The 56,789-nt window shown below is 62.6% G+C and carries 49 protein-coding genes (2 of these 49 cut by a window edge); 28 read left to right on the forward strand and 21 right to left on the reverse strand.

Features of this window, described 5'->3' with window-relative positions:
• Positions 1-950 carry the end of a hypothetical protein gene (locus tag ACI2JX_RS19465; RefSeq protein ID WP_404690784.1) on the forward strand. Its footprint begins 964 nt before the window's first position, so only the last 950 of its 1,914 coding nucleotides appear in the window; the start codon falls outside the window, past its left edge; the stop codon is at positions 948-950.
• A gap of 45 nt (positions 951-995) precedes the next feature.
• Here ACI2JX_RS19465 and ACI2JX_RS19470 read toward each other — a convergent pair whose 3' ends face one another.
• The gene (locus ACI2JX_RS19470; protein ID WP_368971912.1) at positions 996-2,381 is read right to left on the reverse strand and encodes an aldehyde dehydrogenase family protein; all 1,386 of its coding nucleotides are present in this window, start codon (positions 2,379-2,381) and stop codon (positions 996-998) included.
• Positions 2,382-2,488: 107 nt separating this feature from the next.
• Between ACI2JX_RS19470 and ACI2JX_RS19475 the strand changes: the two genes are divergently transcribed.
• The 4 genes from ACI2JX_RS19475 (at position 2,489) to ACI2JX_RS19490 (ending at position 5,368) form a co-directional block, all read left to right on the forward strand.
• A complete protein-coding gene (locus ACI2JX_RS19475) occupies positions 2,489-3,355 on the forward strand; it encodes a putrescine utilization regulator PtrR (RefSeq protein WP_264233022.1) in 867 nt (288 codons plus the stop codon).
• Positions 3,356-3,438: 83 nt separating this feature from the next.
• On the forward strand, positions 3,439-3,882 hold the full coding sequence (locus tag ACI2JX_RS19480) for a carboxypeptidase regulatory-like domain-containing protein (protein WP_404690785.1): 444 nt from the start codon (positions 3,439-3,441) through the stop codon (positions 3,880-3,882).
• Between the two features lie 55 nt (positions 3,883-3,937).
• The gene (locus ACI2JX_RS19485; protein ID WP_404690821.1) at positions 3,938-4,684 is read left to right on the forward strand and encodes a phytanoyl-CoA dioxygenase family protein; all 747 of its coding nucleotides are present in this window, start codon (positions 3,938-3,940) and stop codon (positions 4,682-4,684) included.
• A gap of 162 nt (positions 4,685-4,846) precedes the next feature.
• Positions 4,847-5,368: an acyloxyacyl hydrolase gene (locus tag ACI2JX_RS19490; RefSeq protein ID WP_264233018.1), complete on the forward strand. Its 522-nt coding sequence runs from the start codon at positions 4,847-4,849 to the stop codon at positions 5,366-5,368.
• Between the two features lie 50 nt (positions 5,369-5,418).
• Here ACI2JX_RS19490 and ACI2JX_RS19495 read toward each other — a convergent pair whose 3' ends face one another.
• A complete protein-coding gene (locus ACI2JX_RS19495; RefSeq protein WP_312151963.1) occupies positions 5,419-6,309 on the reverse strand; it encodes a universal stress protein in 891 nt (296 codons plus the stop codon).
• A gap of 82 nt (positions 6,310-6,391) precedes the next feature.
• Positions 6,392-6,976, reverse strand: a complete 585-nt coding sequence (locus tag ACI2JX_RS19500; protein WP_368971910.1) for an NTP transferase domain-containing protein — start codon at positions 6,974-6,976, stop codon at positions 6,392-6,394.
• Between the two features lie 147 nt (positions 6,977-7,123).
• On the opposite strand from ACI2JX_RS19500, the gene ACI2JX_RS19505 reads away from it, so the two are divergent.
• The 3 genes from ACI2JX_RS19505 (at position 7,124) to ACI2JX_RS19515 (ending at position 9,023) form a co-directional block, all read left to right on the forward strand.
• Complete coding sequence (locus tag ACI2JX_RS19505) at positions 7,124-7,333, forward strand: hypothetical protein (RefSeq protein ID WP_404690786.1); 210 nt, start codon at positions 7,124-7,126, stop codon at positions 7,331-7,333.
• Between the two features lie 67 nt (positions 7,334-7,400).
• Complete coding sequence (gene hisN, locus ACI2JX_RS19510; protein WP_404690787.1) at positions 7,401-8,192, forward strand: histidinol-phosphatase; 792 nt, start codon at positions 7,401-7,403, stop codon at positions 8,190-8,192.
• A gap of 99 nt (positions 8,193-8,291) precedes the next feature.
• Positions 8,292-9,023 (forward strand): hypothetical protein, encoded by a 732-nt coding sequence (locus ACI2JX_RS19515; protein WP_264233010.1) that lies wholly within the window; start codon positions 8,292-8,294, stop codon positions 9,021-9,023.
• 25 nt (positions 9,024-9,048) lie between these two features.
• Here the strand turns inward: ACI2JX_RS19515 and ACI2JX_RS19520 are convergent, their stop codons facing one another.
• A complete protein-coding gene (locus ACI2JX_RS19520; protein WP_404690788.1) occupies positions 9,049-9,933 on the reverse strand; it encodes an alpha/beta hydrolase in 885 nt (294 codons plus the stop codon).
• 101 nt (positions 9,934-10,034) lie between these two features.
• On the reverse strand, positions 10,035-11,012 hold the full coding sequence (locus ACI2JX_RS19525; protein WP_404690789.1) for a LysR family transcriptional regulator: 978 nt from the start codon (positions 11,010-11,012) through the stop codon (positions 10,035-10,037).
• A 352-nt stretch (positions 11,013-11,364) separates the two neighbouring features.
• Here ACI2JX_RS19525 and ACI2JX_RS19530 point away from each other — a divergent pair, with 352 nt between their 5' ends.
• The 10 genes from ACI2JX_RS19530 (at position 11,365) to ACI2JX_RS19575 (ending at position 24,976) form a co-directional block, all read left to right on the forward strand.
• Positions 11,365-12,525, forward strand: a complete 1,161-nt coding sequence (locus ACI2JX_RS19530) for a glycine betaine/L-proline ABC transporter ATP-binding protein (protein WP_404690790.1) — start codon at positions 11,365-11,367, stop codon at positions 12,523-12,525.
• A gap of 31 nt (positions 12,526-12,556) precedes the next feature.
• A complete protein-coding gene (gene proW, locus ACI2JX_RS19535; protein WP_404690791.1) occupies positions 12,557-13,507 on the forward strand; it encodes a glycine betaine/L-proline ABC transporter permease ProW in 951 nt (316 codons plus the stop codon).
• A 58-nt stretch (positions 13,508-13,565) separates the two neighbouring features.
• Positions 13,566-14,618, forward strand: a complete 1,053-nt coding sequence (proX, locus tag ACI2JX_RS19540) for a glycine betaine/L-proline ABC transporter substrate-binding protein ProX (protein ID WP_404690792.1) — start codon at positions 13,566-13,568, stop codon at positions 14,616-14,618.
• 58 nt (positions 14,619-14,676) lie between these two features.
• Positions 14,677-15,732: a GlxA family transcriptional regulator gene (locus ACI2JX_RS19545; RefSeq protein WP_404690793.1), complete on the forward strand. Its 1,056-nt coding sequence runs from the start codon at positions 14,677-14,679 to the stop codon at positions 15,730-15,732.
• A 467-nt stretch (positions 15,733-16,199) separates the two neighbouring features.
• Complete coding sequence (locus ACI2JX_RS19550; RefSeq protein ID WP_264233006.1) at positions 16,200-17,153, forward strand: AraC family transcriptional regulator; 954 nt, start codon at positions 16,200-16,202, stop codon at positions 17,151-17,153.
• A 1,312-nt stretch (positions 17,154-18,465) separates the two neighbouring features.
• The gene (fdnG, locus tag ACI2JX_RS19555) at positions 18,466-21,516 is read left to right on the forward strand and encodes a formate dehydrogenase-N subunit alpha (RefSeq protein ID WP_392466774.1); all 3,051 of its coding nucleotides are present in this window, start codon (positions 18,466-18,468) and stop codon (positions 21,514-21,516) included.
• Positions 21,517-21,529: 13 nt separating this feature from the next.
• A complete protein-coding gene (gene fdxH / locus ACI2JX_RS19560) occupies positions 21,530-22,411 on the forward strand; it encodes a formate dehydrogenase subunit beta (protein WP_186554525.1) in 882 nt (293 codons plus the stop codon).
• Positions 22,411-23,043 carry a formate dehydrogenase subunit gamma gene (locus ACI2JX_RS19565; RefSeq protein ID WP_186554611.1) on the forward strand — a complete coding sequence of 211 codons (633 nt, stop codon included), beginning with the start codon at positions 22,411-22,413 and terminating at the stop codon, positions 23,041-23,043. Before fdxH ends, ACI2JX_RS19565 begins: the two co-directional genes overlap by 1 nt.
• Positions 23,040-23,948, forward strand: a complete 909-nt coding sequence (gene fdhE, locus ACI2JX_RS19570; RefSeq protein WP_264232999.1) for a formate dehydrogenase accessory protein FdhE — start codon at positions 23,040-23,042, stop codon at positions 23,946-23,948. The genes ACI2JX_RS19565 and fdhE overlap by 4 nt, the downstream gene beginning before the upstream one ends.
• 152 nt (positions 23,949-24,100) lie before the next feature.
• Positions 24,101-24,976 carry an AEC family transporter gene (locus ACI2JX_RS19575; protein WP_264232997.1) on the forward strand — a complete coding sequence of 292 codons (876 nt, stop codon included), beginning with the start codon at positions 24,101-24,103 and terminating at the stop codon, positions 24,974-24,976.
• A gap of 63 nt (positions 24,977-25,039) precedes the next feature.
• On the opposite strand, the gene ACI2JX_RS19580 is transcribed toward ACI2JX_RS19575, so the two are convergent.
• Both ACI2JX_RS19580 and ACI2JX_RS19585 read right to left on the reverse strand, forming a co-directional pair.
• Entirely contained in the window at positions 25,040-25,672 is a 633-nt protein-coding gene (locus ACI2JX_RS19580) for a hypothetical protein (protein ID WP_404690794.1), read from the reverse strand.
• 256 nt (positions 25,673-25,928) lie between these two features.
• Positions 25,929-27,842, reverse strand: coding sequence for a hypothetical protein (locus ACI2JX_RS19585; RefSeq protein ID WP_404690795.1), 1,914 nt, complete (start codon positions 27,840-27,842; stop codon positions 25,929-25,931).
• 390 nt (positions 27,843-28,232) lie between these two features.
• Here ACI2JX_RS19585 and ACI2JX_RS19590 point away from each other — a divergent pair, with 390 nt between their 5' ends.
• Positions 28,233-29,369, forward strand: coding sequence for an acyltransferase (locus ACI2JX_RS19590; RefSeq protein WP_264232991.1), 1,137 nt, complete (start codon positions 28,233-28,235; stop codon positions 29,367-29,369).
• A 50-nt stretch (positions 29,370-29,419) separates the two neighbouring features.
• On the forward strand, positions 29,420-30,484 hold the full coding sequence (locus ACI2JX_RS19595; RefSeq protein WP_404690796.1) for an acyltransferase family protein: 1,065 nt from the start codon (positions 29,420-29,422) through the stop codon (positions 30,482-30,484).
• On the opposite strand, the gene ACI2JX_RS19600 is transcribed toward ACI2JX_RS19595, so the two are convergent.
• The 6 genes from ACI2JX_RS19600 to ACI2JX_RS19625 form a co-directional block, all read right to left on the reverse strand.
• Complete coding sequence (locus ACI2JX_RS19600; RefSeq protein WP_404690797.1) at positions 30,475-31,632, reverse strand: HlyD family secretion protein; 1,158 nt, start codon at positions 31,630-31,632, stop codon at positions 30,475-30,477. The genes ACI2JX_RS19595 and ACI2JX_RS19600 overlap by 10 nt on opposite strands.
• Complete coding sequence (locus ACI2JX_RS19605) at positions 31,632-33,278, reverse strand: MFS transporter (RefSeq protein ID WP_404690798.1); 1,647 nt, start codon at positions 33,276-33,278, stop codon at positions 31,632-31,634. Before ACI2JX_RS19605 ends, ACI2JX_RS19600 begins: the two co-directional genes overlap by 1 nt.
• Positions 33,279-33,856: 578 nt before the next feature.
• Positions 33,857-34,879, reverse strand: coding sequence for an XdhC family protein (locus ACI2JX_RS19610; protein WP_404690799.1), 1,023 nt, complete (start codon positions 34,877-34,879; stop codon positions 33,857-33,859).
• 15 nt (positions 34,880-34,894) lie between these two features.
• A complete protein-coding gene (locus tag ACI2JX_RS19615) occupies positions 34,895-36,247 on the reverse strand; it encodes a c-type cytochrome (protein WP_404690800.1) in 1,353 nt (450 codons plus the stop codon).
• A 20-nt stretch (positions 36,248-36,267) separates the two neighbouring features.
• Positions 36,268-38,511 (reverse strand): molybdopterin cofactor-binding domain-containing protein, encoded by a 2,244-nt coding sequence (locus ACI2JX_RS19620; protein ID WP_404690801.1) that lies wholly within the window; start codon positions 38,509-38,511, stop codon positions 36,268-36,270.
• Positions 38,511-38,978, reverse strand: a complete 468-nt coding sequence (locus tag ACI2JX_RS19625) for a (2Fe-2S)-binding protein (protein ID WP_186554513.1) — start codon at positions 38,976-38,978, stop codon at positions 38,511-38,513. The genes ACI2JX_RS19620 and ACI2JX_RS19625 overlap by 1 nt, the downstream gene beginning before the upstream one ends.
• Positions 38,979-39,186: 208 nt before the next feature.
• On the opposite strand from ACI2JX_RS19625, the gene ACI2JX_RS19630 reads away from it, so the two are divergent.
• Positions 39,187-39,666, forward strand: coding sequence for a DUF1348 family protein (locus ACI2JX_RS19630; RefSeq protein ID WP_404690802.1), 480 nt, complete (start codon positions 39,187-39,189; stop codon positions 39,664-39,666).
• Between the two features lie 85 nt (positions 39,667-39,751).
• Here ACI2JX_RS19630 and ACI2JX_RS19635 read toward each other — a convergent pair whose 3' ends face one another.
• Positions 39,752-41,632, reverse strand: coding sequence for a sigma-54 interaction domain-containing protein (locus tag ACI2JX_RS19635; RefSeq protein WP_404690803.1), 1,881 nt, complete (start codon positions 41,630-41,632; stop codon positions 39,752-39,754).
• A gap of 202 nt (positions 41,633-41,834) precedes the next feature.
• On the opposite strand from ACI2JX_RS19635, the gene cynS reads away from it, so the two are divergent.
• Both cynS and ACI2JX_RS19645 read left to right on the forward strand, forming a co-directional pair.
• Positions 41,835-42,275, forward strand: a complete 441-nt coding sequence (gene cynS / locus ACI2JX_RS19640; protein WP_264232972.1) for a cyanase — start codon at positions 41,835-41,837, stop codon at positions 42,273-42,275.
• Positions 42,276-42,342: 67 nt separating this feature from the next.
• Complete coding sequence (locus ACI2JX_RS19645; RefSeq protein WP_404690804.1) at positions 42,343-43,164, forward strand: formate/nitrite transporter family protein; 822 nt, start codon at positions 42,343-42,345, stop codon at positions 43,162-43,164.
• A gap of 9 nt (positions 43,165-43,173) precedes the next feature.
• Here the strand turns inward: ACI2JX_RS19645 and ACI2JX_RS19650 are convergent, their stop codons facing one another.
• The 6 genes from ACI2JX_RS19650 to ACI2JX_RS19675 all read right to left on the reverse strand — a co-directional run bounded on the left by ACI2JX_RS19650 (position 43,174) and on the right by ACI2JX_RS19675 (position 49,213).
• Positions 43,174-43,728, reverse strand: a complete 555-nt coding sequence (locus ACI2JX_RS19650) for a hypothetical protein (RefSeq protein ID WP_404690805.1) — start codon at positions 43,726-43,728, stop codon at positions 43,174-43,176.
• 143 nt (positions 43,729-43,871) lie between these two features.
• A complete protein-coding gene (locus tag ACI2JX_RS19655) occupies positions 43,872-45,149 on the reverse strand; it encodes an MFS transporter (protein WP_404690806.1) in 1,278 nt (425 codons plus the stop codon).
• A gap of 40 nt (positions 45,150-45,189) precedes the next feature.
• Positions 45,190-46,047 carry a sugar phosphate isomerase/epimerase family protein gene (locus ACI2JX_RS19660; RefSeq protein WP_404690807.1) on the reverse strand — a complete coding sequence of 286 codons (858 nt, stop codon included), beginning with the start codon at positions 46,045-46,047 and terminating at the stop codon, positions 45,190-45,192.
• Between the two features lie 63 nt (positions 46,048-46,110).
• Entirely contained in the window at positions 46,111-47,286 is a 1,176-nt protein-coding gene (locus ACI2JX_RS19665) for a dihydrodipicolinate synthase family protein (RefSeq protein WP_404690808.1), read from the reverse strand.
• Positions 47,287-47,300: 14 nt separating this feature from the next.
• On the reverse strand, positions 47,301-48,071 hold the full coding sequence (locus ACI2JX_RS19670) for a 3-ketoacyl-ACP reductase (protein WP_404690809.1): 771 nt from the start codon (positions 48,069-48,071) through the stop codon (positions 47,301-47,303).
• Positions 48,068-49,213, reverse strand: a complete 1,146-nt coding sequence (locus ACI2JX_RS19675; protein ID WP_404690810.1) for an acyl-CoA dehydrogenase family protein — start codon at positions 49,211-49,213, stop codon at positions 48,068-48,070. The genes ACI2JX_RS19670 and ACI2JX_RS19675 overlap by 4 nt, the downstream gene beginning before the upstream one ends.
• A 186-nt stretch (positions 49,214-49,399) precedes the next feature.
• Between ACI2JX_RS19675 and ACI2JX_RS19680 the strand changes: the two genes are divergently transcribed.
• The gene (locus ACI2JX_RS19680; RefSeq protein WP_404690811.1) at positions 49,400-50,911 is read left to right on the forward strand and encodes an acyl CoA:acetate/3-ketoacid CoA transferase; all 1,512 of its coding nucleotides are present in this window, start codon (positions 49,400-49,402) and stop codon (positions 50,909-50,911) included.
• Between the two features lie 59 nt (positions 50,912-50,970).
• On the opposite strand, the gene ACI2JX_RS19685 is transcribed toward ACI2JX_RS19680, so the two are convergent.
• Complete coding sequence (locus tag ACI2JX_RS19685) at positions 50,971-51,627, reverse strand: TetR/AcrR family transcriptional regulator (protein WP_404690812.1); 657 nt, start codon at positions 51,625-51,627, stop codon at positions 50,971-50,973.
• Between the two features lie 222 nt (positions 51,628-51,849).
• Between ACI2JX_RS19685 and ACI2JX_RS19690 the strand changes: the two genes are divergently transcribed.
• From ACI2JX_RS19690 to ACI2JX_RS19705, 4 genes are all read left to right on the forward strand, one after another.
• Positions 51,850-53,367 carry an aldehyde dehydrogenase family protein gene (locus ACI2JX_RS19690; protein WP_404690813.1) on the forward strand — a complete coding sequence of 506 codons (1,518 nt, stop codon included), beginning with the start codon at positions 51,850-51,852 and terminating at the stop codon, positions 53,365-53,367.
• A 38-nt stretch (positions 53,368-53,405) separates the two neighbouring features.
• A complete protein-coding gene (locus tag ACI2JX_RS19695) occupies positions 53,406-55,058 on the forward strand; it encodes a GMC family oxidoreductase (protein WP_404690814.1) in 1,653 nt (550 codons plus the stop codon).
• A 312-nt stretch (positions 55,059-55,370) separates the two neighbouring features.
• On the forward strand, positions 55,371-56,471 hold the full coding sequence (locus ACI2JX_RS19700) for a sugar ABC transporter substrate-binding protein (RefSeq protein WP_404690815.1): 1,101 nt from the start codon (positions 55,371-55,373) through the stop codon (positions 56,469-56,471).
• Between the two features lie 92 nt (positions 56,472-56,563).
• Positions 56,564-56,789, forward strand: the start of a protein-coding gene (locus ACI2JX_RS19705; RefSeq protein ID WP_404690816.1) for an ABC transporter permease. The gene runs 719 nt beyond the window's last position; the window shows 226 of its 945 coding nt (coding positions 1-226); its start codon is at positions 56,564-56,566; its stop codon lies beyond the right edge, outside the window.

The following is a 56,789-nucleotide window of genomic DNA, read 5'->3' on the forward strand; positions in this document are numbered from 1 at the left end:
ACTGGCAACAACTGATCCGCCCTTCGGCGCGGGAGATCCAGCTACCGGTGCGCGATTACCATCGGGTCAAGCTGCTATCGCTGACGCGCGAAGTCATCGATGTTCAATTCAGCCATGTCATCGTCGACGAAGCCCATGAGTTATCTGCGCCGATGCTTGCCGTACTCGACCGCAGCCCCCAGGCGATCATCACCCTGGGAGATGACCTGCAGAACCTCAATGGCCTGAGCCCGCACCACGGCAGTTTCATTCGCCAGCGCTGCATCGACCACTCGTTGCGAGCGGGGCCGGCGATGGAGAGCGTGCTCAATCCGCTGATCCTGGCGCACCCATCGGCTATCCAGGCGGCCTTCACCGGCAGCGCCGAACACTACACGCGGGTGAGTTTCTTCGATGCGGTGACGGTGCCCGAGCAGCCTACGGCGTTGCTGGTTGACGATGAATGGGGGCTGTTTGGTTGGTTCCAGCGCCTTACCCATCAGGGCGTGCCGTTCGTCCTGCTCCAAGGCGCACGCAAGGAGTTCGAGCTGTTCGTCGAAGACTGTATCGAACTCTACCGCCATGGCACCCGACCACGGCACAACATGCTGTTTCGCTATGCCAGCTGGCAAGCGCTGGAGCAGGACAAGGGTGACGACAAGGCTTTCGCTGCGGTGGCCAACATGCTGCGCAAAGGCTACAGCCCGGAACACTTTGCCAAGGCCAAGAGCCGCTACCGCTGGGACAAGGCGCCCAAGCTGTTCCTCGGTCGGGTAAGGGATGTGAAGAACATGGAATTCGCCCGGGTGATGGTGTCGCCTGAGCTGATGGTCGCGCCTGGCGCCGGCAACAACCGCAACGAGCGGGCACGGATGTTGGCCGGCTTGTATACCGCCTGTTCGCGGGCCAGGCATGAACTGATTGTGCCTGGAGGAATGCTCGATTGGGTCAAGGATCAGGTGCGCGATTGAACATGTTGGGGCCGCAAAGCGGCCCCAACTGCCATCGCAAAACAATCAGTTGCGATCCAACCAAACGGTCTGCACATTGCAGAACTCACGCACCCCAAAGTGCGACAGCTCGCGGCCAAACCCGCTTTTCTTGACGCCACCGAACGCCACCCGCGGATCGGACGCGCAATAGCCGTTGATGAACACGCCACCGGTATCCAGCGCCGCTGTCATCCGTTCTGCCAAGGCAACATCGGCGGTATAAATGGTCGCGGCCAAGCCAAACTCGCTGTCATTGGCCAGTTCCACCGCGTGATCGGCATCGCGCGCTGCGATGATCGCCGCCACGGGGCCAAACAACTCTTGCTTGAACGCGGTCATTTCGCAGGTCACGCCAGCGAGCACGGTCGGCTGGTAGACGTTGGCGACGCCCTCGGCCTTCTGGCCGCCGAGCAGCAGGGTCGCGCCTTCAGCCAAGGTCGCCTGTACCTGGCCATGCAACTCGTCGCGCAGGTCATAACGGGCCATCGGGCCGATGTAGGTGTCGTCCTGCAGCGGGTTGCCGACCTTGAGCTGGCGGGTCGCCTCGACGAATTTGCGGGTGAACTCATCAATGATGCTGTCTTCGACGATCAGACGCTTGGCCGCGGCGCAGACCTGGCCGGTGTTCTGGTAACGGCCGATCACCGCGGCTTTGACGGCAGCATCGAGGTCGGCGTCGGCCAGCACGATGAACGGGTCTGAACCGCCCAGCTCCAGCACGCATTTTTTCAACGCAGCGCCGGCCTGGGCGCCGATGGCCATGCCGGCGCGCACGCTACCGGTCAGGGTCACGGCAGCAATGCGCGGGTCATTGATGGCGCGAGTGACGCCATCAGGGGTGACGTTGATGACCTCGAAGCTGCCATCTGGCAGGCCGGCCTGCTTGATGATCTGCAGCAGCAGGTAGGCGCTGCCCATCACATTGGGAGCGTGCTTGAGCACGTAGGTGTTACCGGCCAGTAGCGCAGGCACGGCGCCGCGCAGGACTTGCCAGATGGGGAAGTTCCACGGCATCACCGCCAGGATCGGGCCCAGTGGACGGTACTCGATACGCGCCTTTTCGATCTGAGTCGGCTCCGGGGCGAGCATGGCTGGGCCGTGTTCGGCATACCACTGGCACAGGCCAACGCACTTGCTCACCTCGCCACGGGCCTGGCTGATCGGCTTGCCGATTTCGCGGCTGATCATCACCGCCAGGGCTTCGTGGTTGGCCTGCAGGGCATCTGCCAGAGCGATCAGGTATTCGCTGCGCTGACCCAGCGACACCTTGCGCCACAGGTTGAAGCCAACCTTGGCACGTTGCAGCGCCGCGTCCAGTGCGGCGTCGGTGTCGAATGGGTAGTGGCCGATCTGCTCGCCGCTGTACGGGTCGACGGAGATGGCGTGGGTCAGGCTAGTGATCTGGCTCATGGCGGAGCGCCTCGTTGTTGTTGGTGAGTGACGCCCAGACTAGTGGCGTGCATCATTATTGAAAACTGAATAATAATGAGCGAAACATTCACGTTTGGAGAAAGATAGTGGACTTGGTGCAACTGGAAATCTTCAAGGCCGTGGCCGAGCACGGCAGCATCAGTGCGGCCGCCCAGCAGATTCATCGGGTGCCGTCAAACCTGACCACCCGTATCAAGCAGCTTGAGGAGGACCTGGGCGTCGAGCTGTTCATCCGCGAAAAAAGCCGGCTGCGCCTGTCGCCGGCCGGTTGGAATTTTCTTGAATACACCCGGCGCATTCTTGACCTGGTGCATGAAGCCCGACTGACCGTGGCCGGTGAAGACCCACAAGGTACTTTCGCCCTGGGTTCGCTGGAAAGCACCGCCGCGGTTCGCATCCCGGCGCTGCTGGCGGCCTACAACCAGCGATTTCCCAAGGTCGACCTGGACCTCTCCACCGGACCTTCCGGCACCATGCTCGAGGGGGTGTTGTCTGGCCGACTGGTCGCGGCGTTCGTTGACGGCCCGGTGTTGCACCCGACCTTGGAAGGCATGGCGGTGTTCGAGGAGGAGATGGTGGTCATTGCGCCGCTCAACCATGCACCGATCAGCCGGGCGCGCGAGGTCAACGGCGAGAGCATCTACGCCTTTCGCGCCAACTGCTCCTATCGCCATCACTTCGAGAACTGGTTCGTCCAGGATCAGGCGGTGCCCGGCAAGATCCACGAGATGGAGTCCTACCACGGCATGCTGGCCTGCGTCAGTGCCGGTGCGGGCCTGGCGCTGATGCCGCGTAGCATGCTCGACAGCATGCCAGGGGTCAGCACGGTGAGCGTGTGGCCGTTGTCGCAGGACTTTCGCTATCTCAAGACCTGGCTGGTGTGGCGCCGCGGGACGGTGTCGCGCAGCTTGAGCATGTTCATCAAGTTGCTGGAAGAGCGCCGCGCTGCCTGACCGATGGTCGCGCCAGGGCGCAACGCCAGGCGCGGCGCAGCGTCGAACATAGGGTAAGCATCCCGCTGATGGAGGAGTGCACCATGCGCAACCATCATTACGGCCTGTGTGCGGCATTGCTGGTGGGCCTGGCTCTACCCTGGACACTGGCGGCTGGCGCAGACCTCAATGCGCCAATCGACGCGCAGGCTGTGCAACTGCAGCCGCAGGAGCAGAACGGCATCCGCTATCTGCAAGGTGGCATCGGCCAGGACGAGGCCAACGCCTTGCGCCAAACCCAGGGCTACAACCTGCACATCACCCTGTCGACCGGCCCCGAAGGCAAGTTCCAGACTGGAGCGGCGGTCGATATTCAAAGTGGCCAGGGCCAGCCGCTGCTGAACCTGCAGGACGTCGGCCCGATGATCTACGTGCAACTGCCACCGGGGCATTACCGGGTGATCGGCCAGGCTGAAGGGCAGACCGTGCAGCAGCAAGTGAGTATTGACGGCAAGGCGCCAGTGAAGGTCAATCTGAACTGGCCTTGAATGCCCATTCATCACCAGGAGTACAGATGTGCTCCTGGCGCCGGAGGGTAATCCGATGGGTGTGCAGGAGCAGTTGCACGCGCTGCACGACGACGGTTTTGTGCTTATCCCTGACGTGCTCGATGCACTGCAGATTGCCTTGATACGCTGCGCTATCGACGATCTGCAGCCACTGCACTGGGACTACCAAGGCCTGCTCGAACAGTACAAGTGCGTATTCAACCGCAGCCCGCTGTGGCTGAGATTTCTCGACCTCCCGGCGCTTATCGGCCTGGCCGAAGCGGCCTTGGGCGACGATTGCCACATCATCGGCCAGACCGCCTGGCGCAGTCATCCTGGTTATCCAGGCCTGCCATGGCATCTGGATCACCTGCCCATGCAATTGCCGCCGTGGCTTTACGCCCAGCACGATTTCAGCCTGCCCATGCACATCATCACGGCGCAGCTGTATTTGTGCGATATCGACTTGGCCATCGGCCCAACCTGGGTAGTGCCAGGCAGTCATCGCGCGGGGCGAGCGCCAGAGCCGGGCGAGGACAGCTGGCAAGGGCAGGGCGCCCAGGCGCTGCTGTGTCGGGCCGGTACTGCCTTGGTGTTTCGCAGTGACCTCTGGCACCGCGGGGCGGCCAACAGCAGTGCCGGACACGTGCGCGACATGCTCCAGGTGCACTATGGCCGGCGCATGGTGGCGCAGAAGTTTTCCCCATACCTGAGCTGGCAGTTCAACCCTGAAGTACTGGCCGCAGCCACTGCCCGGCAACGGCGTTTACTCGGGGAGCACGTCGAGTCGGAATACGATTAGCCTATTAGCCAATAGTGGCAATCTACTTTCAACTTTCTGACTATCTAGTCGATAATCCGAAAAGTATTGCACCTTGTTACTTGGCTGGATGCCCAGGTAGACAAGCGAAAAATGAGGGGCTCAAGCCCCCGATTTCCGTGAAGACCATCAGGAGAGTCATTGATGAAAACCCGTCTCGCCACCACGCTGGCGGCCGCCGTCCTGGCGTTCGCTGGCGCCAATCTGGCCCATGCCGCACAAGTGTCCGGCGCTGTTGGCGCCACCGGCCAAGGTGACATGACCTACCGTATCGGCCTGTCCTGGGATTGGGACAAGCAGTGGCTGCAAAGCAGCACTGGCCACCTGACTGGCTACTGGGACGGCGCCTACACCTACTGGGAAGGTGGTGAGGCCAGCGGCGCCCATTCGCTTTCGTTCAGCCCGGTGTTCGTCTACGAGTTCAGCGGCTTCACCTACACCCCCTACATCGAGGCGGGTATTGGCCTGGCAGCGTTCTCCAAGACTGACGTTGGCGACCAACGCCTGGGCTCTGCGGTCAACTTCGAAGACCGCATCGGTTTTGGCCTGAAGCTGCCGGGCGAGCAGAAGGTTGGCATCCGCGCGATGCACTACTCCAACGCCGGCATCAAGCAGCCTAACGACGGCATCGAGTCGTACTCGCTGTTCTACAGCAAAGGTTTCTGATGCATGGCAGGCAGGGCGGCAATCGCCCTGCCTGCCTTTTCGCCAGTGCTTTAATGCACTGCCTTGATCGCCAGCACGTTGCACAGTGGATGTTCCAGCACATGCGCGGTGGTACCGCCCAGGAAGGTCTGCATGGCGTCGTGCCGATGGCTGCCCATGACGATCACATCGACCCGGCTGTGACTGATGTACTGGGCAATCGCCCTGATCGCCGGCCCCTCAAGGAAATGCCGGCGCTCCAAGGCGACTTCATGATGATCACCCAATCGATTGAACGCGGTCCGTTGCGCGACCCGCACACTGGCGTCGAAGCCAGGCATGGTCACTGTGCCAGCGCCAAAGTCGGCGATATGGGTTTTCGACGCATCGCACACATGCAGCAAATGCAGCTCGGCATTGCATTGCAGGGCCAGCGCACGCGCGCTGTGGATGACCTGCTCGTCCAGGTGTTCACCGGCGCCGTGGCTATTGAGATCGACCGCTGCAGCGATTTGCCGGGGTAGCGGCAGGCGGATTTCGCTGACCAGGTGCACGGCGACCGGGCTGTCCTTGAGCAGTTGCCAGTCCAAGGGTGTTACCAGTAGCCGCTTGAGCACCGGCTCGTGCTGTACATCCTTGATCAGCAGATCGCAGCCCAGGCGTTCGACTTGCTCCAGCACACTGCCCAGGGGATCGCGGGTCAGCAGCAGCTCGGTGGAAACATCCAGGCCGGTATTACGCAGCTGCTCGGCAACGTCCGCTAGCCACAGACGATTGTGGGTCAACAGGCGCTCGCGCTCGCTGCCATCGCTCATCAGGCCAAAGGTGTCGACATCGTCGACGAAAACGTTGACATCCAACAACGCACCGCTGGATTCGGCCAATGCCGCAGCCCGCTGCAAGGCGGGTGAGTAACGCATCTGCGGGCCGAGCATGACGAACATGCGCTTGAACTGGCTCATCGCACACCTCCTCGTGTGGCAGCCCCCCGTTCATGCCGTTGTTGATTGGCGGGCCAAGTGGCGCGCCAATCCCACTTTCAGTCTAGACGCTCTGCGCCGGCGGCACGTCGCTGGGGCGATCGATGTCGATCAATACTCCCGGGTCATCGACCGTCAGCGTGTGCACTGCGTGGCTGTTCGCCTGGACCACGCTACGCGCGCCGCTGTCGCCGGCAAGCTGACTGAGCTCGGCCCAGAAGTCGCGGCCGAATATGACTGGATGACCGGTCTTGCCTTGGTAGGCGGGGCGGCAGATTCGATCAGGAGCAGCGCTGGCGAGCAGGGTATCCAGGGTACTGGCGTGGATGAACGGCATGTCGGCGAGAAACACTGCCAGCGCCTGGCCTTCGGAAACGGCGCTGATACGCTGGACACTGGCGGCGATGCTATGACCTAGACCGAGCCGGCTGCTGGCGCACTGGACGATACGGACCTTGCTCGGTAGGTCGAGCGGCACCGAATCGTCCTCGCGCAAGGCCAGCCAGACTTCCTCGAACACCGCGCAAGGCAGTAACAGGCTCGATTGCAGCAGGGTCAGGCCATTGCTCAAGCGCTGTTGCCGCTTGTCGCCGCCAAAGCGTTGGCTGCGGCCGGCGGCGAGTACTAGGGCGACTGGCTTGCAAAGCATGGGGTTGTCCTTATCGAGGGCAAGGTTCGCCTGCGCTGGATCGGTGCGGCGCCAGGTGCATGTTAGCAGCCCGCCCGGGGACACGGCTGCCTCAGCACCGCGTGGCAGGGCTTAGGTTAACGCAGCGCTTGGCCAGCTGACTTGGCCATGCACCTGTCGCGGATGGCCCGCGAGGGCTATGGCATCTGCTGGCTGCCGGAATCGGCCGCGCAGGATGAACTAGCCGCCGGCCGCCTGGTGCACGCGGGCGGCGCACACTGGTGTGCGGAGCTGGAAATCTGGTCGTTCAAGGCAACCGGCAACAGCAACCCGACCATGAGCGAGCTGTGGCGCTCGCTGGAGAAGGATGTGCCGTGATCGGACCTGACCGAGCCGGGCAGCGTCGGGTATGATGCGGCCCTCATCACTCCAAGAGGCCTGCCCTATGTCCCTGAGCGCTGCACAGATTGGCGAATTCCGCGCCTTTGCCGAACAGCTGGCCGATGCCGCCGCTGCGGCGATCCAGCCGTATTTCCGAGCCAGCCTGGACGTCGAGGACAAAGGCGGACGCCTGTACGACCCCGTGACCGTGGCCGACAAAGCGGCGGAAGACGCCATGCGTGCGTTGATCCAGGCGCGCTATCCCGAGCACGGCATTCTTGGCGAAGAGCAAGGCGTGGCAGTCGGCAGCAGCCCATTGACCTGGGTACTGGACCCGATCGACGGCACCCGCGCGTTCATTACCGGCCTGCCGCTATGGGGCACGCTGATAGCCTTGAACGACGGTGAGCGGCCGCGCGTGGGGGTGATGAACCAGCCGTTTACCGGCGAGCGCTTCGTCGGTACCCCTGAAGGCGCTTGGCTGGGCCACGCTGCACTGAAGACCCGCGCCTGTAGCGACCTGGCCTCGGCGACCTTGATGTGCACCACGCCCGACATGTTCGATACCCCGGCACGTAAGGCGGCCTTCGAGGCGGTGGCTGGCCAGGCGCGCTTGATGCGCTATGGCGGTGATTGCTACGCCTACTGCATGCTCGCCTCTGGTTTTGTCGATGTGATCGTCGAGGCCAGCCTGCAGCCGTATGACGTGCAGGCACTGATGCCGATCATCGAAGGGGCGGGCGGGGTGATTACTGCGTGGGACGGTAGCTCGGCGCAGAACGGCGGTTGTGTGGTGGCCTGTGGTGATCCGGCGTTGCATGCCCAGGTGCTGGAGCTGTTGCGCCACGCGATGTGATGCGTGGCCTTCACTGCACTTTTTCAACATTCCGCGCTCTATGTCTGGTCAGGCTGAGCCGATCCCCGGCCCCGTCGTTGATCTCAGACCCCGGTGCCAATGGTTGTCCCAGTCTCCCGACATTGCTCGCGCCTGCTGCTGGCAGGCGCCCTGATCGCCCTGTGCGCCTGCACCCAGCAACAGGGGCGCGACATCGTCAGCCAGTTCGGTGACGGCAAGCCCAGCGAGTTGTTCCAGACCAGCGTCGACCGCATGGCCACGCTGTCGATGCGCGACAATCTGCAGAGTTTGTACCTGCTGATGAACAAACTCTACCTGCGCAATCCCAGCCAGTGGAAACAGTCCGGCTACCTCGATGCCGCTACCGCCGAGCGGCAGATTCGAGTGGCGATCGAGCAGCGCCAGCCCTTGGCGCAGCTGGGCGAGCGGCGTGACCTGGCGGCCTTGAGCTATGCCTTGAGCCCCGAGTTCCGGGGCGATCGGGTGGGCGCCTTCATCTACGCCATTGGCAGCATGATCATCACTGCCCACGGCGGGCGCACCGAGTTCTACATGACCGATGCGATTGACCCGCTGTTCGTCAACAACGCCGCGCGCAACATCGAAAAGGCCACCTGGATGCTCAGCCAACGCCAGGATGCCAATGGCGTGTTGCTGCTGTTTTCCAATGAGATTTCCGAGGAGGGCAGTAACCTGAGTTTTGCCGTGGAGTTCGGCAAGATCGTCGCGCGCCTGGATCTGCTGGCACAGATGCTCGACGAGCGCTATCGGCGGATTGGCCTGAATTATGCGCAGAGCTTGTTGCTGATGAATTTCTTGCCGGTTCAGTGAGACCTCAGAGCCCCTCGTATCGCTATCAAAGCAATCCGCGAATCGCCTGCTGATAACGCTGTCCAGCCAAACGCATGCTGTTGTTATGGCTCGCCCCCGGTACCAGTAACAAGCTCTTGGGCTCCTGCGCCGCTTTATACAACTGCTCACTGAAGCGCGGCGGGACAAATCGGTCATCTTGCCCATGCACCAACAACACCGGCATGCCGACATCCTTGATCTTGTCGATCGAGTCGAACTTCTGCGACAGCAACCAACGCACCGGCAGCGCGGTGTCAGCCACTGCGGCGGCGACATCGCCCAGGGAGGTGAAGGTCGACTCCAGGATCAAGCCACGAGCGGCAGCGGGAGCACCGGCGCTCTGCGCCTGGCGCGCCAGTTCTGCGGCCAGCTCAACGGCCACCGCGCCGCCCAGCGAGTGGCCGAAGATCAGCCGCTTGTCGCGGTCTGGCTGCAGTTGCGCGAAGCGCTCCCAAGCGATGCGCGCATCCTCGTAGACGGTCGCCTCCGACGGCAGATCGCCCCGGCTCTGGCCGAAGCCGCGGTAATCCACGGCCAACACCGAATAGCCCATGGCATGCAGTTGTTCGATACGAAACAGCTGCCCGGTGAGGTTCCAGCGCACGCCGTGCAGGTAGAGGATGGCGGGGGCATCGGCGCGCCGCGCCGGCCACCACCAAGCGTGTAGGCTTTGATTGTCGGCGAAGCTACGCGGGCGCAATTGGAGTTCCTGGACGCCTGCCGGCAGGCCGTGGAACCAGCTGGCGTTACCGGGTTCGATGCGAAACACCAGTTCGCGCTCTTTGTGTTGCAGCACGGCGCAGCCGGTCGGTAGGCCGACCAACAGCAGGGCCACGCACAGCCAGCTGAGCCAGCGGCGTTTGAGATGATTGAGCAGGAGCGTTGACATGAGGGGCGTTTTAGCAGAAGCCGTAGCGGGTTTGTCGGGGAAATTGCCCAGTGGCGTAGTCGGATGATTTCAGGTTGTGTCAGTCAGCGCCTCAGAGGCAACTAATCCGCTTGGTGCTCTCCAGGCTGCTGGTACTGCCCCAGCAACCAATCGCGTAAGCGCCGGCAACTGGAGTCATGCTCCTTCTCTTCGTTGAAGGCCAGGTAGTGGAAGGTATCCTTGAGCACCAGCTCATGCGGCACCGGCCGCACCAACAGGCCGCGCTCGACCAGGGTTGCAACCAGATGATGCCAGCCCAGCGCCACCCCTTGATGATTCTGCGCAAGCTGCACCAGCAGGTTGTAGTCGTTGGCGTTGAAGTAGTGCGGCGCCTGGCTGGCGCGGCGCTTGAGGTCGATATTGTGAAAGGCCAGCCAAACGTCCCAGTCGACATGCTCGGCCACTTGCGAGCGGCCGTAGGGGCTGAGGTTGAGCAGTGCCGCATCGCGGATGTTTTCCAGCGTGCACAGTTCAGGGTGTTGTTCCAGGTACTGCGCTGAGCAGATCGGGTAGACCACATCATGGTTGAGCGCCAGGCAGCGGTAGCCGTCGTGGATCTTGCCCAGCTTGGTGATGAAGATGTCCGGACGCACCCCAGGCTCCATCGACAGAAAGTTCTGGGTGGTGATCAGGTTGATGTCGATGTCTGGGTGTTGTTCGAAGAACAGCGGCAGGCGCGGCGCAAGCCAGAGGTTGGCGAACGCCGGCGAGCAGCACAGGGTCACCACGTGCTTGGTGGTGGTGTTGCTGCGAATGCGCTCGGCCGCCTGGGAAATATTGACGAACGATAACTGCACTGCATCGAAGAAAATCGAACCGGCCACGGTCAGCTCAACGGCGCGGCCTACCCGGGTGAACAGCTGCGCGCCAAGGTGCGCTTCCAGCTCGCGAATCTGCCGGCTGACGGCCGCCTGGGTCACGCACAACGCTTCGGCAGCGCGGGTGAAATTCTGATACTTGGCGGCCGCGACGAACACCTTCACGGCGCGTAGCGACGGCATCTTGATCAGGGTCTGATCGGGCTCGGTGTGTTTGACCATGAGGGCAGATCAGGTCCTTGCTGTCAGCGGGGCGGGCTGGCCACTGTAGCGATTAAGCAGTGAGGTGGTAAACCACGATCGCCGCCCTGGCCATATTGATAACCCCAGGTAATGGTTAGCGCCCTACAAATGTCGTTGGACCCGCTATTCGCCGAGGCCTAACGTTAACTCAACGGCGCGGCATTGAAGCGATCGATGTCGATAATTTTACAGCAGGAATTTCTGCGTGCCGGGTTGACTCAACGTTCCGATTTGAACGACTGCCAAGCGTCCTCGTACTGACATTCAACGCCTGCACGGCGTGCCAGTGCGCAGTGTGAATTTGGTTATAAAGATAATAAAAGAGGGTCGTATGAAGCAGGCCGATGAAATTCTCTCGGTGAGCAACATCTTCAAGGTGTTTGGTCCCAACCCGGACCTGGCCATGCAGATGTTGCGCAAAGGCGCCGACAAGCATGAGATCTTCAGCAAGACCGGCCATGTGGTCGGCGTGTTCGATGCAAGCTTTGCCGTCAAACGCGGCGAGATCTTCGTCATCATGGGCCTCTCCGGCTCCGGTAAGTCGACCATGGTGCGGCTGTTCAACCGCCTGATCGAGCCTACCGCTGGCAGCATCCACCTCAACGGCAGGGAAATCACCGGGCTATCCGACAAGGAGCTGCTCGATGTGCGCCGCAAGGAAATGGGCATGGTGTTCCAATCCTTCGCCTTGATGCCACACATGAGCGTGCTGCAAAACAGCGCCTTTGGCCTGGAAATCGCCGGGGTCGCCGAGCAGGAGCGCCTTCGCCGTGCTCGCGAAGCGCTCAGCCAGGTCGGCTTGGCCGGGCACGAGCACAGTTACCCGCACCAGCTGTCCGGCGGCATGCAGCAACGCGTTGGCCTGGCCCGGGCATTGGCCAACGATCCGACCATCTTGCTCATGGACGAGGCCTTCTCCGCCCTCGACCCACTGATCCGCAGTGAAATGCAAAGCGAACTGATCCGCCTGCAGGCCGAGCAGCAACGCACCATCATCTTCATTTCCCACGACATCGAAGAAGCCATCCGCATCGGCCATCGCATCGCGATCATGGAAGGCGGCAAAGTCGTGCAGATCGGCACCCCGCAAGAGCTGATCAACCAGCCCGCCAACGACTACGTGCGCACCTTCTTCAAGGGGTTTGACAGCTCGCGCGTGCTCAAAGCCGGCGATGTCGCCAAGTTCGACCCCGAGCTGGTCTGCCGGGTCAACGGCAAGGCGCCACGCTTCAGGGCCGGGGTGCCGTTCGGCTACCTGGTAGACGAGTGCGGGCAACTGCTGGGGGTGGTCGACACCGCTCCCGACGGCGTCGCGGCCACTGATCGCTACAGCCTGCACGAACGGCAACCGGTATACACCGACACGCCGCTGCACGAGGTGCTGGATATCGCCGCCACGCTGCCGTACCCGGTGCCGGTCCTCGACCGCGAGGGTGCGCTCAAGGGCACCTTGTCGAAGAACCAGCTGCTGCAGACCCTGAGCCGCCACTGAGCGTCAGCGACCCTTGCCGAGGTAAGCCCTAATGTCCGAATTCAGTCTGCTCGACCCGTTCCAGTCGGCCACCATACCGCTGGGTGACTGGGTGCAAGCCACCCTTAACTTCCTGGTGCACAACTTTCGCGATGTGTTCCGCGCCATTCGCTGGCCGATCGACCAGGTGCTCAATGGCATCGAGATGATCTTGCAGAGCATCCCGCCGAGCATCGGCATCCTGCTTTCATCCCTGCTGGGTTGGCAGCTGGCGGGCAAGCGCATGGCCCTATTGTGTTTTGTGACCTTGACCCTGCTGGGCCTGATCGGCGTGTGGTCGGCGTCGATGACCACCCTGGCGCTGGTGTTGACCTCGGTGTTGTTCTGCGCCGTGATCGGCATTGCGCTGGGCATCTTCTGTGCGCGCAGCAATCGCCTGGAGCAGGTGGTGCGGCCGGTGCTCGATGCCATGCAGACGCTGCCGGCGTTCGTCTACCTGGTGCCGGTGGTGATGCTGTTCGGCATCGGCAACGTGCCTGGGGTGTTGGTCACCATCGTATTTGCCTTGCCGCCCTTGGTTCGCCTGACCAACTTAGGCATTCGCCAGGTGCCGGAAGACAAGATCGAAGCCGCCCGTGCCTTTGGCTGCACGCCCCGGCAGATGCTGACCCGGGTGCAACTGCCGCTGGCCACCTCGACCATCATGGCCGGCCTCAACCAGACCCTGATGCTGTCGCTGTCGATGGTGGTGATCGCCTCGATGATTTCGGTCGGCGGTTTGGGGCAGATGGTCCTGCGCGGCATTGGCCGGCTGGACATGGGCCTGGCCACGGTCGGTGGCATGGGCCTGGTGTTGCTGGCGATCTTCCTCGACCGCCTGACCCAGGCCATGGGCGCCCGCAGCAGTGCCGACCCGAGCCTGCGCTGGTACCACACAGGGCCTGTCGGCCTGGCCCTGCGCCTGTTTGGCGCAGGGCACGCAGAGCGGCGCAAGACCGCCTGAGACTGACACATTCGAACTGCCGCACGTGAACACAACAAGCAGAAGAAGGTACGCGACGATGTCCGAATCGAAGTTCTCCCGCAGTATCCTGCAATGCGCCTGCGCGCTGTCTCTGGTCGCTACCGCCCTGTGCGCCAACGCCTCGGCCGAGCGGCCGGGCGAGGGCGTCAAGGTCACGCCGATCTTCCCTTCGATCGCTGAAGAGCGCTTCCGTGGCGAAGTCGCTATGTACGGTCTGCGCGAGTTGGGCTACAAGGTCCAGGAGCCGAAAGAAACCGAGTACGGGGTGATGATGGTCGCCCTGGCCAACGGCGATGCCGATTTCACCGTGCACCTGTGGGACAAGCTGCACGACAAGTTCTACCAGCAGGCCGGTGGCGATCAGGTGATGGTCAAGGCCGGCGACATCATGCCCGGCGTGCTCCAGGGTTACCTGATCGACAAGAAAACCGCGCAAGCGCACAACATCAAGTACATCACCGACCTGAACAAGCCCGAAATCGCCAAGCTGTTCGACACCGACACCGACACCGACACCGACACCGACGGCGACGGCAAGGCCAACCTGACTGGCTGCAACCCGGGCTGGGGCTGCGAGCTGGTGATCTCCCACCACATCAAAGCCTATGACCTGGACAAAACCGTACATGTCGACCAGGGCTCCTACTTCGCCCTGATGGCCGACACCATCACCCGTTACAAGGAAGGCAAACCGATCCTCTATTTCACCTGGGTGCCGCAGTGGATCTCCACGGTGTTGGTGGAAGACAAGGACGTGGTCTGGCTGGAGGTGCCGAAAACCGATCTGCCCGATGGCAACAACACGGTCGACACTCTGTACCAAGGCAAGAACCTCGGTTTTGCCGTGGACAAGGTTGAAGCGGTGCTGAACAAAGACTTCGCCGAGGAAAATCCGGCCGCTGCCACGTTCCTCTCGCTGATGCAGCTCACTACCGCTGACGAAAGTGCGCAGAACTTGAAGATGCAGCAGGGCGAGAAGAAACCCGCCGACATCGAGCGTCACGCCAAGGAATGGGTCGCAGCCCATCGCCAGCAGTTCGACCAATGGCTGTTGGCCGCCCGCGGCGCCGCCAGCCAGGCGAGCAAGTAACGGTCGTTTGTATCCGCCCCGGTAATGCCGGGGCACAGGCTGGCGGTGGAGTTGAGCCATGAGTCATTTCGAAAGCGTATTGAAGAACAGCAACCTGGCCCACCTCGATCCGGCTGGCCGCACGGCCTTGGCCCTGCCATGTCGGCGGGTGGCGTTTGTCTTGCGTGAGCACTTTTCCATGATGGCCTTTACAGCGGCCATGGACAGCTTGGTCACCGCTAACCTGATGAGCGCCACGCCGCTGTTCCAGATCCAGGTGGTGGGCGAGGGCGCCCAGGTCATGAGCGACCTGGGAATTGCCCTGCCAGTCAATACTGCCCTGGCCGATCTCGAAGGGCAGGGTCTGGATGTGCTGCTGGTGTGTGGCGGTTTTCGGGTTCGCTTGGAAAGCAGCCCCCTGCTGCGCGGCAAACTGCGCCAAGCCGATCTGCATGGGGCGCTGTTGGGTGGTTTGTGGAATGGAGCGTACTTTCTGGCCGAGGCAGGCCTGCTCAACGATCACGACTGCGCGTTTCATCCAGATGGCCGTGCGATGCTCAACGAGCTGTTCCCGCAGGTGCGGGTCAGCCGCCAGGCGCATGTGCTGGATCGGCGGCGTATGAGCTGCGCGGGGGCCAGCAGTGCGCTGGACATGATGCTTGGCTTGCTCGAACACAGTGGCGGTGAAAGCTTGCGCCGGGCGGTCGAGCAAATGCTGGCTTGCGATCGTTCGCGGGTGTTGAGTGATATGCCGGCTGCAGCGCCGGATATAGACCCAACGCTACCGCGTGGGGTGCGGTTGGCGCTGGAATTGATGCATGCCAACATCGAAGACCCTATCGGCATCGATGAGATCGCGCAGCATGCGGGGCTGTCACGGCGCCACCTGGAGCGGTTGTTCCGCCGCCATGTGCAGGCAACGCCGCCCCGGTATTATCTGGAGCTGCGCCTGACCCATGCGCGGCAGCTGTTGCAGCATACGAGCAAGTCGCTGACTGAAGTGGCGGTGGCCAGTGGCTTTGTCAGTTTTCCGCATTTTTACCGGCGTTTCCGTGAGTTGTTCGCCATTGCGCCGAGGCAGTTTCGCGCACGCAGCCAGGGCTGGGCGGGGCGGCCAGAGGGCGCTGTGCACTGATAGATGGGTATGCTCGGCTGGCCTCTTCGCGGGCAAGCCCGCTCCCACAGGGATCTATGTTGCAGTGGGTTTTTTGCTGTGCCAGCACAGCCCCTTGGGGCAGCGGGCCGCGAAGAGGCCAGGACACCCCGCAATGTCAGATATGCACACAGCGACATCTATCTACAGGCCCGCACTTGTGGGAGCGGGCTTGCCCCCGCGAAAAGGCCGGTACTGCTGCAGCGCAATAGCGTTCGATAATCGGACAATCACATGCCCTATGCTGTCCGCTATCCGCCCGCCCTTCGCCTAGGTCGCATTGCCTAACCCCCGCCATATTGCTTAGTGTGTGAGCAAGCCACCGGTTGTCACTTGCCCGCTGTCACCTGCAACCGGCCCTATAGAATGACCGTGAACGACCGCGACCACGGGCCTTGTGCCCTGTAGAAAGCGGCGACCAGAACAATAACGAGCCGAGTGCCTTGCCTATGGAAAGCCGCCTGTTGAGCGAGCGCAGCAGCGTGTTCCATCATGCTGATCCTTATGCTGTTTCCGATTATGTCAATCGACATGTCGGCCAGCACTGCATCGGCCTGTCGCGCACCACCCATCCCCAGGCCAGTCTGAGCCACCGCAAATTCGCCGAGCTGGACCTGTGCCGGATCAGCTATGGCGGCAGTGTGCGGGTTACCTCACCGGCGCTGGAAACCATCTATCACCTGCAGGTGCTGCTCAACGGCAACTGCCTGTGGCGCGGGCCGCAGCGCGAGCATCACCTGGTGCCGGGCGAGCTGCTGCTGATCAACCCGGATGATCCCGTTGACCTGACGTACTCGCAAGATTGCGAGAAATTCATTCTCAAGGTGCCGACGCGGTTGCTCGATTCGATTTGCGATGAGCAGCGTTGGTCTCGGCCCAGTGGTGGGGTGCGGTTCTTGCGCAACCATTATCGGTTGGAAGAGCTCGATGGCTTCGTCAATTTGCTGGCAATGGTCTGTCATGAGGCTGAGGTCAGTGACCCGTTGCCGCGGGTGCAGGGGCACTACAGCCAGATCGTGGCGAGCAAATTATTGACCTTGATGAGTACCAACATCCGCCGTGAGAGCCTTGGGGCGCCGGGGGCGAGCCTGGAGCGGATCTTGGACTACATCGAGCGCAACCTGAAGTTGGAGTTGCCGGCTGAGGCGTTGGCGGAGCAGGCTTGCATGAGTTTGCGGTCGTTTTATGTGTTGTTTGATCGGCATTTGGGGACTACCCCTAAGCAGTATGTGCGCCAGCGTAAGTTGGAGCGGGTGCATGAGTGTTTGAGTGATTCGAGTTGCTCGGTGCGCAGTGTGACGGAGTTGGCGATGGATTATGGGTTTATGCATTTGGGGCGGTTTTCGGAGAGTTATCGGCAGCGGTTTGGGGAGTTGCCGTCTGAGACGTTGCGGCGGCGGTAGTTTTGGTTTTTGGTTTTTGAGCATATCCATTTTTGTTGTCGACGCTGATTCACCTTTCCGCTCTTACGGCGGCTTACTTTTCTCTTGGGAAAAGTAAGCAAAACCGCTCGCTCCTACATACGGCCCTGCGCTGCGCTTCGGGTCCCTTCGCGCCGGCGCCTTCCGGGCCCGCGCGGCCTACGATTTGCTGCGCAAATCTACATCTCGCGCCTTCGGCTGCGCCGAAGGGTGCTAACGCACCTGGCCCTCCAGGCACCTCTGCTCAGCCTCCTGAAGTCGCGAATCTGCGGCGCCTGCAATTACGCGCACGAAGATCAAGAGCAGGCGAATCGCTGCGCTCTCGCAGAAGCCAAAGCCAAGGTTTGAATTGCTATTTTGTGGTGTTTGTTCTGGCCTCTTCGCGGGCAAGCCCGCTCCCACAGGTACCGCACAGATTTCAGTTCAGCGTTGAGCCAGCACTGACACCACGCAGATACTGCGAACCCCACGAAGCCTGTGGGAGCGGGCTTGTCGGGGCGCCGAACCGTCGCGAAGAGGCCGGAACATCTACCACAATTGGCACTATCGCCAGATAACGCCAGCCCAGGCGCCGCCACTAACTTCGCGACTTCAGGAGGCCGCGCGGGCCCGGAAGGCACCGGAGCGAGGGGATCCCGCCACGGGCGGGACTGATTGTGGAGCGCAGAATTTTTTGGTTACTTTTTTTTCGCCTGAAAAAAAGTAACCCGCCGTAAGGGCGGAAGGGGCCAATGGCACCGCCACATCCAATGGATAAGCTCGCAGCCCAAGAGTCCAAGACCATTACCCCAAAAGTCTAACTAAAGACGATGCTTTTAAATATCTACTGCGAAAGTGAGAATTATTCAGCCACCTACTTTGGTCGTATTGAGTTGCACGCTTAGTTACAGGGTTGAGCGATTTCTTGATCCAGATCAATACAGTCAGCAATTATTTTAGCTAATCAGCCCGTTGATCGATAAAACTTATCAAATGATCGAACGGGTCAATTGGCTCACTTGTTGTAGGGTCATTACAATGGCGGGCGCGTGCTGATTTGACGCATGGGGCGGGTAGAAATTTAGCCGGCTTCTTCGCGGCCAAGCCCGTCCTACTTGGGTTGTAGCGTCCATTAATGCCACGCGACCTTTGTCGGAGCAGGCGGCCCGCGAAAAGTACGCCGCCGACTTTCGCAACTAACGCCGCGTCGGCCTAACACGCCGTCCACGCACTTTTTCACACTTCATAACAGAGTGGCCCACGCCACCGCGCCTACTTGCCTGTGATTAACCCGGGCCTGCATGAGGAGAAATTCATGGCACTTGGCAGACGACAGTTCTTCAAACTTTGTACCGCCGGTGCGGCGGCAGCCACCACTGTTTCGCTCGGCTTCGGCCCGGCAGTGGCCAATGCCAGCCAATCTCGCCAGTACAAACTGCTGCGCGCCAAGGAAACCCGCAACAACTGCACCTATTGCTCGGTCGGTTGCGGCATCCTGATGTACAGCCTGGGCGATGGCGCAAAAAACGCCAAGGCGCGGATCTTCCACATCGAAGGCGACCCCGACCATCCCGTAAGCCGCGGCTCGCTGTGCCCAAAAGGCGCCGGCCTGGTCGACTATATCCACAGCGAACAACGCCTGCTGTACCCCGAGTACCGCGCCCCAGGCTCGGACAAATGGCAGCGGATCAGCTGGGACTACGCCATCGACCGTATCGCCCGGCTGATGAAGGATGACCGCGACGCCAACTTCATCGAGAAGAACGCCAAGGGCGTCACCGTCAACCGTTGGCTGTCGACCGGCATGCTCTGCTCTTCGGCAGCCAGCAGCGAAACCGGCTCGCTCGACCAGCGCTTCACCCGTGCCCTGGGCATCCTCGGCACCGACAGCCAGGCGCGGGTGTGCCACGCGCCGACCGTTTCCGCCCTGGCGCCGACCTTCGGCCGTGGCGCGATGACCAACAACTGGGTCGATATCAAGAACGCCAACGTCGTGCTGATCATGGGCGGCAACCCGGCCGAGGCGCACCCGGTGGGCTTCAAGTGGGTGATCGAGGCGAAGATTCGCAACGGCGCCAAGGTCATCGTCGTCGACCCACGCTTCAACCGCAGCGCGTCGGTGGCGGATATCTACTCGCCAGTGCGCGCCGGTTCCGACATCACCTTCCTGATGGGCATGGTCAACTACCTGCTGACCCACGATCGCATCCAGCACGAATACGTGCGCGCCTACACCAACGCCTCGTTGATCGTGCGCAGCGACTACAGCTTCGATGATGGCCTGTTCAGCGGCTACGACGCCAAGAGCAAACGCTATGACCGCAGCTCCTGGGCCTATGAATTGGACGAGCACGGCCATGCCCGCCGCGACCTGAGCCTGAGCCACCCACGCTGCGTGTTCAACCTGCTCAAGCAGCACGTCAGCCGCTACACCCCAGAAGTGGTCAGCCAGATCTGCGGCACGCCCATGGACGACTTCCTGGAAATCTGCGAGATCATGGCCAGTACCAGCGCGCCGGACAAGACCGCGACCTTCCTCTATGCCCTGGGCTGGACCCACCACACCACCGGCGCGCAGATGATCCGCGGTTCGGGGATGATCCAGCTGCTGCTGGGCAACATCGGCATGGCCGGCGGCGGCGTCAACGCCCTGCGCGGGCACTCCAACATCCAGGGCTACACCGACCTGGGCCTGCTCTCGCAGCGCCTGCCGGGCTACATGAACCTGCCGTCCGATGAGCAGACCACGCTTGCCACCTACCTCAAGCAGACCACCCCCAGTGCCCAACTGCCCGACCAGGTCAACTACTACCAGCACACGCCCAAGTTCTTCATCAGCTTGATGAAGAGCCTGTACGGCGACAAGGCTACCCGCGACAACGACTGGGGCTTTGACTGGCTGCCCAAGTGGGACGACAGCTATGACGTGTTGAACTTCTCCAACCGCATGTACGAAGGCAAGGTCAACGGCTACATCGCCCAGGGCTTCAACCCGATCGCTGCATTCCCGGACAAGAACAAGGCTGCCCAGGCGCTGGCCAAGCTCAAGTTCCTGGTGATCATCGATCCGCTGGCCACCGAGACTTCGAGCTTCTGGCAGAACCACGGCGAGTCCAACGATGTCGATCCTGGGCAGATCCAGACCGAAGTGTTCCGCCTGCCATCGAGTTGCTTTGCCGAGGAGAACGGCTCGATCGTCAACTCCGGGCGCTGGCTGCAATGGCACTGGGCAGGCGCCGCGCCGCCCGGCGAAGCCTGGCATGATGGCAAGATCCTCGGTCACCTGTTCATGAAGCTGCGCGAGCTGTATCGCAACGAAGGCGGGGCGTGCCCCGAGCAGGTGCTGAACATGGCCTGGGACTACAAGAACCCCTACGACCCTGATCCGGAAGAAGTGGCCAAGGAGTCCAACGGCTACGCCCTGGCCGACCTGCGCGACGACAAGGGCAACCTGATCCTGCGCAAGGGCCAGTTGCTGGACAACTTCGGCCAGCTGCGCGACGACGGCAGCACCATGTGCTTCAACTGGGTCTTTGCCGGTTCCTGGACCGAGGCCGGCAACCAGATGGCCCGGCGCGACAATGCCGACAGCGGTTTGGGCTGCACCCCAGGCTGGGCCTGGGCCTGGCCGCAGAACCGGCGGATTCTCTACAACCGTGCCTCGGCCGACCCGCAGGGCAAACCGTGGGATGCCAAGCGTAAGGTCATCGGTTGGGACGGCAGCCGCTGGAGCGGCATCGATGTGCCCGACTTCCCGGTCAACATCGCCCCGGGCACCCAGACCAATCCGTTCATCATGCTCCCCGAGGGCGTGGGCCGGCTGTTCTCGGTCGGCGCCATGAACGATGGGCCGTTCCCGGAACACTACGAGCCGACCGAAAGCCCGCTGGCGCAAAACCCGCTGCACCCCAATGTCAGCAAGAGCCCCACGGCGCGGCTGTACGACAGTGACCGGGCGCGCATGGGCGACCGTGAAGAATTCCCTTACGTAGCGACCACCTACTCGATCACCGAGCTTTTCCGTCACTGGACCAAGCACTCCAAGCTCAACGCGATCATCCAGCCCGAGCAGTTCATCGAGATCGGTGAAGTGCTGGCCAAGGAAAAGGGCATCGTTCAAGGCGACCTGGTGCGAGTCAGTACCAAGCGGGGCTATATCAAGGCCAAGGCGGTGGTGACCAAGCGGATCCGCCGCCTGCAAATCGACGGGCAGCCGGTCGACACCATCGGCATCCCGTGCCACTGGGGTTATGAAGGCGCGACCCGCAAGGGCTTCCTGGCCAATACCCTGACCCCTGGCATCGGTGATTCCAACACCAACACCCCGGAATACAAGGCGTTCCTGGTGAACGTGGAAAAGGCCTGACGGAGCGACTGACATGTCCCTGCAATCCCAAGACATCATCCGCCGTTCGGCGACCCACGCGTTCACCCCGGCGCCGCGTGCGCGCGATCACCAGGCCGAGGTGGCCAAGCTGATCGATGTGAGCATCTGCATCGGCTGCAAGGCCTGCCAGGTCGCGTGCAACGAATGGAACGACCTGCGCGACGAGGTCGGCCATAACGTCGGTGTGTACGACAACCCGGCCGACCTCACCGCCGACACCTGGACCTTGATGCGCTTCGACGAGCACGAGAACGAGGCGGGCAAACTCGAGTGGCTGATCCGCAAGGACGGCTGCATGCACTGCGCCGACCCTGGCTGCCTGAAGGCCTGTCCGCAACCGGGCGCGATCATCCAGTACGCCAATGGCATCGTCGACTTCCAGTCCGAGCACTGCATTGGCTGCGGTTACTGCGTCGCCGGTTGCCCGTTCGATGTGCCGCGCATCAGCAAGAAAGACAACAAGGCCTACAAATGCACGCTGTGCGTCGACCGGGTGACGGTCGGCCAGGAACCTGCCTGCGTCAAGACCTGCCCGACCGGTGCGATCAATTTCGGCAGCAAGGCCGACATGCTGGTGCAGGCCGAGGAGCGCGTGACCGAGCTGCACGGCCGCGGCTTTGCCGGCGCGGGTATCTATGACCCGCAAGCGGTGGGCGGCACCCATGTGTTCTATGTGTTGCAACACGCCGACAAGCCGCAGCTGTACCACAAACTCAACCCCGATCCGCGCATCAGCGGCGCCATCGAAGGCTGGAAGGGCTGGCTCAAACCAGTGGCTGCGGCAGCGTTCTTCGCCACCCTCGCCGGTACGGTGTTCCACTACATCGGCGTTGGCCCTAACGAAGTCGAAGAAGATGAGAAGGAGAGCGCATGATGAACAAGGACAAACTGATCCTGCGGACCCGCTTCATCGACCGCGCCAGCCACTGGTTCATGGTCATCTGCTTCTTCATGGTGGCGCTGTCGGGGCTGTCGTGGTTCTTCCCGTCGCTGAACTGGCTCAACGGTGTGTTCGGCACGCCACAGCTGGCGCGCATCCTCCACCCGTTCCTGGGGGTGGTGGTGTTCGTGGTGTTGATGTTCCTGTTCGTGCGCTTTGTGAAGTACAACCTGCCCGAGCGCCAGGACGCGATCTGGTTTCGTAACGTCAAGACGGTGCTGGCGGGCGATCACAGCAAGCCCTTGCAGATCGGCAAATACAACGCCGGGCAGAAGATCCTGTTCTGGGGAATCATGGGCCTGATCAGCCTGTTGATGCTCAGTGGCGTGGTGATCTGGCGGCCGTGGTTTGCCGACTATTTCAGCATCCCGTTGATTCGCATCGCGCTGTTCACCCATGCCGTGGCCGGGATCTCGCTGATCTTGCTGATCATTGGCCACGCCTACCTGGCGTTCTGGGTCAAGGGTTCGATCCGCGGTATGGTCACCGGCTACGTGTCGCGTAGCTGGGCCAAATCGCACCACGACCGCTGGTACCAGCAGATTTCCAAGAGTGACAAGAAATGAGCAGCATCAAGTTGACCCCCGTGGAGCAGGCCAGCGGCGGCGTGGGCGAGATCAGCGCCTTGTTGCTGCCGCAGCTGCGCAACCACTACGGCCAGCGTGCGGCGCGTTTGCGCCAGTTGGCCGAGGGCCATGACCAGGCTGCGTACCTGGCATTCGCTGCCCGCATTGCCCAGGCCCAGCAGGCGCTGTTGGACAGCCTGCCGGTGCCCGACGAAGAGCTGCAGACACTGGCAGGGCGGGTAGGCGAGGGCGCGCCACTGGATGTGCGCAGCCTGCCGCGTTCGGCCTATTGGCAGGCGCTGCTCAAGCAGTTGCTGGAGTACCTCACGGCCGATGCCAGCGCGCCCGTGGCGGCCGCATTGCAGAGCATTGCCAGCATGACTGCCGAGCAGCGAGAAACCTGCGCAGAGCATTTGCTGCACGGTCGCTACGACCAGGTCGGCAGTGGCCAGGCGGTGTTCTTCTGGGCGGCGCTGATGCTCTACTTCAGCCAGCTTGCCGCAGCCTTGCCGGCCAGCGCCCAGGCGGCTGTCGGCGAGCAGCGCCAGTATTGCCCGGTGTGCAGCAGTGCGCCGCTGGCCAGCGTGATCCTCACCGGCAAGCGGGCCGGCCTGCGTTACTTGCAGTGTGGATTGTGCGAAAGCCGCTGGCATATGGTGCGAGCCAAGTGCAGCAACTGTGAAAGCACCGGCAAGCTCGACTACTGGTCGCTGGATCGCCAGGACAGCGCGGTGAAGGCCGAGAGCTGTGGCGACTGCGAAAGTTACCTGAAGGTGTTTTATTACGAGCATGATCAGGGGCTGGAGCCGGTCGCCGATGACCTTGCATCCTTGCTGCTGGATGCTGAGCTTGAGCGCGAAGGGTATGCCCGCAGCAGTATCAATCCGTTTTTGTTCCCGGGTTGAAGGGTTGACCGATTCATCGCTATCGCGGCGCAAGCACGCTCCTACAGAGTTTGAGGCATTGGGTAGGGGCGGGCTTGCGCCGCGGTGGCGAGGGTGCGGCATAATGCTGACTTTTCGGCCGATCAGTCTGATCGCCACGGAGGGCATGCTGCATGCTGGCTTCGCTGTTCGCTGTTCTGGCTCCGGTGTTCATCGTCGCAGGCATCGGCTATGCCTGGGCCCGCAGCGGTATCGACTACCCGACCGAATTCATCGCCCGCATCGTCATGACCGTCGGCACCCCCGCCTTGGTCTTGTCGACCCTCAGCCGCACCAAACTGGACCAGAGCGCCTTCACCAGCATGGCCCTGGCTTGTGTGCTGTGCATGGCAGGCATGGCCCTGGCGGGCGTCATCGTCAGCCGTCTGTGCGGGCGGGACTGGCGGGTGCTGCTACCGGCGTTCATGTACCCCAATACCGGCAACATGGGCTTGCCGGTCAGCTTGTATGCGTTTGGCGAGCATGGCCTGGCGCTGGCGGTGGCGTTCTTCCTGACCTTGTCGATCTTCCAGTTCACCCTGGGTATTGTGCTTTCCGGTAACGCCAGCTCGATCAAGGCGATGCTGCGCAATCCGATCGTGATCAGCCTGGTCGGGGCGATGCCGATCATCTTCTTCAACCTGGAGCTGCCGCGCTGGCTGGCCAATACCGCAGATCTGCTGGGGGGCATGACCATCCCGCTGATGCTGCTGACCTTGGGTGTGTCGCTGGCCAGCATTCGCCTGCATCACGTCGGCAGCGGCATGTTGCTCGGCGGCCTGCGCATCGTGCTGGGTGGGGCAGTGGGCTGGGGTGTGGGGGCGCTGCTGGGGCTTGAGCACATGGAGAAGGCGGTGCTGATGGTGCAGTCGTCGATGCCGGTGGCGGTGTTCAACTACCTGTTGGCGGTGCGCGCCAAACGCTCGCCGGAGCAGGTTGCGAACCTGGTGATGTGTTCGACGGTGTTGTCGTTTGTCTGGTTGCCGGTGGTGCTGGCCTGGTGGCTGTGAGGGAGGGCGTTGCCCTGGGCTTTTGACATCGAGCGCCGCACAGCGGCGCTCATGCCCTGGGCATCACTTGGCAATCAATCGTTCATGCACCCAGCCGTTGCTGGTCAGCACCATCGCGCGGGTTTCCTTCAAGGGTGCCTGGGCACTGGCAACCACTTTGTCCAACCCAGAGATGTTGGCCTTGACGCCATCATTGGCCGTCCACGGCGGCAGGTCGGTGATCGTGTAGGCGTAGGTCACCCGCGAGATTTTCTGCCCCATCATCTCGCCCGGTTCAGTGTACTGATCGATCCCGGTCACCTGCGCCTTGCCAAAACACAGCCCGCCGACGGTCTTGCCATTCATCAGCTTCTGGCCATCGGCCTTGTAGTACTTGCGACCTTCGTCAGTCAGGTCATAGGCGTAGTAGATGTCGGTACGCGCTGGCTGCCAGAGGCGCTCGGGGACTTCAGTGCGAGAGATCTCTTTCTCGCTGACCACACCCACCTGGGCCAGGGCATGCAGGGCCTTGTTGGTGCCGTTGACGTCGAAGTCCTTGGTCTTGGTCGGGAACGAGCTAACCACGAAACAATGCGGGTACTGGGTGTCGAGGTAGGCTTGGGCGGCTTGCTGGAAGTTGGCTTCGGTGGCGTCCTTGGTGTCCGAGCAACCGGCCAGGGTGGCCATTAGCGCCAGCGGTACGAGCGTCCTGTACATGGTCGTGCGTCCTTGAATAGCGGAGTGCGAAAAGATGCCGGAATGACCGGTGGGTCGGGATTAAAACCCACGCGCTAGAGGGGCGCAATCGTGGCAAGACGGCATCGGGACACAGTTGGCAAAGCGTTGCTGCGCGCAGTGCAGGGTAGTTTTGCGGCTAACCCCAGCCTCATTCATACCCACCCGCGCAGTTCACCCGCCACCCGTGCGCTGCAGCGCTTGAATGAGCGCCTCAGGGTGCTGTTCAGGAGCAGGCTCAGGACACTCGCCAGCTCAGGGCGAACAAGGTCTGGGCGGGGACGTTGAAGTGAATCTGTCCCCCCGTGCAATCCACCGCTGCCGGGCGGCTGCGGCTGTCGGGGCCGAACAGTCGCAGTGAAGGACAGGCGCGACCGGCACCTTGCAGGGTCACGTGTTGCTGACGCTCAGCCTTGTTCACGCCGAGCACGCTGCGCTGGCGGTCGCGGGCCATGGCCAGGGCGTCGACCTCGAAGGCGCTGTTGTCCATCCGTTGCACCTGATCGAGCCAGTGCGCCTGGATGAACTGCTGGGCAAGGCCGACTGGTTTCAGTTCGAAGCGGTCTGGGCCGGGCAGGCGAATCATGCCCTTCATGTGGTCGGGATCATCTGCCGCCTGGAACCAGTTGATCATGTCGAGCAGGCCATCCTGAGCCGAATTGATCGCCACCGAGGCCCACCATAACGAGGCGAAGTGGGTTTCCTGTTCGTAGGGGCTGACACTGGGGCCTGGGGAAATGTTGGTCTGGTCGAGCAGCAGCGCCTTGCGTGGCCGCCCATCGGCGTTGACACCGACCACTTCAGCGGCGCGCCGCACACTGTCGCGGTAGACGCGGGTAGCCAGCAGGTCGCGCACCATCCACTCGTGCCAGGCCAGGGCGTCGATCTGCGGCTCGGACTCACTGAGCATGCGCCGCGCCCAATCGATCCCGCGGTGCTGCTCACCGCGCGCGGTGAACGGGCCGTTGACGAAGCGCGAGCTGGCCGGCATGGCGATCCGCACCCCGGCCTCGCGCGCGCCTGGGTAGGCGCGTACGTGACGGTCCATGGCGTCGAAGTAGCGCTTGTAGGTGGCGTAGTCGGAGTAGTTGTAGTTGGGCTCGTCGGCAAACGACAGGTAGTGCGTGCCCTTGCCGCCCAGGGCTACGGTGGCCGCCAGCCAGGCGTCCAGACCGGCCAGGCTCTGGCTGTTGGCGTGCAGGTCATTACGGCGTTGGCTGGCGACCATCAGGGTGATGTTCATGTCGATGCCGGCTTGCTCAAGGTAGAAGCGTCTGAAGGCATCTTCGTAATGCGGGCGGTTGGCGAGGATGTCGACTGCGGTATAGAAACCGCCAGCGCGTGGTTTGAGCGTCTCCAGGGCGCCCCGGCTGGCCGGCGGTGGCAATAGGTAGGGCAGGGCCAGGCCCAGGCGCGGGGTGGGGCCGAGCATGTCCTTGTGCAGCTGCAGTTCGGCACGCCCTGGATCTTGGCGCAGTGGCTGCAAATGCTGCGCACGTTGGGCGAACAGGTTGGCCGTGCCGTCCAGCCAGAATGCTGCCTTGCCGCTGCCGTGCAGGCGCAAGCGCCAGACCTGTTCGGTGGCGCTGACCGGTAAGGCAGTCTGGTCGTAGCGGGGATAGTCCTTGTAGGGCTTGAGCTTGAGGGTGACCTGGGTACGGTCGCCCAGGCGCTCGGCCTGCAGGCTGTTGACCCCGCCGAAGAACTTGCCTGCCAGCACCGCCCGCTCACCGGCAGCGACTTTGAAGTACAGCTCGACGCCGTTGGGCGTTTCGGCACTGAAGTGCACCTTGGTCGGGGCGAACAGCGCTACGGTGTTGTCGTCGTGCTCGATACGATAGCTGCGAAAACTGTAGCCAGGTACCTCCAGGCGGTAGGCGGCGGCGCTGGCTGGCAACGCCCAGACCTGCTGGCCACGGCCTTCGCTGGAGGCAATGAAGCGTTCGCCACGCAACTGCCCCTGGCCATCGAGCAGGTACAGCCGCTCTTCGTTGGCGTTGGTCTGCCAGGCCGGCACCCAGCTGACCCGCACGCTATCGGCGCGTGCCGGCTGCAGGTACAGGCTGCCATCGCGAATATCGCCCCAACGCATGGGCGCCGCCTGGGCCAGGGCGCTGAATGCGCAGATCAAAACTGCCAGCGTACGTTTCATACGAGCCCTTGCTTTGACTGGATGGGTTACGCATTAGTGAAATGGCCTTGGGCCATTATCTGCTGCTCAACAATAGACGGCTTAACCTTCAATGGTATAGCGCCGGTGTTGCATGCGATAAACGGTAGGCGCTTTACGCCAGCGCTGATGGACTGCTTTTATATTTAATTGTTGGATTTGATTTCAGTTTTTTACGCCGCGTTTTTTTGACGCGTTAAAGCGTCAAATTAACTTGGCATGAGCGGTCCTTGCTCTTTATTAGCGTGATGCTAACGTGACATCGTCTAGCGAAATTTCCGTGATCAACCGCGAAGCCAAAAGCCTGGCGCCGGTTTTTTCAAGGCTTCGTGAGACCTGATCCAGAAGGGATAATAAGGAAAGGGCTTGGCTATGAGCGCGCAAGGGCGTTTCCATTCGTTGGACAGCTTCCGCGGCCTGTTTGCCCTGTCGGTGGTCGGCTATCACCTGCGGGTCAGTGGCAGTTTTACCGAGCTGGCGTTCTTTCGCCATGCCGAAGTGTTCGTGGCGTTCTTCTTTGTGCTGAGTGGATTTGTCCTGGCGCACGCTTACGGCAATAGCGCGCAGTTTAACTTTCGCCGGTTCTTTATTTCGCGCACCTTCCGCTTGTTGCCCCTGCACCTGTTCATGTTGGCGGTGTTCATTGTTTTGGAAGGCGGTCGTTATATTGCTTTTCAACAGGGCATGGATTTCAACAATGCGCCGTTTACCGAGCGCTATGCGCCTGCTGAAATTCTGCCCAATGCACTGTTGCTGCAGTCCTGGACCCATTGGACCAATCCCTTGTCGTTCAACTACCCGTCCTGGAGCATCAGCATCGAGTACTACACCTACATGATCTTCGCCTTGCTCTTGAGCATTGCCGCTGGCCTGCGCCAATGGGTGTGGGCGGCATTGGTGGTGGCAGCACTGGGGCTGATGCATGTGGGTAATGGCTTCTTCACCCTCGAGGCATTGCGCGGCTTGGCGTACTTTTTCACCGGCTGCCTGATCTACACCTTGTACCTCAAGCTTGCCCACTTCGAACGCCCCGGCTTCTGGCTGATGTCGCTGCTGGAGGTGATTGCCGTAGCGGCCGCCTTGCTGTTCGTGGTCAGCGACTTTGAAGCCAAGGCCTTGGTCGCCAGCCCACTATTCGGCAGCATTATCCTGATCTACGCCTTTGACGGTGGCGCAGTATCACGCGTGTTGACCGGGCGCTGGTTTGCCTTGTTCGGCAAGTTGTCCTACTCCATTTACCTCACCCACGCGGCGATCCTGTTTTGCGTGGTGTCGGCGTTCATGCTGATCAAGAAGCTGATCGGCATCGATATCGCGCCGATGATCGACGGCACGCGTTACCTGGATACCGGCAATGCACTGCTTAACAACCTGGTGGCGTTGCTGGTAGTGGCGATGGTGGTGCTGGTGTCGATGTTCACTTACCGCTACGTGGAAATGACCGGCCAGAACCTTGGTCGCGCACTTGCCAACAGACCCGCGAACAAAAGCCCGGTGCTGGAGTCGTGAACCGGCTACGTCGCGCTACCGCCTCCCAGGCTGACTGAAAGGAAGTGGCCATGACCTCCGTTGCCCAGGCTCCGGCTGACAAGCTGGACAGTATCCAAATGCTGCGCGCCATCGCCGCGCTGGCGGTGGTGTTCTTCCACCTGCCGCTGTTTCGCAATGGCGATTGGGGCGTAGATATCTTCTTTGTCATCAGTGGCTTCATCATGGCCATGGTCACCACCCAGTCAGGCAGCCATTTCTTTACCAAGCGCCTGATTCGGGTGGTGCCGTTGTACTGGTTGGGTACGATCGGTGTGTTTTGCGTGGCGTTGGTATTGCCTAGCCTGCTGGACAATACCCGAGCGGACTTGACCGGCCTGGTCAAGTCGTTGCTGTTCATTCCCTACCAGAAGGGCGAGTTCGTGCAGCCGCTGCTGTACCTGGGCTGGACGCTGAACTTCGAGATGTTCTTCTACGCCGTGTTCGCCCTGTCCATGGCGGTCAGTCATCGTTATCGGTTGTTGATCTGCTCGGGCTTGCTGCTGGGGTTGGTCATGCTCGGTCAATGGCTGACCTTCGAGAGCTTGTTGGCCAGGTTCTATACCCAGCAGATTCTGCTCGAATTCGTCCTGGGCATGGGCTGTTATGCATTGTATGCACGCACCGCGACCTGGCGTGCAGCGCCGGGCGGCTCGGCTGGGCGCGCCGCGCTGGTATTGATTGGCTTGCTCGCCCTGGCCTACATGCCGTTGTCGGCCAGCCTGGGCGAGGACGCCGGGCGTGGCGTGGGGCGCGGGATACCGGCTGCGATCATCGTCATCAGCCTGGTGGTGGGCTTGTCGCGAACCAGCTTGCCCAAGCTGCTGGTGCTGATCGGGGACGCCAGTTACTCGCTCTACCTGTTTCACCCGTACGTGCTGAAGGTGTTCAACAAGGTGTTCCACGTGTTCGATGCGCCGGGCGTGCTGGCTTATGTGATGGTGCCGGTGAGCATTGGCCTGTGCTGCGCAGTGGCGATCGCGGTCTATCGGCTGGTCGAGTTGCCACTGACCCGCTGGTTGCGCGTGCGCCTGATCGACCGCCGCACCGTACGTGACGCTACGCCGGTAGCGCCAGCGGGCAATGCTCAATCGTGAGCGGGATGCGCCTGTTCTGCGTGCTCACGGGTATCGATACTGACCACCACCGACATCCCCGGGCGCAGCTGTCGTGCCTCGGGCTGATCGGCGTCGACCGTTATCCGCACCGGTATCCGTTGGGCGATCTTGACGAAGTTGCCGGTGGCATTGTCGGCCTGCAACAGGGCGAACTCTGAGCCAGAGGCTGGCGAGATCTGCTGCACATGGCCGTAGAGTTTCAAGTGATCCAAGGCATCCACGGTAAAGCTCACCGGTTGGCCGATGCGCACCTTGGCCATCTGCGTTTCCTTCATGTTGGCGATCACCCAGCGCGCGTCGGGCACCAGCGCCATCAACTGCGCCCCGGAATTGACATAAGCCCCCAGACGCGTGCCGATCTGCCCCAGCTGGCCGTCACGCGGCGCGGTTACCCGGGTGTTGTCCAGATCGATGCGCGCCAGCTCCACGGCGGCCTTGGCGCTCTCTACCGAAGCCTCTAGCGCTGCACGATTGACGATCACGGTTTGCAGGTCTTGGCGGGCGATCTCCAGGGCGGCCTTGGCTTGCGCCAGGCTCGCTTGCGCAGCGGCGTGGCTGGCGCGGCTGACGTCCAGCTCGCGGCGCGACACCGACCCGTCGCTGACCAGCGCCTGGTTGCGGCGCAGGTCGGCCTGGCTCTTGTCGGCCTGCGCTGCGGCATCGGCGATCGCCGCCTGGCGTTGGGCGATGGTGGCCTGGGCGCTGTTGCGCTGTTGCAGGTTATTGGCCAGCGCCGCTTGCTGTTGTTGCAACTGGGCAATCGATTGGGCCAGGCGCTGTTTGTAGATGCGGTCGTCCAGGCGCACCAGCAGGTCGCCGGCCTTGACGAATTGGAAGTCGTGCACCGGCACTTCGACGACGTAGCCGGCCAGTTGCGGGCCAATGATCGTCACCTGGCCGCGCACCAAGGCGTTCTCGGTGCTTTCGATGGCACTGCTGAAAGGCGGCAGGCGCCAGGCGTAGAGCACCAGCAAGATACCGGCCATGGCCACGCCGGCAAAGGTCATCGAGGACAGCACGCGTACTCGCCGCGAACGTGCGGGGCTGCTCGGTTCGTTGGGCGGGGTGAGGCCTTCCGGGGTTTCGGCGATGGCGGTGGTGGAGGTGGTCGGTGTCTCTTGAGTCATCAGGTTCGGGCGCCGCTGGTGGTGTCGGAAGGGCGTGCTGTGCGAGTCGTGTACCAGACCCAGAGGCTGCGTAGCAAGATCCACAACATGGTCAGTACGGCAATCGTGCCGATCAACATGAACACATCGTTGTAGGCCAGCACATTGGCTTCGCGGGTGGTGGCATTGGCCAACAGGCGGGTGCCGACTTCGCTGCGCAGGCTGGGGTCGGCGATGATCCCGGCATAGCCGCTGCCGCCGCTTTGCACCCTGGCGTTGACCAGCGGTTCGAGGCGGCTCAACTGTTCGGCAAGGTTGCTCGAATGAAATTTCTCGCGCACGGTCTGGAAGGTGCCCAGCAAGGCCGCGCCGATCAAGCCGCCGAGGTTGTTACAGATGCCGAACATCACCGAAAAACTGACCAGGTTACGCGGGTTGGCGCGCACATGGCTGATGCCCAGGGCCATCGAGGGGCCGAGAAAGAACGTGCTGCCGAAGGCCAGCATGAATTGGCTCAGGTACATCTGCGCAGGGCGGGTGAGGTTGCTTGAGCTGCTGTCCATGAACGCCCCGCTGGCCATCAGCGCGAGCGAGACGAACAGCGGCATCACCAGGTGCTTGGGGTTGATGGTCAGGGCACTGGTGGCAAGTCCGGCGACCGCGCCGAGCAACATCACCCAGTACAGGCTGCGCAGTTGTTCGTTGCCCAGGTTCAGGGTTTGCAGAAAGCCCACCGCGCCGGTCGATTGCTCGGAGGTGACCATGCGGATCAGGATCACGCACAAGGCCAGGCGGATCACGGCCGCGCTGCCTAGCCAGCGGGTCATCAGCAACGGGTTGCTGCGGTTGTGCTCGATCGCCAGGCCCGCGCAGATCAGCGCGATCGCCGCTGCCAGGGCAACGCCGATCCAGGGCGCATCCAGCCACCAGTCGATACGCCCCAACGACAGGGCGGCGCAGAGCAGGGCGGTGCCGCTGGCCATCAGCGAGAAGGTGAGAAAATCCAGCGGCTCGAAGGTTTTGAAACGGTCACCTGGGGGCAATTTGAGCAGCAACACGCAGCCCAATGCGGCCAATGCCAAGCCCAACTCGAACATGTACAACCCGCGCCATTCGGCGATTTGCAGTAAATCTTCGGAGAACACCCGGGCCAGCGGTACGGCCAACTGCGAGGCGCCAAGGCCTAATACCATGGCCTTCAAGCGCCACTGCGCAGGGAAGGCCTGGATCATGTAGTACAGGCCCAGCGAGCTCAGCGCGGCCCCGACCATACCGTGCGCGGCCCGCACGGCGATCGCCGAGTTGAGGTCGTTGACGAACAGGTGGGCGAAGGTCACCAGTGCGTAGAGCACCAGGAACACCTCGGTGAAGGCGCGCAGGCCGAACTGCTGGCGGAACTTCACCAGCAATAGGTTCATCGACACGTTGGTCATGACGAACGCCGCCGGTAGCCAGGCCATTTCGGCGGTGGTGGCGCCCAGTGCGCCCTGCAGGAAGGTCAGGTTGGCGGTGACCAGCGCGTTACCCAGGCCGCCGGTGATCGCCACCAGCAAGCCGACGGCGCCGTAGGCCAGGCGTGTGCCTGGGGGGTGCAGGGGCGTCGACGGAGAGCCGGGCAGGCTGGGTTTTTCGTGGGGCAGCCACTGGCGGGGGGTGTATTTGTCCATTGCAGGTGCGGGGGCCTGGTTCGCGTAGGCAAACTCTACGCGAGCTGCCTGGCAAAGGAAATTTTCAGATGTGAGATTGATCCTGAGCGGATGGGGTTAGTTCCGGCCTCTTCGCGGGCAAGCCCGCTCCCACAGGGTTCCGGCTGTTCTCGGGTTCAGTGGGTATCCAGGTGCAGGCTGTTGTACTGAGGTCCCTTGGCAGGTCAGCATTTTATTGGGTTCAACCGGGCCCCTGTGGGAGCAGGCTGTTCTCGGGGTCCGTGGCTATCCAGGTGCAGCATGCTGTACTGAGGACCCTTGGCAGGTCAGCATTTTATTGGGTTCAACCGGGCGCCTGTGGGAGCAGGCTGTTCTCGGGGTCAGTGGGTGTTCAGGTACAGACTGCTGCACTCAGGTGCCTTGGCAGATCAGCATTTTATTAGGTTCAACCAGGGCCATGTAGGAGCAGGTTGTTGCCGGGTTAAGTGGATATCCAGTGCCAGGCTGCAGTACTCAAGTCCCTTGGCAGGACAGCACTTTTCAGGTCCAACCAGGACCCTGTGGGAGCGGGCTTGCCCGCGAAAAGTACGACGCCGCCTTCAGCCGGCAAGCAATTGCCGCTCCTTGGCCCGCTTGGCATGGGTCACCGACACTTCGCCAGGCAAGGCCACGTTGTTCTTTACCGCGAGAATCTCAGCCATGACACTCACGGCAATCTCCGCCGGGGTCTTGCTGCCGATGTAGATGCCAATAGGCCCGTGCAGGCGCTTGAGCGAGGCTTGGGTCTCACCAAAATGCTCGATCAAGCGCTCGCGGCGCTGCCGGCTGTTGCGCCGCGAGCCTATGGCGCCAATGTAGAAAGCGGGGCTGTGCAGCGCCTCGAGCAAGGCCAGGTCGTCGAGCTTGGGGTCGTGGCTCAAGGCCAGAATGCAGGTGCGTAAATCAGGGCGGAATGCCCGTACCACATCGTCCGGCATGCCGACCAACTGCTCGACCCCGGCAACGTTGCAGGCCCCCATGTACTCGGGCCGAGGGTCGCAGACGCTGACTTTGAAGCCATTGAACTGGGCCATGGTAGCGACGTACTCGGCCAACGCCCCGGCGCCGATCAACAGCATGCGATAACCGGGGCCAAGGGTGCTGATCATGTACCGACCATCAAAGCTGAACTGATCCGGGCTGGCGCTGGGCTCAAGGCGCACTTCACCGCTGGACAGATCCAGCATGCGCCGCGCCAGCTCACCGGCATCGAGCCGAGCCAACAGCTGCTCGAGCAACTGCTGGCAAGGATTGAACTCCAGGATCAGCTCCAGCGTACCGCCACACGGCAACCCGAAACGGTGCGCCTCATCCGCGCTGACCCCGTACCGCACCACCTGGGGCAACCCTGGGGCAATACCCGCGCCGCCATAGACTCGGGTGTAGCGGTGGATCAGGTCATCTTCGATGCAGCCGCCCGACACGCTACCGATCACCCGGCCGTCCTCGCGCAGCACCATCATCGAGCCCACCGGCCGTGGCGACGAACCCCAGGTGCGCGCCACCGTAGCCAACAACACCCGCTCGCCGGCAGCCAGCCAGTCGCGGGCGCTACGCAGGACCATCAGGTCAATGCTCTCCATCCCGTCGCCTCCTGTTCAGCGCATCTGCAAAATGATCGGGCTGGCACTGGCAGGCCCGGTGTGTTCGCGCAGCTTGGCTACCTCTTGCGCCTGCACTGCGCCGCCATGATTACCCCAGGTGCTGCGCACGAAGCTCAGCACGTCGGCGATCTCGCGGTCGCTTAGCTGCTCGCGAAACGCCGGCATGCGGTAAGCGTCCGGTACGCCGGCAGCAACCACCCGTTGCGAGCCATTGAGGGTGATGTTGATGGCCGAGGCGGTTTCTTTGGCCAAGGCTGAGGTGGCACCGGCAAGCGGCGGCATCCACTCCGCCTGGCCACGGCCCTCCAGCCCATGACACGAGGCGCAGACGGTGACATAGGTATGCGCACCCGGCGCCTGCAGGCGGGTAGCTGCCGACACCGCCTGGTACTGCCAGGGTTGCCCATCACGCTGGGGATCGCCGGGCAAGGATTTCAGGTAGCGGGCGATGGCCGCCAGATCATCGTCGCGCATGAACTGGGTCGAGTTGTTGAACGCCTCGGTCATCGAACCATAGACCACGGCATGCTGGTTACGACCGGACTTGAGGAAACGCACGATGTCCGCCTCGCTCCAGCGCCCGAGGCCGGTATTGGGGTCATTGCGCAGGCTGGGCGCGTACCAGCCATCGAGCAAGGCCCCGGCGACGAACGCGCTGCCATGCTCGCTCAGGGCCTTCTCGTTGAATGCCAGGCCGCGCGGTGTATGGCAACTGCCGCAGTGGCCGGGGCCTTGGACGATATAGGCACCACGGTTCCACAGCGGGTCTTGATCGGTTTTTGCCGCGTACGGGGCAGCATCGGTGAAAACGCCATTCCACAGGGCAATCGGCCAGCGCAAGTTGAGCGGCCAGGGGATTTCTCCCGGTTTATTGGGCTGCTCGACTGCCCGCACGCCTTTCATGAAGAAGGCATACAGGGCACGCACATCATCGTCACTGAGCTTGGCGTAGGAGGGGTAGGGCATTGCCGGGTACAGCCGGCGCCCGCCAGGCGCGACACCGTGCCGAACCGCCCTGTCGAAGTCCGCCAGGCTGTAAGCGCCAATGCCATGGCTGGCGTCGGGGGTGATGTTGGTGGCATAGATCGCCCCCAACGGCGTCGCCATCTTCAGCCCGCCGGCAAACGGTGGGCCTTCGGGCAGGCTGTGACAGGCCACGCAGTCGCTGAGCCGGGCCACGTATTCGCCGCGTTGGATCAGGGCTTGATCCACTGTGGCCTGGCTGCTGGCTTGCGCATCGAACGGTGAGCCAGGCTCACGGGTGACATACCAGGCCAGCAGGCCCGCCGCGATCAGGCACGGTACGGCCAGCAAGCCTAGGGTTCTTGCAGTTGATTTTTGCGTCATGTGCAGGTCGTCCTGGCCAGCTAGCTGAAGGTATAGCGCGACAGCGGCATGCTACGGATGCGCTGGCCCGTCAGCCGCGCCACCGCATTGGCCACCGCCGGGGCTACGGCAGGCAAGGGCGGCTCACCGATCCCGCCCATCTTCTCCCCGCTTTCGACAATGCGCACATGCACCCGCGCCATACGCGCCGCAGGCAGGATTGGGTAGAGGTCGTAGTTGCGCGCGCGCGGCTTGCCGTCGACATACACCGCTTCCTCCAGCAGCACCTGGGACAGGCCAAGGGCCACCGCGCCATTGACCTGCGCCTCGACAATCGCCGGGTTGACGATGCTGCCGGGGTCGATCGCCTGCCAGATGTCGTGGACCCGCACCTGGCCGTTTTCAATCGACACCTCGGCAATCACTGCCGCCTCGGAGCCGAACGGCGAGGCCATGGCCACGCCGCGGGCGCGCTTGCTGCCATCCTCGGCCGTGAACGGGCCGCGCTTCCAGCCGCCCGACAGCTCGCCCACCGCTTCGAGCAGGGTGCTCAAGCGTTGGTTGTCGCGCAGCAGGCGTCGGCGCAGTTCGAACGGATCCTGGCCGCCTTTATCGGCCAATTCATCGAGGAAGGCTTCGTAGAAGAAGTCGTTCATCGAGTTGCCTACCGAACGCCAGTATCCGAGCATCGCCGGGCCTTTGACATAGACCTGCGCGATGCGCCGGTTGGCGATGGCGTAGGCCTTGCCAGACAAGCCTTCCAGGGCGGTGGGGTCGATCTTGTCGGCTTGCTTGCCAGCGATCGCCTCGGTCGGCCCTTCGGTGGCGCTGACCACCTCGATGGCTACCGGCAGGCCATCGGCATCGAGCCCGGCGCGGAACTTGACCACGGCCATGGGCCGAAGCACATCGCGCAAAAACTCCTCCTCGCGGCTCCAGATCAGCTTGATCGGCCGGCCGACCGCCTTGGCCAGGGCGATGGCTTGCGGGTAGGGGTTGGCGCTGTCGTAGAGGAAGTGCCGACCAAAGAAGCCACCCAGCAGTGGCGAGTGCAGGGTGATCTGCGCCGGGTCCAGGCCGGTACGCTTGGCGATGTCGGCGCGGAACATGTCTGGCGCCTGGTTGGGCAGCCAGACCTCCAGCGAGCCATCGGCGTTGAAGCGTGCCAGGGCGGAGGGCGGCTCCAGTTGCGCGTGGTTGAGAAACTGGTTGTGGTAGGTCGCCTCGAGCTTGGTCTTGGCGCTGTCCAGCGCCTTGGCGAAGTCGCCTTGCACTTCTTCGTCACGCGCAGGGCTGGTCGCGCTGCTTAGCCGCTCCCGGAAACCCTCGGTGGAAAAATCTGCCGGCATGGGTCGCACCGGGGCGTCCGCGGCCGGCTCCTGCCACTGCACCTGGATCGCCTCCACCGCACGCTTGGCATGCCACCAGCGCTCGGCGACCACGGCCACCGCGCCGGGGAGTTGATGAATCGAATGCACGCCTGGCATGGCCTTGACCTGGGCTTCATTGCGCAGCTCGCCCACCGTCATGCCCAGACGCGGGGCGTGTTGCACGGCGGCATGCAGCATGCCGTCGAGTTTCAGGTCGATGCAGTACAGCGCCTTGCCGGTGGATTTGTCGTAGGCGTCGACGCGCTTGACCGGCTTGCCGATCCAGCGGAATTGGCTGGGATCACGCAGTTGGATGCTGGCCGGGTCGGGCACTGGCAGGTCCATCGCCTGGCTGGCCAGCTCGCCGTAGCTCAGCGACCGACCTGAGGCTGCATGCAGCACCCGACCCGGTTCGGTGCTCAGTTCGCTGACCGGCACCCCCAGCCGCTCGGCGCCGGCCTGCAGCAGCATGGCCCGCGCCAAGGCGCCGAGGCGGCGCATGGTGGGATAGCTCATGCGCACCGACATGCTACCGCCGGTGATGCGCATGCCGTTCTCCATCACCACGTAGGCCTCGCCAGGCGGCGCAGCCTCGACCAGGAAGGTCGCAGGATCGGCGTCGAGCTCTTCGCCGACGATCTGCGCCATGGCGGTGAAGGTGCCTTGGCCACCCTCCATGAACGGGCTGAGCAGGCGAATGCTGTTGTCCGGGCGAATCTCCAGGAAGGCCGGTACTTGGGTACCCTGGGCCGGTGCTGTAGCGGCCGCGGCCTGAACCCGCGAGACGCCAATCGGCAGGCCAAAGCCCAGCACCAACGCGCCGATTGCGCTGCCGGCCAAAAAGCGCCGCCGTGAGAGGTTGACCGGCTGATCCAACTGCAACAGATCGGCCGGGTAATCGACGGGCGTGTTCATCAGGCATTCTCCTGTTGAGCAGGCTGTTCGGCCAAGGCGTGCACGGCGCTGTGAATTGCGTTGTAGGTGCCGCAGCGGCACAGGTTGACCATCGCCGCGGCAATTTGCTCATCGCTGGGCTTAGGGTTGTGCTTGAGCAGCGCGGTGGCCGCCATGACTTGCCCGGACTGGCAGTAGCCGCATTGGGCGACTTGCTTTTCTACCCAGGTCGCGACCACCCGCTTGCCAACTTCGTCCGCTTCGATGGCCTCGATGGTGGTGATCTCGCGCCCAACCACCCCGGCCACCGGGGTGACGCAGGCGCGCACCACATTACCGTCGACCAGCACCGAACAGGCACCGCATTGGGCCAGGCCGCAGCCGTACTTGGTGCCGGTCATGCCCAGATCATCGCGGATCACCCAGAGCAGGGGGGTATCCGCTTCTGCATCGACCTCGTAGGTCTTTTGGTTGATTCGAAGCTGCATGGCTCACCCGTAATCAGTCGGTTGGTTGATCGATCTTTAGTTTTTATCGGTCGCGCCGCGCAGCTGGCACTGCGCGCACCCTGCAGAAAACCTAGCACAGGGCCAGGCGTGCAGGTTTGCACGATCCTGCCGAGAACCGGTCAATCGGTACGGGACTGTGAAGTTGGGCTAATTTGGTTGAGTGCTTCAAACACTCAGGAGAACCGCCATGACATCCGCTACCAGCACCCGCCCGCCATTGCCGCCGTTCACCCGCGAATCGGCTATCGAAAAAGTGCGAATGGCCGAGGATGGCTGGAACAGCCGTGATCCGAAGAAGGTGGCCACGGCCTATACCCTCGACACCCAGTGGCGCAACCGCGCTGAGTTCATTCATGGCCGAGACGAGGTCGAGGCGTTTCTGACCCGTAAATGGAATAAAGAGCTCGACTACCGCCTGATCAAGGAACTGTGGGCCTTCAGCGCCAATCGTATTGCCGTGCGTTATGCCTATGAATGGCACGATGATTCGGGGAACTGGTTTCGCTCTTACGGCAACGAGAACTGGGAGTTCGCCGATGATGGGCTGATGGCGGTGCGCTTTGCGTGTATCAATGATCTGCCCATTCATCCCTCGGATCGCAAGTACCTCTGGCCGCTGGGACGGCGACCGGATGATCATCCGGGCTTGTCTGACTTGGGGCTTTAGAAGGGCGGATTGATGTGTGCATTCTCCGGCCTCATCGCGCAACGAGTCACAGTGGTGCGACGAGGCCCGTGCAGGCAGCAAACGTTCAATGGCCCTTGTACTGGCGCGGATCGATCCCCCACTTTTTCAGGCGCGAGGCCAGCGTAGTGGGCTTCAGGCCCAGCAGCTGCGCAGCCCCGTGCGCGCCAGAGATCTGGCCTGCCGTGCGCTTGAGGACGCTGATGACATTGAGCTGGATCTGTCGTTGCCACTCTTGATCGGCAGTCGGTTCAACATCGGCCGTTGCTGGGGTTGGCTGGCTGCGATGAGCTTGACCGCTGCTTGCCAGTAATTCGTCGAAGCTGACCCGCCCCTCGCGGGCGACGATGGTCTGGCGTTCGATGACGTTTTGCAGTTCGCGGATATTGCCCGGCCAGGGGTACTGCTTGAGCACCTCGACCTGCGTCAGGGGCATGCGCACATCAGGTTTGTTGAACGCCTGACTGGCCCGCGCGAGGAAGTGGCTGGCGAGCAGCGGGATGTCTTCGAGCCGCTCACGCAGCGGCACCGAGCGGATCGGAAACACATTCAGCCGAAAATACAGGTCTTCGCGGAAACTGCCTTGGGCGACCATTTCGCGCAGATCACGGTTGGTCGCGGCAATCACCCGTACATCCACCGCCCGGGTGCGGTTATCGCCGACCGCCTCGAACTGGCGATCCTGCAGCACACGCAGCAGCTTGCTCTGCAGCTCAAGAGGGATTTCACCCACCTCGTCGAGGAACAAGGTGCCGCCGTCGGCCAGTTCGAAACGGCCGACGCGGTTGCTCACGGCGCCGGTGAATGCGCCCTTGAGATGACCGAAAAACTCGCTTTCGAACAGTTCGCGGGGGATTGCCGCGCAGTTGACACGGATCAGTGGGCGGTCAGCGCGGCGACTGCTGGCATGGATGGCACGGGCAATCAGCTCCTTGCCGGTGCCGGATTCGCCGCTGACCAGCACGTTGGCATCGGTGGCGGCGACCAGTTCGATCTGCTGGAGCAGGTGGCGCACGGCCGGGCTCTTACCAACGATTTCGTGGTGATTGGCCTGGGCGTTGATCTCTTCTTGCAAGTACTGGTTTTCCATTTCCAGCCGGCGCTGCAATTGCTCGACCTCAGTGAGCGCCTCACGCAGCCGCGCCTCGGTACGCTGGCGCTGGCGAATATCGCGAAACAGCACCACGGCGCCGACCAGCCTGCCCATCTCGAAAATCGGTGTGCTGGTGTATTCGACGGCGATCGGCTCGCCATTCTTGTGCCAGAACACCTCGTGGTCGACCCTATGCACCTGGCCATCGCTGAACGAGGCATGAATGGGGCACTGGTTGACGGCAAACACCCGGCCGTCGCTGTGGCTGTGGTGAAACAGTTGGTGGGCGTCCTGGCCGATCATGTCGGCAGCGCTCCAGCCCAGGATGCGTTCGGCCGCAGGGTTGATGAAGGTGGTCTGGCCGCGGGTATCCAGGCCGTAGATGCCTTCCCCGACGGCGCCAAGGATCAGCCGGTTCTGTTGCTGGATGCGCTCGAACACCTGGCTGATGCGTTCCCAGCCGACATGGCCAAGGCGATGTTGCCGGCGCGCCTCGGCGCGGTTGCGGCGCTGTTCGAGCAGGTCGCGACGCTGGATCATCATCAGGATGCGCTGCTGATCCATGGCCCGGGCGGTGATCTCGACCGCCTGTTGGCGGTGCAGCAGGTCGACCAGGGTCAAATCGTCCGACCACGCCTGGCCTTGGGTCAGCACTTCATCGCTGAAGCTCACCCATTGCGAAATGGCGCCACGCAAGAACTGGCTGAACGCAAGCTCATCTGCCGCCTGAGCCGAGCAGGCCAGCAACTCTAGCGCGGCGAGGTTGGCTTGCACGATGCGGTCGTCGACAGCATCGACCAGCAACATGGCAATGGGCGCATCGGCGCAAATCTGTGGCGCCAGAGAGGCGGGCATGGGCGTTTTCCTGTGCGTCAGGTTTAACGAAATTTCGTCAGTGGCGTTCCGATATTTCGTTATTCACGAACTATCGTCAATCCGTGTTTCGCAGTTCGGCGGAAAATATCAATTAATTCAACGGCCTATATGCTCAGTGCAGTTGGCACATCTCTCGCTATAGAGCGTTTAGTCCTAACCGCTAACCCGAGAGATAAACACGATGAACAAAGTTGAAATGCACCACCTGATCATGGCCGCCAAAGCGCGCAAAGGCTTTAGCTGGGATGACCTCAGCGCTGCGGTGGGCAAGGCGCCGGTGTGGTTGGCGTCCGTCTGCTACGGCATGAACAGCGCGCCCCAGGACGTGGCCGCGCATCTGTGCGAGGTGCTTGAACTGGATGCCGAAGTCGCCACGGCAATGACCGCTTACCCGGTCAAGGGCTGGGACCAGGCCATCCCTCAGGACCCATTGATCTATCGCCTGTACGAAGTGGTCGGGGTGTACGGCCCGACCCTTAAAGACGTAATTCAGGAGAAGTTCGGCGACGGCATCATGAGCGCGATCGACTTCTCGATGCATGTCGAAAAAATCGAAGACCCCAAGGGCGACCGCGTGCTGCTGACCCTCAATGGCAAGTTCTTGCCGTACCGCTCCTGGTAATCGATCTGCCATTCTGGCGCCTCAGTGATGGGGCGTCCTTGACCGCTTTGTGCCGAGGGAAACTGCAATGTCCTATCTACTACCCGCTGAGTTCGTCACCAAGATGCTCGATGCCGGCGCCTCGAAGATCCACATGTCGACCCGCGACACCCTGATCCGCAGCTACATGGCTGGCGCCATTCTGGCGCTGGCGGCGGTGTTCGCCGTCACCATCGCGGTACAGACCGGTTCGGCCTTGCTTGGCGCGGTGCTGTTCCCGGTCGGCTTTTCGATGCTGTACCTGATGGGCTTCGACCTGCTTACCGGGGTGTTCATGCTCACGCCCCTGGCGCTGCTGGATAAACGCCCCGGGGTTACGGTGCAGGGCATTCTGCGCAACTGGGGGCTGGTATTTGTCGGCAACTTTGCCGGCGCCTTGACCGTCGCGTTGATGATGGCCTTTGTCTTCACCTATGGCTTCAACGCCTCCCCAGGCGCCGTGGGGGAAAAGATCGCCAGCATCGGCGAGGCGAGGACCTTGGGCTATGAGCAATACGGACTCGCCGGCTGGCTGACGATTTTCCTGCGCGGGGTGCTGTGCAACTGGATGGTGTCGATGGGGGTGGTCGGGGCGATGATTTCCACCTCGGTGAGCGGCAAGGTGATCGCCATGTGGATGCCGATCATGCTGTTCTTCTACATGGGTTTCGAGCATTCGGTGGTGAACATGTTCCTGTTCCCGTCGGCGATGATCATGGGCGGCGGCTTCTCGGTCATGGATTACCTGGTGTGGAACGAGATCCCCACCGTGCTGGGTAATCTGGTCGGTGGCTTGGCGTTCACCGGGCTGACCTTGTATGGCACGCATATCCGCACCGCCGGCAAGGCGGCCCAGGTCATGCGGCCTTAACCGGCGGGGTCAGTCGGTCGGTACGTCGTTGTCGGTTAGCAGGCAAGTGGCGGTGCCGGTCAGGCCGCTGGCATGCACGCTGACGTGGCGTACCGAAAAGCCGGGTTTACCGACCCTCTGCGCCGCAGTCCAGCCATCGCCATTATCTACCTGGTAGCTAATCGCGCCATCGCGGTGCCAGCTCAGGCGCAGGCCGAAGGCGTCATCTTTGTTGGGGGCGCGCAGCACCGCGGCGTCGATGATTGGCTTGGCGCGGTTGAAGGTGCGCAGGTGGAAGCGGCGCTGGTCACTGCCTGCAACCGGATCGCTGGAGAGAAACAAGGTGTCGTCTTCAGCATCGTCTTCGGCGGCGGCGAGAATCACCGAGGGCACCCATTTGGGGCCTGTGTGGTTCTGTTTGATCTTGACCTTGCAGCTCAGTTGGCCTTGCTGGCCGACTGCCTCACGCAGGACGGTTTGGTACCGGCCGTACTCGACGTCGAACTGCAGCTCTTTTTCGTTTGGTGTGCAACCGAGCAACGGGGCGAGGGCGAGCAGCGCCAAGCAGGGTTTGATGCGATTCACTGAAAACGGTCCTTGTCCATCCTGGCGATCTGCCGGGGCGTCAGGCTACCGACGCAGCATAAGCAATGCAAACCCTGCCAAAAGCCAGCAAGGAGTACAGATGTACTCCTTGCGTGACTTTACCTAATGACCGGGTTTGTCGCTCAGGACTGCAACGAGTGGCGCGGTACGGCGGCGGCCTTGCGCATCAGCAGTTGCATGATGACCCAGGTCATCAGGTAGCTGCTGGCACAGACGATGAAGATCAGGTTGTAGCCCAGGCTGAGGTTGCCCATCAGTTTGTAGTGCTCAAGCACAAGACCCACGATGAACGGGAATATCATCCCGCCCAGCGAGCCGGCCGTGCCGCCGATGCCCATGACCGAGGCGACCTGAGAACGTGGGAAGTTGTCTGCCACCGTGGTGAACAAGTTGGCCGACCAGCCTTGGTGCGCTGCCGCTGCCAGGCTCAACAGGCCGACCATGACCCAGAGATTGTCGACATAACTGGAAAAGCCAATCGGCAGCGCCAGTGCCGCCATGATCAGCATGGCGCGGGCACGGGCTTTGTTCACCGACCAGCCGCGACCGATCAAGCGCGAAGACAACCAGCCACCGGCGACGCTGCCGATGGAGGTCGCGCAGTAGACGATCATCAGGGGCAAGCCAAGGTGCTTGAGGTCCAGGGCAAAGCGGCTGGAAAAATACGACGGTAGCCAGAACAACATGAACCACCAGATCGGGTCGGTGAGAAACTTGCCGACCACGAACACCCAGGTCGCCCGCAGCCCAAGCAACGCCCGCCACTTGATCTGCTGGGTCGGTTGCGGCTCGGCATCGGCATTGATGTGGGCCAACTCGGCAGGGCTGATGCGGGTATGCCTGGCAGGGCTACGGTAGAGCCATTGCCAGCACAGTAACCAGACGAAGCCGGTCAGCCCGGTGACGATGAATGCCGCCTGCCAGCCATAGCTTGCCGCCAGCCACGGCACGCAAGCGGGGGCGAGAATCGCCCCGACGCTGGTGCCCGAAGTCAGGATGCCCACGGCCAGGGCGCGCTCTTTACGCGGGAACCACTCGGATACGGCTTTGATCGCTGCGGGAAAGTTGCCCGACTCACCGAGCCCAAGCAGTGCTCGCATGATCAGGAAGCTAAAGGTCGAATGAGCCGCCGCGTGGCCGATCGCAGCCAGGCTCCAGACCACGATGCACAGCGCGTAACCCAGCTTGGTGCCCAGGCGATCGATCAGTTTGCCAAATAGCAACAAACCCAGGGCATACGAGGCCTGGAACGCCACGACCAGGTAGCTGTAGTCGGTCTCGCTCCAATCGAACTGCTGCTCCAGCAGCGGCTTGAGCAAGCCGAGCACCTGGCGGTCGAGATAATTGATGGTGGTGGCGAAGAACAACAGCGCGCACATCTGCCAGCGGTATCGGGACATGGGAGGTTCTCTTTTATTGTTGTTATCAGCCGAAGGCGGCTCAGCAGTGCTGTTGAAGGCGTTGCGCGCAGGTCTTGAGCACCTCGCCAGGTTCGCGTTGCCACCAGTTGTCGCGGGAGAAGATCTCAACTTCGATAGCACCCCGGTAGCCTGCGGCTTCAACGCTGTGGCGCAGGCCACGCAGATCGATCACGCCATCGCCCATCATGCCTCGGTCCAGTAGCAGGTCGCAGGTAGGCACCAGCCAGTCGGACAGGTGCAGACCAAGGATGCGCCGCTGGCTGCCGGCGCGGGCGATCTGCTCGGCGAGCTTGGGGTCCCACCAGCAGTGGTAGGCGTCGATGGCTACCCCCAAGTTATGAAAGCCTTGCGGCTCCAGCGCTTCGCACAGGTCCAGGGCCTGCTCCAGGCTCGACAGGCACGAACGATCGGCGGCATACATCGGGTGCAAAGGCTCGAGCGCCAGCGGCACCGCGTGCTGACGGGCATGTTCGAGCAGCAAACCGATGCCATCGCTGACCTGGCCCCGCGCGGCAGCCAGGTCACGAGAACCTTCGGCCAGACCGCCGACCACCATGACGAAGCATTCAGCTTGCAGCTCGGCAGCTTCCTCGATGGCTTTGCGGTTATCGGCCAGCGCCGCGGCGAAGCCTTCGCGGCTGCTCGCGGTCAGGTAACTGGAGCGGCAGTAGGCATTGACCTGCAAACCGCTGTCGCGCAGCTGACGGCGGGTTTGCTTGAGGTCGCGGCCTTGCAGGTCGCGGCGCCAAGGGGCGATGTGGCCGAAACCGGCGTGGGCGATCAGCTCCAGGGTCTGCTCGAAGGGCAGGCGGTGGCCGAGGGTGGCGGTATTGATCGAGCAGCGGTGCAGCTGATGTTGCAGTGTCGATGAAGGCATGGGCGAGTCACCAGGGCAGGTGGACGAAGGCGAAGCGTCTCGCTGGAGACGCTTCGCGCCGGATTAGGCGTCGACGCCGTACAGCGCCAGCAGGCGTTGCATGCGTGCTACCGCCAAGGCCGGATCAGCGAGCAAGCCGGCCTGATCGGCCAAGCGGAAGATCTCGCAGAAGTACGGCAGCGGGCGCATGGCCTGATGGCCGCCGAGCATCACAAAGTGCTCCTGATGGCCGTTGAGGTAGGCCAAGAACACCACGCCGGTCTTGTAGTACTGGGTGGGGCTGCTGAAGATCAGCCGCGCCAGTGGCAGGGTCGGTTCGAGCAGGCGCTGGTAACTGGCCATGTCGTCCTTGGCCAGGGCTGCCAAGGCGTGGGCGGCGGCCGGGGCGATGGCGTCGAAGATCCCCAGCAGGGCATGCGAGAAGCCGTGCTGGTCGCCAGCGATCAGTTCCGGGTAGTTGAAGTCATCGCCGGTGTACATCTTCACCGATGCTGGCAGGCGTCGGCGCATGAGGATTTCCTTGTCTTTATCGAGCAGGGAGATCTTGATTCCGTCGACCTTGTGCTGGTTTTCATCGATCACTTCCAGGCAGGTCTCCAGCGCCTGCTCGAAGCTGTCGCTGCCCCAGTATCCGGCCAGCGCCGGGTCGAACATATCGCCCAGCCAATGCAGGATCATCGGCTGTTCGGCGTCGGCCAGCACTTTGCGATACACCAGGCGATAGTCGAACGGGGTGTTGGCAACCCGCGCCAGGGCGCGGCTGGCCATCAGGATCATGCGTCCGTCGAGCTTGGCGATGGCATCGCGCTGCTCGGCGTAGGCGCGCACCACATCGTCCAGGCTACGTGCCTCGCTGGCTGGCAACTGGTCGGTGCCGCAGCCGGAGAAGATCACCGCATGGGCGATGTCACGGGTCTCGCCCAGGGTGCGTTCGATCAGCTCGAGCGCGGTGGGCCAGTCCAGGCCCATGCCGCGCTGGGCGGTGTCCATCGCCTCGGCAATGCCCAGGCCTTGTTGCAGCAGGTAGCGGCGGTAGTCGATGGTGCGCTGCCAGTCGATGGCGGCTTTACCACCGACGGCAGTGGCGCTGAAAGGATCGGCCACCACATGGGCGGCGGACAGGGCAATGCGGTTGGCTGGCAGCGGGCTTTGCGGTGCCTGCAAAGGCTCGCCGGTCAGGGTGTAGCGCTGTAGCGGGTGGCCCGCTTGGGCGCTGGGCAAGTTGATGCTCAAGGACATGCGAATCGCTCCAGTCAGAACTTGGGAATCAGCAGGCCGCCGTCCACCGGGACGGCATGGCCAACGGTGTAGGGCAGGGCGCCGGTGGCCATGCTGACCACCACCTGGGCGACGTCCTCAGGCTGGCCCCAGCGCTTGATGGCGGTCAGGCCGCGCTCGATCTCGGCGTCGTAACGGGCCTTGGAGGGGGCGGTCATCTCGGTGGCAATCAGCCCGGGCTGGACTTCGTAAACGCCGATACCCGCATCGGCCAGGCGTACCGCGAACAGCCGCGAGGCCATCGACAGGGCAGCCTTGGAGATGCCGTACTCGCCGCGCAGCACCGACACCGCCTGGGCGTTGGAGGAGGTAATGGTGATGATGCTGCGCTGCGCCGTGGCGGTGGTTCGAGTGAGCAGGCGCCGGGCAAATGCCTGGGTCAGGAAGAACGTGCCGCGGGTGTTGATCTGCTGGCAGCGGTCGTAGCTCTGCGGCGTGACCTCAAGCAGATCACCGCGTGACAGCACCGATACTCCGGCGTTATTGACCAGGCAGGTGAGCGCGCCGATGGCCTGCTCGGCAGCGTCGAGCAGCGCCTCATGCTGCTCGATGGCAGCAATGTCGCCAGCCAGGGTGACGGCGCGGGCGCCAAGCTGCTTGGCCAGCGCCGCGCTTTCTTGCAGCGCGTCATCCTCTTGTAGGTCGAGCAGGGCCAGGTCGAACCCGGCTTGCGCCAGGCCGACGGCGATGGCCCTGCCAATCCCGGCCCGGGCGCCGGTGACCAGTGCGGTTGGGCGAATGCTCATGCGCGCGCCCCCTGGTTGAACAGCTCACGGGCGATGATAGTGCGTTGGATCTGATTGGTGCCTTCGTAGATCTGGGTGATCTTGGCATCGCGATACAGCCGCTCGACCTCAAAGCCGCGAATGAAGCCACTGCCACCGAACAGCTGCACGGCATTGGCAGTCTGGGCAACGGCGACATCGGCGGCAAAGCACTTGGCCATCGAGCAGGCGATGGTGGCATTGTCGGCGCGATCCAGCCGGTCGGCGGCATCGAGCACCAGCAGGCGGGCGGCGCGAATGTCCTTGGCCATGTCGGCGAGCATCCATTGCAGGCCTTGGTTCTCAGCAATCGGCTTACCGAACTGTTTGCGCTGCGGCACATACTCCAGCGCCGCTTCCAATCCCGCTTGGGCGATGCCCACGGCCAGCGAGGCGATGCCGACCCGGCCCTTGTCCAGCGCACTCATCATGATGTGGAAGCCACGCCCTTCGACGCCCAGCAGGGCATCGGCCGGTAGCTCGACATTGTCGAAGTTCAGCCCGCCGACCTGTGAGGCGCGCTGGCCCATCTTGTGCTCCTTCGGCCCTTTGGACACACCTGGCAGGTGGCAGTCGACGATGAAGATGCTCATGCCGCGCTTGCCTGCGGCCGGGTCGGTACGGGCCAGGACGAACGCCAGGTCGGCCACCGGGGCGTTGTGAATCCACAGTTTCGAGCCGTTGAGTAACCAGCCGCTCTCGGTGCGCACGGCGCTGGTGCGGATGCCGGAGACGTCCGAGCCGGCCTCGGCCTCGGTGATGCAGTAGGCCGGATGCTGTTCAGCGCGCAGCAGTGCCGGCAGGTAGCGCTGGCGCTGTTCGGCGGTGCCATGCACTGACAGCAGGGTGCCGATCAGCTCGAGCAGGCCGCACTGGTCGGCGACCGAGGCGTAGCCGCGCGATAGCTCTTCCATGACCAAGGCGTAGGCGATGGTATCCAGGCCAGCACCGCCAAAGCTGTCGGGCACGGTAATGCCGAACAGGCCGAGCTCGCCCATCTGCCGGTACAGCGCGGCGGGGAAGCTTTCGTCATGGTCGAGCTTTTCTGCCATGGGACGAATGGTCTGGTCGGCAAAGCGTCGGGCAAGGTCCTGAATCTGCAGGTGGATTTCAGAAAGCTGCATTGTTTTTTTCCTTTCTGGGGGCGGCGAGGGCGCATCGCCGGGTGGTTGTGTTCTGTTTCGGGCTGGACTAAAGTGCGCTCAAGTAACCAACCGGTTATTTATTTAAAGCGTCCTTTCAGAACGCGTCAAGCACTCTCTTGCAAACCCGGATTCGCCCGCGACCCGGCAAACGATGAGGAAAAAACAATGAAAATAAGCTGTACGTCAGCCGCCGCCGTGGCCAGCCAGATTGCCGATGGCGCCACCCTGGCCATCTGCGGTTCGGGCACCTTGCTGGAGCCCGATGCGCTGCTGGCGGCCATCGAGGCGTCATTCTTGCGCAGCGGTCACCCGCGTGACCTGACCCTGGTGCATGCCCTGGGCATCGGCGATGGGCGGGGCAGCGGCCTGGAGCGTCTGGCCCACAAAGGGCTGGTGCGCAAGGTGATCGGCGGCCACTGGAGTTGGTCGGCGAAGATGCAGGCGCTGGCGCGCAACAATGAGATCCAGGCCTACAGCCTGCCAGCCGGGGTGATCATGAGCCTGATGCGCGAGATCGGCGCAGGCCGCCCGGGGCTGATCACCCACATTGGCTTGGGGACCTTTGCCGACCCGCAGGTCGCCGGTGGCAAGTGCAATGCCAGTGCCTGCGAAGACATCGTCGAGCGCGTGCAGATCGATGGCCGGGACTACCTGCGCTACAAGCCCTTCAAGGTCGATGTGGCGATCGTGCGCGGCAGCCTGGCTGACCCCAGCGGCAATATCAGCCTGTGCCATGAGGCCGCCGACCTGGATGCCTACGCCTTGGCGCTGGCGGCGCACAACAGTGGCGGCAAGGTCTACGTGCAGGTACGCGGCCTGAGCGACAGCGCGTTTGTACCGGCGCGCCTGGTGCGTATCCCTGGGGTGTTGGTCGATCAGGTGGTGACCGTGGCGGACCAGCGTCAGTGCGTGGCCGCCGACTACGATCCGGCCATCAGTGGTGAATGCCTGGCGCCTGCGGCGGCCAGTGAACCGCCGATGGTTGACGACATCCGGCGGATCATCGCCGAGCGTGCGGCCAATGAGTTCGTCCCTGGCATGTCCTTGAACTTTGGCTTTGGCATCCCCGGTGGGATTCCGTCGCTGCTCGCCGAGCGCGGCCTGCAGGACAGCTACTGGGGCAGTATCGAGCAGGGCATCCATAACGGCCGGATGATGGGCGGCGCGATGTTTGGCGCGGCGCTGTACCCGCAGGCGATCGTCACCTCACTCGACCAGTTCGACTTCTACAGCGGGGGCGGTGTCGACCTGGCGTTCCTCGGCATGGGCGAGATGGATGGCCAGGGCAACGTCAATGTGTCGAACCTGGGCGGCACCCTGGTCGGCCCGGGCGGCTTCATCGACATTACCCAAGGCGCGCGCAAGGTGGTGTTCTGCGGCGCGTTCGAAGCCAAGGGTCTGGATGTCGCCAAGGTCGGCGATGGTTTGCAGATCGAGCGCCGCGGCGAGGTGCCCAAGCTGGTCGAGCACGTGCGCCACATCACCTTCAGTGGCCCGCAGGCGCTGCGCGCAGGGCAAGAGGTGCTGTACGTCACCGAGCGCGCGGTGTTCCGCCTGGTGGCCGAGGGCATCGAACTGGTCGAAGTGGCGCGTGGGGTGGACATCCAGCGCGATGTGCTCGAGCGCATGGCGTTCACGCCGATTGTGCGTGACGTCAAAGTGGCAGGCCTGGCATGAATCAGGCAGCCCTTCGCGGCGCCAACGATGGCCGAGAAGGGCTGCGCTGGCGCTGCCTGTCAGTCTGGGCGCAGCAGGCCGAGGATGGTCTGCACGTTGAAATCGATCCGCGCCTGCAAGGCTTCAGGCGCCATCAGGTCGAAGCCGTAGATGATCTCGCCGGTGAAGCGGTTGTTCAGGTAGTAGTAGCTGATCGCGGCAATCGAGATGTTCAACTGCACCGGGTCGACTCCGGCGCGGAATACGCCCTGGGCCACGCCGCGCTCAAGGATCTGCGCGACCATCGACACCATCGGTGCATGCATCTGGTGCATTTTTTCTTGCGAGCGCTTCAGGTGCGCGGCTTTGTGCAGGTTCTCGCTGTTGACCAGGGTCAGGAAGTGCGGGTTTTTCAGGTAGTACTTCCAAGTGAATACCACCAACTGCGTGATGGCTTCGACCGGTTCCAGTTCTTCGAGCTTGAGCTTGCGTTCGGCCTGACGAATGTCCTGGTAGGCCGACTCGAGCACCGCTTCGAACAGGCCCTCTTTGTTGCCGAAGTACTCGTAGATCATGCGTTTGTTGGACTTGGCGCGCAGCGCGATGCTGTCGATGCGCGCGCCGGCCAGGCCCAGCTTGGCGAACTCGACCTTGGCGGCATTGAGAATTCGCAGGCGGGTCGCGTCGGAATCGCGGGTGGGTTTTGCAGGGGCCTCTTCGGAGGGTTTTCTGGGCATGTAAAGCGCTCTCCAGAGCTTGAGTACTGTTCTTCCTGGCGCAGCGCGTTAAAAGCCTGCGGCATTCGGGGCAATGAGCTTAGCCGCAGGGGCATAAGGCTGACAAACAGAGCTTATCCCGAGGCTTGCATGTAAACAACTGGTTAGTTATACCTATTGGGTTGGCGGCCCCGTGACGCGAGCGATCGCAGGTGGCGGCCAGATTAAAACGCTGTACTGAGGATGCTTTTCGTGAAGAACAATGACAATACACAACGCCTTGCCCTGCCAGCGCAGCCGCGCCAGTTCGAGATGTTCATCGACGGTCAGTGGACCCGTGGCGCGGCGCTCAAACAGGTTACCCGCTCAAGCCCGGCCCATCAGGTGCCAGTCAGTGTCTATCAATCGGGTACGCTGGACGATGTCGAACAGGCAGTCGCTGCTGCGCGGCGGGCTTTTGACCACGGTCCCTGGGCGAAGTCTGGCGGCGCCTACCGCGCGGGGGTGCTGCTGCGCACCGCTGAACTGATCCGCCAGCACAGCGAAGCGCTGGCCCTGTGCGAAACCCTGGAAACCGGCAAGCCAATTAGCCAGTCGCGTGGCGAGGTGCTGGGCGCCGCCGACATCTGGGAGTACGCCGCCGGCCAAGCGCGAGCACTGCACGGCGATGCGTTCAACAACCTGGGCGACAGCCTGCTGGGTCTGGTGACCCGCGAGCCGGTCGGCGTGGTTGGCTTGATCACGCCGTGGAACTTCCCGTTCTTTATCCTTGCCGAGCGCCTGCCTTTCATCCTGGCGTCTGGCTGCACAGTGGTGGCCAAGCCCAGTGAGCTGACCTCGGGCACCACACTGATGCTGGCTGAGTTGATGCAAGAGGCCGGGCTACCGCAAGGCGTGCTCAATGTGCTAACCGGCTCAGGCTCGTTACTGGGGCAGGCGATCAGCGAACATGCCGAGATCGATATGGTGTCGTTCACCGGCTCCACCGAAGTGGGTCGCCTGACCATGGCGGCAGCCGCTGGCAACATGAAAAAGCTGGGGCTGGAACTGGGCGGCAAGAATCCACAGGTGGTGTTTGCCGACGCCGACCTGGATGCCGCCGCCGACGCCATCGTCTTCGGTATCTGCTTCAACGCTGGGCAATGCTGCGTCAGCGGCAGCCGCTTGCTGGTCGAGCGCTCGGTGGAGCAGGCGTTGACCGAAAAGGTCTGCGCCTTGATCGGCAAAGTGCGCATCGGCGAGCCACTGGAGGAGGGCACGCAAGTCGGCTCGATCACCGAAGCTCGCCACTTGGAGCGGGTACTGGGCTACATCGAGCAGGGTCGACGCGAGGGCGCGCGGGTCGTGTGCGGTGGTCAGCGGATCGAGTCGGCAACCGGCATGTACCTGCAGCCAACGGTGTTTGCCGATGTCACGCCGCAGATGGTCATTGCCCGTGAAGAGATTTTTGGCCCGGTGCTGACTATTACCGCCTTCGACGATTTCGAGCACGCCATGGCGTTGGCCAACGACACGCCGTTTGGCCTGGCCGCGAGCATCTGGAGCCGGGATCTGCAGACAGCGTTACAGGCGATGCGGCAAATCAAGGCTGGCCGGGTCTGGGTCAACACCACCATTGCCGGTGGCCCGGAGCTGCCTTCCGGTGGTTTCAAGCAGTCGGGCATTGGTCGCGAAACCGGGCGTTACGGGGTCGAGGAGTACACTGAACTGAAGTCCGTGCACGTGCAAATGGGTGCGCGTACTCCATGGGTCAACGCCTGATCGCCGACAGCAGTACAACAAGACTGGAGATAACAAGAATGTACGATTATGTCGTTATCGGCGGTGGCTCCGCCGGTTGTGTACTGGCGGCGCGGCTGAGCGAGCAGGCCGAGGTGCGGGTGTTGCTGCTGGAGGCTGGCCCTGCCGATAGCAATCCTTACATCCACATGCCGGTGGGCTTTTTCAAGATGACCGGCGGGCCGCTGACCTGGGGCTTTGACACCGTCGCCCAAGGCACCATGAACAACCGCTCGGTGCTCTACCCACAAGGCCGGGTATTGGGCGGTGGCGGATCGATCAATGCCATGGTCTATACCCGTGGCAATGCCAAGGATTACGACGATTGGGAGCAGGAGGAGGGCTGTCGTGGCTGGTCCTTCCGCGAGGTGCTGCCGTATTTTCGCAAGGCCGAAGACAACGAACGCCTGGCCAATGAATACCATGGCACCGAGGGGCCACTGGGGGTGTCTGACCTGATCACCGTGAATGAGCTGACCAAGGCCTTCATCCGCTCGGCGCAGGAAGCCGGCATCCCCTACAACGCCGACTTCAACGGCGCCCGCCAGGAAGGCTGTGGCGCTTACCAAGTCACTCAGCGCGGCGGCCGCCGCTGCAGCGCTGCCCAGGGCTATCTGGCCAAGGTTCGCCAGCGGCCGAATCTGACCATCCAGACCGATTGCCTGGTCACCCGTATCCGCATCGAAGACGGCCAGGCCACAGGGGTGGAATACGTTCAGGGCAGCGGCTCGCGTGAGGTGCGCTTTGCTGCGGCCGAGCGTGAAGTAGTGGTAGCCGCAGGCGCCATTGGCTCGCCGAAGGTGCTTATGCTCTCCGGGGTCGGGCCGGCCGAGGAACTGTCGCGCTTAGGCATCGAGGTCAAGCAGGACCTGCCTGGCGTCGGCCAGAACCTGCAAGATCATTTCGACATCGATATCGTCTACGAGCTCAAGGGCACGCAGAGTCTGGACAAGTACGCCAAGCCGCACATGATGTTGATGGCCGGGCTTGAGTACAAACTGTTCAACAAGGGGCCGGTGACCTCCAACATCGCCGAGGCCGGGGCTTTCTGGTACGGCGATTCGCGCTCCAGCACGCCGGACCTGCAGTTCCACTTCCTGCCGGGTGCCGGGGTAGAAGCCGGCATTCCTCCAGTGCCATCGGGCGCAGGTTGCACTCTTAATTCCTACTTCCTGCGCCCACGCAGCCGCGGCAGTGTACGCCTGCGCAGTGCCGATCCGTTGCAGTCGCCGCTGATCGATCCCAACTACATCAGCGATCCTTACGACCTGCATGTGTCGGTCGAAGGGGTCAAGCTCAGTCGCGAGATCATGGCCCAGCAGTCATTGAGCCGCTACATCAAAGCCGAGCACTTCCCAGGCGACAGCGTCCGCACTCAGGCCGACTACGAAGATTATGCCCGGCGCTGCGGGCGCACCGGCTACCACCCGGTCGGCACCTGCAAGATGGGCATCGACGCCATGGCGGTGGTCGACCCGCAGCTGCGGGTGCGCGGCGTGCAGCGGCTGCGGGTGGTGGACTCATCGGTGATGCCACGTCTGGTGAGCTCCAACACCAACGCGCCGTCGATCATGATCGCCGAGAAGGGCGCTGACCTGATTCTGGGGCGTAGCTTGGCGCCGTCTGAAGTGCAGGTGCGCGCTGAGCGCAGTGCCCTCGACAAAGCGCTCTGAAAAGGACGGATAGCAGCACAACAGCTATCCGTGGCGGCTAGATGACCTTAGGTGGCAGTGCAGGCAACGCTGTCGCCTCTTCGCGGGCAAGCCCGCTCCCACAGAGACTGCAAAACTCTCGGGCACAGCGCGCGGTCCTGTGGGAGCGGGCTTGCCCGCGAAGAGGCCCGCAAGCGCACTACAGCCCACAGCTTCTGAAGTCGTTTGCCACCCTGCAGCGATTAGTGATTGCATCCGCGCTGGCTTAGATTTATAAATAACTAGTTGGTTACAAGAATTACAATAACCCGGTGCCTTGCACCCGGAGGCCGTATGAATAACAACAACGATTGCGCCTGCCTTGGCGACATCAGCCGCCGCAAGCTGTTGCTCGGTGCCGCCAGCCTGGCCGGTGCCGGTGCCGTCGCGGCAATGATGCCCAGCATGCTCTGGGCACAAACCACGCTGACCTTTTCCAACTCCTTTCGCTCGCTGACCAATCCCTACCACGCGATCTTCAACCGCGGCGGCCAGGCCTATGCCGCCAGCCAGAACCTGCCGTATTCGCCGCTGGTCACCGAGGGCAACAGCCAGAAGGGCATCGCCGACATTCGCGCGCTGATCGCCAAGACCGAAGGCAACCTGATCCTCAACATCGAGCCGAACGACTCCGCCGATGCCCGCGCGGTGATCGAGCAGTGCGTCAAGGCTGGGGTCTATGTGACCACGGTGTGGAACAAGCCAGACGACATGCACCCCTGGGACTACAGCCCGTACTGGGTGGCGCATATTTCCGAGGATGGCCAGGCGGTGGGCGAGGCGGTGGCGACCGAACTGTTCGAGGCCATGGGCGGCCAGGGCGGCATCGTCGCGCTGGGTGGCATCCTCAGCAACGTCGCGGCCATTGGCCGGCGTAGTGGCCTTGAGGCGGCCTTGAAAAAGTACCCCGGGATTACCTTGCTCGATTACCAGCCCGCCGACTGGAGCGCCAATAAGGCGTTTCCCATCGTGCAGTCGTGGCTGACCCGCTTTAACAGCGACATCAAGGGCATCTGGTGCGCCAATGACGACATGGGCATGGGCGCGCTGGAGGCCCTGCGTGGTGAAGGCCTGGCCGGGATGATTCCGGTGGTCGGCATCGATGGTATCGAGCAGGCGGTCGAGGCGATTCGTACCGGCGAGTACATCGCCACCACCAGCCTTGACCCGTATTGGCTCGGCAGCATGGGCCTGGCCCTGGGGCATGCGGCCAAGACCGGGCGCATCGATCCGGCCAAGGAGCCGCACGAACATCGCGAGTTCTACGTGCGACCGCAGCTGGTCACCAAGGCCAATGTCGAGGCGTTCTATGCCAGCAACTTCAAGTCCACGCCTGTAGTGGACCTGAACGATTTCTGGGGACGGGTCGCCGGGCCTATTCGCTACAGCTCCTAGCCCAGCTGATACGCACATTCGGCCAGCACGCGGCAGACCTGCCCTACTGCTTGCCGAGGTTTTCCTACTGCCTGTTTTTCGGAGTTATCGTCATGGCCCGCCTGCGACGGTTTTCATCGTTGATTGTCTTGCTGCTCATCGGCCTGCTCATTGGCTCGATCAATACCAATTTCTTCGACCCCATGAACCTGGTGCGCATCGCCACCGCCTGTTCGATCCCCCTGCTGATGGCCCTGGGGGGGATGTTCGTGATCCAGATGGGCAGCATCGACCTGTCCGTGGAAGGGGTGGTCGCCGTGGCTGCGGTGTGTTTCGCCC

It is taken from the genome of Pseudomonas sp. NPDC088890 (assembly GCF_044900155.1).
In the GTDB taxonomy this organism is placed as follows: domain Bacteria; phylum Pseudomonadota; class Gammaproteobacteria; order Pseudomonadales; family Pseudomonadaceae; genus Aquipseudomonas; species Aquipseudomonas urmiensis.

What these genes read in the sequence shown, in the direction of transcription:
- ACI2JX_RS19470 (WP_368971912.1), bottom strand. Translation starts at nt 2,381, where the DNA reads ATGAGCCAGATCACTAGCCTGACCCACGCCATCTCCGTCGACCCGTAC.
- ACI2JX_RS19480 (WP_404690785.1), top strand. Translation starts at nt 3,439, where the DNA reads ATGCGCAACCATCATTACGGCCTGTGTGCGGCATTGCTGGTGGGCCTG.
- ACI2JX_RS19485 (WP_404690821.1), top strand. Translation starts at nt 3,938, where the DNA reads ATGGGTGTGCAGGAGCAGTTGCACGCGCTGCACGACGACGGTTTTGTG.
- ACI2JX_RS19490 (WP_264233018.1), top strand. Translation starts at nt 4,847, where the DNA reads ATGAAAACCCGTCTCGCCACCACGCTGGCGGCCGCCGTCCTGGCGTTC.
- ACI2JX_RS19495 (WP_312151963.1), bottom strand. Translation starts at nt 6,309, where the DNA reads ATGAGCCAGTTCAAGCGCATGTTCGTCATGCTCGGCCCGCAGATGCGT.
- ACI2JX_RS19500 (WP_368971910.1), bottom strand. Translation starts at nt 6,976, where the DNA reads ATGCTTTGCAAGCCAGTCGCCCTAGTACTCGCCGCCGGCCGCAGCCAA.
- ACI2JX_RS19505 (WP_404690786.1), top strand. Translation starts at nt 7,124, where the DNA reads ATGCACCTGTCGCGGATGGCCCGCGAGGGCTATGGCATCTGCTGGCTG.
- hisN (WP_404690787.1), top strand. Translation starts at nt 7,401, where the DNA reads ATGTCCCTGAGCGCTGCACAGATTGGCGAATTCCGCGCCTTTGCCGAA.
- ACI2JX_RS19515 (WP_264233010.1), top strand. Translation starts at nt 8,292, where the DNA reads ATGGTTGTCCCAGTCTCCCGACATTGCTCGCGCCTGCTGCTGGCAGGC.
- ACI2JX_RS19520 (WP_404690788.1), bottom strand. Translation starts at nt 9,933, where the DNA reads ATGTCAACGCTCCTGCTCAATCATCTCAAACGCCGCTGGCTCAGCTGG.
- ACI2JX_RS19525 (WP_404690789.1), bottom strand. Translation starts at nt 11,012, where the DNA reads ATGGTCAAACACACCGAGCCCGATCAGACCCTGATCAAGATGCCGTCG.
- ACI2JX_RS19530 (WP_404690790.1), top strand. Translation starts at nt 11,365, where the DNA reads ATGAAGCAGGCCGATGAAATTCTCTCGGTGAGCAACATCTTCAAGGTG.
- proW (WP_404690791.1), top strand. Translation starts at nt 12,557, where the DNA reads ATGTCCGAATTCAGTCTGCTCGACCCGTTCCAGTCGGCCACCATACCG.
- proX (WP_404690792.1), top strand. Translation starts at nt 13,566, where the DNA reads ATGTCCGAATCGAAGTTCTCCCGCAGTATCCTGCAATGCGCCTGCGCG.
- ACI2JX_RS19545 (WP_404690793.1), top strand. Translation starts at nt 14,677, where the DNA reads ATGAGTCATTTCGAAAGCGTATTGAAGAACAGCAACCTGGCCCACCTC.
- ACI2JX_RS19550 (WP_264233006.1), top strand. Translation starts at nt 16,200, where the DNA reads ATGGAAAGCCGCCTGTTGAGCGAGCGCAGCAGCGTGTTCCATCATGCT.
- fdnG (WP_392466774.1), top strand. Translation starts at nt 18,466, where the DNA reads ATGGCACTTGGCAGACGACAGTTCTTCAAACTTTGTACCGCCGGTGCG.
- fdxH (WP_186554525.1), top strand. Translation starts at nt 21,530, where the DNA reads ATGTCCCTGCAATCCCAAGACATCATCCGCCGTTCGGCGACCCACGCG.
- ACI2JX_RS19565 (WP_186554611.1), top strand. Translation starts at nt 22,411, where the DNA reads ATGAACAAGGACAAACTGATCCTGCGGACCCGCTTCATCGACCGCGCC.
- fdhE (WP_264232999.1), top strand. Translation starts at nt 23,040, where the DNA reads ATGAGCAGCATCAAGTTGACCCCCGTGGAGCAGGCCAGCGGCGGCGTG.
- ACI2JX_RS19575 (WP_264232997.1), top strand. Translation starts at nt 24,101, where the DNA reads ATGCTGGCTTCGCTGTTCGCTGTTCTGGCTCCGGTGTTCATCGTCGCA.
- ACI2JX_RS19580 (WP_404690794.1), bottom strand. Translation starts at nt 25,672, where the DNA reads ATGTACAGGACGCTCGTACCGCTGGCGCTAATGGCCACCCTGGCCGGT.
- ACI2JX_RS19585 (WP_404690795.1), bottom strand. Translation starts at nt 27,842, where the DNA reads ATGAAACGTACGCTGGCAGTTTTGATCTGCGCATTCAGCGCCCTGGCC.
- ACI2JX_RS19590 (WP_264232991.1), top strand. Translation starts at nt 28,233, where the DNA reads ATGAGCGCGCAAGGGCGTTTCCATTCGTTGGACAGCTTCCGCGGCCTG.
- ACI2JX_RS19595 (WP_404690796.1), top strand. Translation starts at nt 29,420, where the DNA reads ATGACCTCCGTTGCCCAGGCTCCGGCTGACAAGCTGGACAGTATCCAA.
- ACI2JX_RS19600 (WP_404690797.1), bottom strand. Translation starts at nt 31,632, where the DNA reads ATGACTCAAGAGACACCGACCACCTCCACCACCGCCATCGCCGAAACC.
- ACI2JX_RS19605 (WP_404690798.1), bottom strand. Translation starts at nt 33,278, where the DNA reads ATGGACAAATACACCCCCCGCCAGTGGCTGCCCCACGAAAAACCCAGC.
- ACI2JX_RS19610 (WP_404690799.1), bottom strand. Translation starts at nt 34,879, where the DNA reads ATGGAGAGCATTGACCTGATGGTCCTGCGTAGCGCCCGCGACTGGCTG.
- ACI2JX_RS19615 (WP_404690800.1), bottom strand. Translation starts at nt 36,247, where the DNA reads ATGACGCAAAAATCAACTGCAAGAACCCTAGGCTTGCTGGCCGTACCG.
- ACI2JX_RS19620 (WP_404690801.1), bottom strand. Translation starts at nt 38,511, where the DNA reads ATGAACACGCCCGTCGATTACCCGGCCGATCTGTTGCAGTTGGATCAG.
- ACI2JX_RS19625 (WP_186554513.1), bottom strand. Translation starts at nt 38,978, where the DNA reads ATGCAGCTTCGAATCAACCAAAAGACCTACGAGGTCGATGCAGAAGCG.
- ACI2JX_RS19630 (WP_404690802.1), top strand. Translation starts at nt 39,187, where the DNA reads ATGACATCCGCTACCAGCACCCGCCCGCCATTGCCGCCGTTCACCCGC.
- ACI2JX_RS19635 (WP_404690803.1), bottom strand. Translation starts at nt 41,632, where the DNA reads ATGCCCGCCTCTCTGGCGCCACAGATTTGCGCCGATGCGCCCATTGCC.
- cynS (WP_264232972.1), top strand. Translation starts at nt 41,835, where the DNA reads ATGAACAAAGTTGAAATGCACCACCTGATCATGGCCGCCAAAGCGCGC.
- ACI2JX_RS19645 (WP_404690804.1), top strand. Translation starts at nt 42,343, where the DNA reads ATGTCCTATCTACTACCCGCTGAGTTCGTCACCAAGATGCTCGATGCC.
- ACI2JX_RS19655 (WP_404690806.1), bottom strand. Translation starts at nt 45,149, where the DNA reads ATGTCCCGATACCGCTGGCAGATGTGCGCGCTGTTGTTCTTCGCCACC.
- ACI2JX_RS19660 (WP_404690807.1), bottom strand. Translation starts at nt 46,047, where the DNA reads ATGCCTTCATCGACACTGCAACATCAGCTGCACCGCTGCTCGATCAAT.
- ACI2JX_RS19665 (WP_404690808.1), bottom strand. Translation starts at nt 47,286, where the DNA reads ATGTCCTTGAGCATCAACTTGCCCAGCGCCCAAGCGGGCCACCCGCTA.
- ACI2JX_RS19670 (WP_404690809.1), bottom strand. Translation starts at nt 48,071, where the DNA reads ATGAGCATTCGCCCAACCGCACTGGTCACCGGCGCCCGGGCCGGGATT.
- ACI2JX_RS19675 (WP_404690810.1), bottom strand. Translation starts at nt 49,213, where the DNA reads ATGCAGCTTTCTGAAATCCACCTGCAGATTCAGGACCTTGCCCGACGC.
- ACI2JX_RS19680 (WP_404690811.1), top strand. Translation starts at nt 49,400, where the DNA reads ATGAAAATAAGCTGTACGTCAGCCGCCGCCGTGGCCAGCCAGATTGCC.
- ACI2JX_RS19685 (WP_404690812.1), bottom strand. Translation starts at nt 51,627, where the DNA reads ATGCCCAGAAAACCCTCCGAAGAGGCCCCTGCAAAACCCACCCGCGAT.
- ACI2JX_RS19690 (WP_404690813.1), top strand. Translation starts at nt 51,850, where the DNA reads ATGCTTTTCGTGAAGAACAATGACAATACACAACGCCTTGCCCTGCCA.
- ACI2JX_RS19695 (WP_404690814.1), top strand. Translation starts at nt 53,406, where the DNA reads ATGTACGATTATGTCGTTATCGGCGGTGGCTCCGCCGGTTGTGTACTG.
- ACI2JX_RS19700 (WP_404690815.1), top strand. Translation starts at nt 55,371, where the DNA reads ATGAATAACAACAACGATTGCGCCTGCCTTGGCGACATCAGCCGCCGC.